The organism is Kribbella sp. NPDC049227, assembly GCF_043197265.1.
Taxonomy (GTDB): Bacteria; Actinomycetota; Actinomycetes; order Propionibacteriales; family Kribbellaceae; genus Kribbella.
In genome coordinates this window covers 238,838-294,156 of sequence record NZ_JBICST010000011.1, presented here as the reverse complement: position 1 = coordinate 294,156, position 55,319 = coordinate 238,838, and the positions used below count along the sequence as shown (strand labels likewise).

Annotated in this window: 59 protein-coding genes and 1 riboswitch (1 of these 60 cut by a window edge); of the genes, 21 read left to right on the top strand and 38 right to left on the bottom strand. The window is 69.1% G+C overall.

The genetic code is table 11. The features are described from left to right. The first annotated feature begins 82 nt into the window (after positions 1-82). Genes ACGFH6_RS42360 through ACGFH6_RS42350 form a run of 3 tightly spaced genes read left to right on the top strand, consistent with a single transcriptional unit; the run spans position 83 to position 3,732 of the window. Entirely contained in the window at positions 83-508 is a 426-nt protein-coding gene (locus tag ACGFH6_RS42360; protein WP_393396576.1) for a DUF1707 domain-containing protein, read from the top strand. After that, positions 505-1,254: an ABC transporter ATP-binding protein gene (locus ACGFH6_RS42355; protein ID WP_393396574.1), complete on the top strand. Its 750-nt coding sequence runs from the start codon at positions 505-507 to the stop codon at positions 1,252-1,254. Before ACGFH6_RS42360 ends, ACGFH6_RS42355 begins: the two co-directional genes overlap by 4 nt. A 3-nt stretch (positions 1,255-1,257) precedes the next feature. After that, the gene (locus ACGFH6_RS42350) at positions 1,258-3,732 is read left to right on the top strand and encodes an FtsX-like permease family protein (protein WP_393396572.1); all 2,475 of its coding nucleotides are present in this window, start codon (positions 1,258-1,260) and stop codon (positions 3,730-3,732) included. Here the strand turns inward: ACGFH6_RS42350 and ACGFH6_RS42345 are convergent. Beyond that, entirely contained in the window at positions 3,718-4,215 is a 498-nt protein-coding gene (locus tag ACGFH6_RS42345) for an SseB family protein (RefSeq protein WP_393396570.1), read from the bottom strand. The genes ACGFH6_RS42350 and ACGFH6_RS42345 overlap by 15 nt on opposite strands. A gap of 88 nt (positions 4,216-4,303) precedes the next feature. Here ACGFH6_RS42345 and ACGFH6_RS42340 point away from each other — a divergent pair, with 88 nt between their 5' ends. Beyond that, a complete protein-coding gene (locus ACGFH6_RS42340; protein WP_393396568.1) occupies positions 4,304-4,807 on the top strand; it encodes a hypothetical protein in 504 nt (167 codons plus the stop codon). Continuing rightward, a complete protein-coding gene (locus tag ACGFH6_RS42335; RefSeq protein ID WP_393396566.1) occupies positions 4,794-5,471 on the top strand; it encodes a uridine kinase in 678 nt (225 codons plus the stop codon). The genes ACGFH6_RS42340 and ACGFH6_RS42335 overlap by 14 nt, the downstream gene beginning before the upstream one ends. On the opposite strand, the gene ACGFH6_RS42330 is transcribed toward ACGFH6_RS42335, so the two are convergent. The 4 genes from ACGFH6_RS42330 to ACGFH6_RS42315 are packed head-to-tail and all read right to left on the bottom strand — an operon-like array spanning position 5,422 to position 8,262. After that, positions 5,422-6,231: a class I SAM-dependent methyltransferase gene (locus tag ACGFH6_RS42330; protein ID WP_393396564.1), complete on the bottom strand. Its 810-nt coding sequence runs from the start codon at positions 6,229-6,231 to the stop codon at positions 5,422-5,424. The genes ACGFH6_RS42335 and ACGFH6_RS42330 overlap by 50 nt on opposite strands. Further along, positions 6,228-6,674 carry a group II truncated hemoglobin gene (locus ACGFH6_RS42325; RefSeq protein WP_393396562.1) on the bottom strand — a complete coding sequence of 149 codons (447 nt, stop codon included), beginning with the start codon at positions 6,672-6,674 and terminating at the stop codon, positions 6,228-6,230. The genes ACGFH6_RS42330 and ACGFH6_RS42325 overlap by 4 nt, the downstream gene beginning before the upstream one ends. Then, a complete protein-coding gene (locus ACGFH6_RS42320) occupies positions 6,671-7,915 on the bottom strand; it encodes an RNA polymerase sigma factor (protein WP_393396560.1) in 1,245 nt (414 codons plus the stop codon). Before ACGFH6_RS42320 ends, ACGFH6_RS42325 begins: the two co-directional genes overlap by 4 nt. A 2-nt stretch (positions 7,916-7,917) precedes the next feature. Next, positions 7,918-8,262 (bottom strand): YciI family protein, encoded by a 345-nt coding sequence (locus ACGFH6_RS42315; RefSeq protein ID WP_393396558.1) that lies wholly within the window; start codon positions 8,260-8,262, stop codon positions 7,918-7,920. 93 nt (positions 8,263-8,355) lie between these two features. Here ACGFH6_RS42315 and ACGFH6_RS42310 point away from each other — a divergent pair, with 93 nt between their 5' ends. Beyond that, positions 8,356-9,249 (top strand): aldose 1-epimerase family protein, encoded by an 894-nt coding sequence (locus ACGFH6_RS42310; protein WP_393396556.1) that lies wholly within the window; start codon positions 8,356-8,358, stop codon positions 9,247-9,249. Here ACGFH6_RS42310 and ACGFH6_RS42305 read toward each other — a convergent pair. The 4 genes from ACGFH6_RS42305 to ACGFH6_RS42290 are packed head-to-tail and all read right to left on the bottom strand — an operon-like array spanning position 9,227 to position 11,592. Further along, a complete protein-coding gene (locus tag ACGFH6_RS42305) occupies positions 9,227-9,691 on the bottom strand; it encodes a PH domain-containing protein (RefSeq protein ID WP_393396554.1) in 465 nt (154 codons plus the stop codon). The two genes, ACGFH6_RS42310 and ACGFH6_RS42305, sit on opposite strands and share 23 nt — an antisense overlap. 1 nt (position 9,692) lies before the next feature. Further along, complete coding sequence (gene hisG, locus ACGFH6_RS42300) at positions 9,693-10,541, bottom strand: ATP phosphoribosyltransferase (RefSeq protein WP_393396552.1); 849 nt, start codon at positions 10,539-10,541, stop codon at positions 9,693-9,695. Between the two features lie 45 nt (positions 10,542-10,586). Further along, positions 10,587-10,850 carry a phosphoribosyl-ATP diphosphatase gene (locus ACGFH6_RS42295; protein WP_393396550.1) on the bottom strand — a complete coding sequence of 88 codons (264 nt, stop codon included), beginning with the start codon at positions 10,848-10,850 and terminating at the stop codon, positions 10,587-10,589. Positions 10,851-10,899: 49 nt separating this feature from the next. Next, entirely contained in the window at positions 10,900-11,592 is a 693-nt protein-coding gene (locus ACGFH6_RS42290) for an MBL fold metallo-hydrolase (RefSeq protein ID WP_393396548.1), read from the bottom strand. 18 nt (positions 11,593-11,610) lie between these two features. Here ACGFH6_RS42290 and ACGFH6_RS42285 point away from each other — a divergent pair, with 18 nt between their 5' ends. Further along, a complete protein-coding gene (locus ACGFH6_RS42285; RefSeq protein WP_393396546.1) occupies positions 11,611-12,579 on the top strand; it encodes a P1 family peptidase in 969 nt (322 codons plus the stop codon). Here the strand turns inward: ACGFH6_RS42285 and ACGFH6_RS42280 are convergent. Next, positions 12,567-13,067: an anthrone oxygenase family protein gene (locus ACGFH6_RS42280; RefSeq protein WP_393396543.1), complete on the bottom strand. Its 501-nt coding sequence runs from the start codon at positions 13,065-13,067 to the stop codon at positions 12,567-12,569. The two genes, ACGFH6_RS42285 and ACGFH6_RS42280, sit on opposite strands and share 13 nt — an antisense overlap. 1 nt (position 13,068) lies before the next feature. After that, positions 13,069-13,707 (bottom strand): NAD(P)-dependent oxidoreductase, encoded by a 639-nt coding sequence (locus ACGFH6_RS42275; protein ID WP_393396541.1) that lies wholly within the window; start codon positions 13,705-13,707, stop codon positions 13,069-13,071. 62 nt (positions 13,708-13,769) lie between these two features. Between ACGFH6_RS42275 and ACGFH6_RS42270 the strand changes: the two genes are divergently transcribed. Continuing rightward, positions 13,770-14,270 carry a MarR family transcriptional regulator gene (locus ACGFH6_RS42270; RefSeq protein WP_393396539.1) on the top strand — a complete coding sequence of 167 codons (501 nt, stop codon included), beginning with the start codon at positions 13,770-13,772 and terminating at the stop codon, positions 14,268-14,270. Here the strand turns inward: ACGFH6_RS42270 and ACGFH6_RS42265 are convergent. Further along, a complete protein-coding gene (locus tag ACGFH6_RS42265; RefSeq protein WP_393396537.1) occupies positions 14,258-15,226 on the bottom strand; it encodes a helix-turn-helix transcriptional regulator in 969 nt (322 codons plus the stop codon). The two genes, ACGFH6_RS42270 and ACGFH6_RS42265, sit on opposite strands and share 13 nt — an antisense overlap. A gap of 61 nt (positions 15,227-15,287) precedes the next feature. Here ACGFH6_RS42265 and ACGFH6_RS42260 point away from each other — a divergent pair, with 61 nt between their 5' ends. Next, positions 15,288-16,250, top strand: a complete 963-nt coding sequence (locus ACGFH6_RS42260; RefSeq protein WP_393396535.1) for a hypothetical protein — start codon at positions 15,288-15,290, stop codon at positions 16,248-16,250. Positions 16,251-16,355: 105 nt separating this feature from the next. Here ACGFH6_RS42260 and ribH read toward each other — a convergent pair whose 3' ends face one another. Genes ribH through ribD form a run of 5 tightly spaced genes read right to left on the bottom strand, consistent with a single transcriptional unit; the run spans position 16,356 to position 20,362 of the window. Then, positions 16,356-16,826 (bottom strand): 6,7-dimethyl-8-ribityllumazine synthase, encoded by a 471-nt coding sequence (gene ribH / locus ACGFH6_RS42255; protein ID WP_393396533.1) that lies wholly within the window; start codon positions 16,824-16,826, stop codon positions 16,356-16,358. Then, positions 16,826-18,064, bottom strand: a complete 1,239-nt coding sequence (locus tag ACGFH6_RS42250; protein WP_393396531.1) for a bifunctional 3,4-dihydroxy-2-butanone-4-phosphate synthase/GTP cyclohydrolase II — start codon at positions 18,062-18,064, stop codon at positions 16,826-16,828. Before ACGFH6_RS42250 ends, ribH begins: the two co-directional genes overlap by 1 nt. Before the next feature lies 1 nt (position 18,065). Further along, complete coding sequence (gene pnuC, locus ACGFH6_RS42245; RefSeq protein ID WP_393396529.1) at positions 18,066-18,740, bottom strand: nicotinamide riboside transporter PnuC; 675 nt, start codon at positions 18,738-18,740, stop codon at positions 18,066-18,068. Then, positions 18,737-19,342, bottom strand: coding sequence for a riboflavin synthase (locus ACGFH6_RS42240; protein WP_393396527.1), 606 nt, complete (start codon positions 19,340-19,342; stop codon positions 18,737-18,739). Before ACGFH6_RS42240 ends, pnuC begins: the two co-directional genes overlap by 4 nt. Continuing rightward, positions 19,343-20,362: a bifunctional diaminohydroxyphosphoribosylaminopyrimidine deaminase/5-amino-6-(5-phosphoribosylamino)uracil reductase RibD gene (ribD, locus tag ACGFH6_RS42235; RefSeq protein WP_393396644.1), complete on the bottom strand. Its 1,020-nt coding sequence runs from the start codon at positions 20,360-20,362 to the stop codon at positions 19,343-19,345. A gap of 174 nt (positions 20,363-20,536) precedes the next feature. Then, positions 20,537-20,670, bottom strand: a riboswitch (FMN riboswitch). Between the two features lie 172 nt (positions 20,671-20,842). On the opposite strand from ribD, the gene ACGFH6_RS42230 reads away from it, so the two are divergent. Further along, on the top strand, positions 20,843-22,315 hold the full coding sequence (locus ACGFH6_RS42230) for a protein kinase (RefSeq protein ID WP_393396525.1): 1,473 nt from the start codon (positions 20,843-20,845) through the stop codon (positions 22,313-22,315). Between the two features lie 317 nt (positions 22,316-22,632). On the opposite strand, the gene ACGFH6_RS42225 is transcribed toward ACGFH6_RS42230, so the two are convergent. After that, positions 22,633-24,678 (bottom strand): VWA domain-containing protein, encoded by a 2,046-nt coding sequence (locus tag ACGFH6_RS42225; RefSeq protein WP_393396523.1) that lies wholly within the window; start codon positions 24,676-24,678, stop codon positions 22,633-22,635. A gap of 181 nt (positions 24,679-24,859) precedes the next feature. Between ACGFH6_RS42225 and ACGFH6_RS42220 the strand changes: the two genes are divergently transcribed. The 5 genes from ACGFH6_RS42220 (at position 24,860) to ACGFH6_RS42200 (ending at position 28,925) form a co-directional block, all read left to right on the top strand. Further along, complete coding sequence (locus ACGFH6_RS42220) at positions 24,860-25,519, top strand: helix-turn-helix domain-containing protein (protein WP_393396521.1); 660 nt, start codon at positions 24,860-24,862, stop codon at positions 25,517-25,519. A gap of 176 nt (positions 25,520-25,695) precedes the next feature. After that, entirely contained in the window at positions 25,696-26,562 is an 867-nt protein-coding gene (locus tag ACGFH6_RS42215) for a substrate-binding periplasmic protein (RefSeq protein ID WP_393396519.1), read from the top strand. Continuing rightward, positions 26,562-27,317, top strand: coding sequence for an amino acid ABC transporter permease (locus ACGFH6_RS42210; protein WP_393396517.1), 756 nt, complete (start codon positions 26,562-26,564; stop codon positions 27,315-27,317). Before ACGFH6_RS42215 ends, ACGFH6_RS42210 begins: the two co-directional genes overlap by 1 nt. Continuing rightward, complete coding sequence (locus ACGFH6_RS42205; RefSeq protein WP_393396515.1) at positions 27,304-28,050, top strand: amino acid ABC transporter ATP-binding protein; 747 nt, start codon at positions 27,304-27,306, stop codon at positions 28,048-28,050. The genes ACGFH6_RS42210 and ACGFH6_RS42205 overlap by 14 nt, the downstream gene beginning before the upstream one ends. 140 nt (positions 28,051-28,190) lie before the next feature. Further along, positions 28,191-28,925: a polysaccharide deacetylase family protein gene (locus ACGFH6_RS42200; protein ID WP_393396512.1), complete on the top strand. Its 735-nt coding sequence runs from the start codon at positions 28,191-28,193 to the stop codon at positions 28,923-28,925. 10 nt (positions 28,926-28,935) lie between these two features. Here the strand turns inward: ACGFH6_RS42200 and ACGFH6_RS42195 are convergent, their stop codons facing one another. Both ACGFH6_RS42195 and ACGFH6_RS42190 read right to left on the bottom strand, forming a co-directional pair. Next, positions 28,936-29,301, bottom strand: a complete 366-nt coding sequence (locus ACGFH6_RS42195; RefSeq protein ID WP_393396510.1) for a hypothetical protein — start codon at positions 29,299-29,301, stop codon at positions 28,936-28,938. A 106-nt stretch (positions 29,302-29,407) separates the two neighbouring features. Further along, positions 29,408-30,199: an HAD-IIA family hydrolase gene (locus ACGFH6_RS42190; protein ID WP_393396508.1), complete on the bottom strand. Its 792-nt coding sequence runs from the start codon at positions 30,197-30,199 to the stop codon at positions 29,408-29,410. A 61-nt stretch (positions 30,200-30,260) separates the two neighbouring features. Here ACGFH6_RS42190 and ACGFH6_RS42185 point away from each other — a divergent pair, with 61 nt between their 5' ends. Then, positions 30,261-31,487: an MFS transporter gene (locus ACGFH6_RS42185; protein ID WP_393396506.1), complete on the top strand. Its 1,227-nt coding sequence runs from the start codon at positions 30,261-30,263 to the stop codon at positions 31,485-31,487. Here the strand turns inward: ACGFH6_RS42185 and rpe are convergent. From rpe to ACGFH6_RS42150, 7 genes are all read right to left on the bottom strand, one after another. Continuing rightward, positions 31,452-32,117 (bottom strand): ribulose-phosphate 3-epimerase, encoded by a 666-nt coding sequence (gene rpe, locus ACGFH6_RS42180; RefSeq protein ID WP_393396504.1) that lies wholly within the window; start codon positions 32,115-32,117, stop codon positions 31,452-31,454. The genes ACGFH6_RS42185 and rpe overlap by 36 nt on opposite strands. Before the next feature lie 9 nt (positions 32,118-32,126). Continuing rightward, positions 32,127-32,849, bottom strand: a complete 723-nt coding sequence (locus tag ACGFH6_RS42175; protein ID WP_393396502.1) for a cobalt-precorrin-6A reductase — start codon at positions 32,847-32,849, stop codon at positions 32,127-32,129. Then, entirely contained in the window at positions 32,846-33,586 is a 741-nt protein-coding gene (gene cobM / locus ACGFH6_RS42170) for a precorrin-4 C(11)-methyltransferase (protein WP_393396500.1), read from the bottom strand. The genes ACGFH6_RS42175 and cobM overlap by 4 nt, the downstream gene beginning before the upstream one ends. Before the next feature lie 19 nt (positions 33,587-33,605). Next, entirely contained in the window at positions 33,606-34,805 is a 1,200-nt protein-coding gene (gene cbiE / locus ACGFH6_RS42165; RefSeq protein WP_393396498.1) for a precorrin-6y C5,15-methyltransferase (decarboxylating) subunit CbiE, read from the bottom strand. Beyond that, positions 34,795-35,184, bottom strand: coding sequence for a pyridoxamine 5'-phosphate oxidase family protein (locus ACGFH6_RS42160; RefSeq protein WP_393396496.1), 390 nt, complete (start codon positions 35,182-35,184; stop codon positions 34,795-34,797). The genes cbiE and ACGFH6_RS42160 overlap by 11 nt, the downstream gene beginning before the upstream one ends. Positions 35,185-35,480: 296 nt before the next feature. Next, positions 35,481-37,079, bottom strand: a complete 1,599-nt coding sequence (locus ACGFH6_RS42155; RefSeq protein WP_393396494.1) for an ABC transporter permease — start codon at positions 37,077-37,079, stop codon at positions 35,481-35,483. Then, complete coding sequence (locus ACGFH6_RS42150; protein ID WP_393396492.1) at positions 37,076-37,990, bottom strand: ATP-binding cassette domain-containing protein; 915 nt, start codon at positions 37,988-37,990, stop codon at positions 37,076-37,078. Before ACGFH6_RS42150 ends, ACGFH6_RS42155 begins: the two co-directional genes overlap by 4 nt. 97 nt (positions 37,991-38,087) lie before the next feature. On the opposite strand from ACGFH6_RS42150, the gene ACGFH6_RS42145 reads away from it, so the two are divergent. Continuing rightward, positions 38,088-38,600, top strand: a complete 513-nt coding sequence (locus ACGFH6_RS42145) for a GbsR/MarR family transcriptional regulator (protein WP_393396490.1) — start codon at positions 38,088-38,090, stop codon at positions 38,598-38,600. A 53-nt stretch (positions 38,601-38,653) separates the two neighbouring features. Here ACGFH6_RS42145 and ACGFH6_RS42140 read toward each other — a convergent pair whose 3' ends face one another. Both ACGFH6_RS42140 and ACGFH6_RS42135 read right to left on the bottom strand, forming a co-directional pair. Next, positions 38,654-40,513 carry an alpha/beta fold hydrolase gene (locus ACGFH6_RS42140; RefSeq protein ID WP_393396488.1) on the bottom strand — a complete coding sequence of 620 codons (1,860 nt, stop codon included), beginning with the start codon at positions 40,511-40,513 and terminating at the stop codon, positions 38,654-38,656. A gap of 110 nt (positions 40,514-40,623) precedes the next feature. Beyond that, complete coding sequence (locus tag ACGFH6_RS42135) at positions 40,624-41,307, bottom strand: NBR1-Ig-like domain-containing protein (RefSeq protein WP_393396486.1); 684 nt, start codon at positions 41,305-41,307, stop codon at positions 40,624-40,626. Positions 41,308-41,415: 108 nt separating this feature from the next. Here ACGFH6_RS42135 and ACGFH6_RS42130 point away from each other — a divergent pair, with 108 nt between their 5' ends. Continuing rightward, positions 41,416-42,123: a CHAP domain-containing protein gene (locus ACGFH6_RS42130; RefSeq protein WP_393396484.1), complete on the top strand. Its 708-nt coding sequence runs from the start codon at positions 41,416-41,418 to the stop codon at positions 42,121-42,123. A gap of 37 nt (positions 42,124-42,160) precedes the next feature. Here the strand turns inward: ACGFH6_RS42130 and ACGFH6_RS42125 are convergent, their stop codons facing one another. Together ACGFH6_RS42125 and ACGFH6_RS42120 are read right to left on the bottom strand one after the other, a co-directional pair. After that, on the bottom strand, positions 42,161-42,901 hold the full coding sequence (locus ACGFH6_RS42125; RefSeq protein WP_393396482.1) for an alpha/beta fold hydrolase: 741 nt from the start codon (positions 42,899-42,901) through the stop codon (positions 42,161-42,163). Between the two features lie 28 nt (positions 42,902-42,929). Further along, positions 42,930-43,976, bottom strand: coding sequence for a LacI family DNA-binding transcriptional regulator (locus ACGFH6_RS42120; RefSeq protein WP_393396480.1), 1,047 nt, complete (start codon positions 43,974-43,976; stop codon positions 42,930-42,932). A 110-nt stretch (positions 43,977-44,086) separates the two neighbouring features. Between ACGFH6_RS42120 and ACGFH6_RS42115 the strand changes: the two genes are divergently transcribed. The 3 genes from ACGFH6_RS42115 to ACGFH6_RS42105 are packed head-to-tail and all read left to right on the top strand — an operon-like array spanning position 44,087 to position 47,223. After that, on the top strand, positions 44,087-45,013 hold the full coding sequence (locus ACGFH6_RS42115) for a carbohydrate ABC transporter permease (RefSeq protein ID WP_393396478.1): 927 nt from the start codon (positions 44,087-44,089) through the stop codon (positions 45,011-45,013). Beyond that, on the top strand, positions 44,994-45,908 hold the full coding sequence (locus tag ACGFH6_RS42110) for a carbohydrate ABC transporter permease (RefSeq protein WP_393396476.1): 915 nt from the start codon (positions 44,994-44,996) through the stop codon (positions 45,906-45,908). The genes ACGFH6_RS42115 and ACGFH6_RS42110 overlap by 20 nt, the downstream gene beginning before the upstream one ends. 13 nt (positions 45,909-45,921) lie before the next feature. Further along, the gene (locus tag ACGFH6_RS42105; protein ID WP_393396474.1) at positions 45,922-47,223 is read left to right on the top strand and encodes an ABC transporter substrate-binding protein; all 1,302 of its coding nucleotides are present in this window, start codon (positions 45,922-45,924) and stop codon (positions 47,221-47,223) included. A 2-nt stretch (positions 47,224-47,225) separates the two neighbouring features. Here the strand turns inward: ACGFH6_RS42105 and egtD are convergent, their stop codons facing one another. From egtD to ACGFH6_RS42070, 7 genes are all read right to left on the bottom strand, one after another. Continuing rightward, the gene (gene egtD, locus ACGFH6_RS42100) at positions 47,226-48,191 is read right to left on the bottom strand and encodes an L-histidine N(alpha)-methyltransferase (protein ID WP_393396472.1); all 966 of its coding nucleotides are present in this window, start codon (positions 48,189-48,191) and stop codon (positions 47,226-47,228) included. Further along, positions 48,188-48,928: an ergothioneine biosynthesis protein EgtC gene (gene egtC / locus ACGFH6_RS42095; RefSeq protein ID WP_393396470.1), complete on the bottom strand. Its 741-nt coding sequence runs from the start codon at positions 48,926-48,928 to the stop codon at positions 48,188-48,190. The genes egtD and egtC overlap by 4 nt, the downstream gene beginning before the upstream one ends. Beyond that, entirely contained in the window at positions 48,928-50,265 is a 1,338-nt protein-coding gene (gene egtB / locus ACGFH6_RS42090) for an ergothioneine biosynthesis protein EgtB (RefSeq protein ID WP_393396468.1), read from the bottom strand. The genes egtC and egtB overlap by 1 nt, the downstream gene beginning before the upstream one ends. Continuing rightward, complete coding sequence (locus ACGFH6_RS42085; RefSeq protein WP_393396466.1) at positions 50,262-51,488, bottom strand: glutamate-cysteine ligase family protein; 1,227 nt, start codon at positions 51,486-51,488, stop codon at positions 50,262-50,264. Before ACGFH6_RS42085 ends, egtB begins: the two co-directional genes overlap by 4 nt. A gap of 175 nt (positions 51,489-51,663) precedes the next feature. Continuing rightward, complete coding sequence (locus ACGFH6_RS42080) at positions 51,664-54,276, bottom strand: glycoside hydrolase domain-containing protein (RefSeq protein WP_393396464.1); 2,613 nt, start codon at positions 54,274-54,276, stop codon at positions 51,664-51,666. Positions 54,277-54,340: 64 nt separating this feature from the next. Then, positions 54,341-55,000: a (2Fe-2S)-binding protein gene (locus ACGFH6_RS42075; protein ID WP_393396462.1), complete on the bottom strand. Its 660-nt coding sequence runs from the start codon at positions 54,998-55,000 to the stop codon at positions 54,341-54,343. After that, a protein-coding gene (locus tag ACGFH6_RS42070) for an ABC transporter ATP-binding protein (RefSeq protein ID WP_393396460.1) crosses the window boundary here: on the bottom strand, positions 54,997-55,319 show its end. 454 nt of this gene lie beyond the right edge of the window; the window shows 323 of its 777 coding nt (coding positions 455-777); the start codon falls outside the window, past its right edge — the gene reads right to left on this strand; it ends in the stop codon at positions 54,997-54,999. Before ACGFH6_RS42070 ends, ACGFH6_RS42075 begins: the two co-directional genes overlap by 4 nt.

Genomic DNA, 55,319 nt, shown 5'->3' with positions numbered 1-55,319 from the left:
GTTCAACCCATACGCTGTTTCTCGTCCGGACAAGCCGTCGGGACAAACCCCGTCAGGGCAAACCCTCGAGAGGAATCCTCCGATGAACACCATGCTCGAACCGCTGCTGCTGCCGAACCAGGTCGACCTGAGCGAGAACGACCGCCGTACCGCCGTCGCCAAGCTCGACCGGGCCGTCCGGAAGGGCACCTTGACCCCGCCGCAGGCCGGCGACCGGCAGGACCTGTTGCTCGAGGCCCGCACCCGCGGTGACCTCCACCAGGTCTTCGACGGCATGGCCGACGCGCTCCCGCCCCGCGGTCTCAGCGTCGCGCTGCGAGCGGTCAGCGCCGTCTGGCTGCTTACCTGCGTCGTACAGTTCGTGATCTGGGTCGTCCTGGCCGCCTTCGGTCACTTCGACTGGCCGTGGTGGCTGTGGTCGGACATCGGCCTCGGCCTGGTCGTCGCCATCGTGTGGTGGACCAACGAGTCCTACTACCGCAAGACCGATGTGCTGGTCACCCGATGAGCGCCCCGGTCCAGCTCACCGACGTCCGCAAGGTGTACGGCACCGGTCCCGGCGCGGTCACCGCGCTGGGCGGTGTCACCTACGGCTTCGAGGCCGGCACCTTCACCGCGGTGATGGGCCCGTCCGGCTCCGGCAAGAGCACGCTGCTGCACTGCGCCGCCGGCCTCGACGCTCCGACGTCCGGCGACGTCCAGCTGACCGGACGATCCTTGCGCGGGCTGGACGAGACCGCTCTGACCGAGCTGCGGCGCGAGCACGTGGCCTTCGTCTTCCAGTCCTTCAACCTGATGCCGGCCCTCACCGTCCGGCAGAACGTCGTACTGCCGCTCATGCTGGCCGGGAAATCGCCGGACGAGGCATGGGTGTCCGAGGTGATCCGGCGGGTCGGGCTCGGTGACCGCACCCGGCACCGGCCGAGCGAGCTGTCCGGTGGTCAGCAGCAACGGGTCGCGATCGCCCGGGCACTGGCGGGACGCGCCGCGATCACGTTCGCGGACGAGCCGACCGGCGCGCTGGACACGGTCACCGCACTCGACGTTCTCGCACTCCTTCGCGACCAGGCCGGCGCACTCGGGCAGACCGTCGTGATGGTCACCCACGACCCGGTCGCAGCGTCGTACGCCGACCGCGTCGTCTTCCTGGTCGACGGTCGGATCGTCTCGGAGACCGTCCACCCCACCGCAGAGGCCGTCGCCGCGGAGCTCGCCCAGCTCAGCGCCGGCCGCTACTCACCGTCGGAGACCTGAATCATGATCCGCCTCGCCATCACCACCCTGCGGTACCGGACTGCTGCCTTCCTCGCCATCCTCGTCGCAGTCCTGCTCGGCGGCGCCCTGCTGAGCGCGGCCGGCGGCCTGCTCGAGACCGGCCTCCGGCTCAACGCACCACCCCAGCGCCTCGCCGCCGCGCCCGTCGTCGTCACCGGCGACCCGGCGTACCACCCGCCCAACGGTTCCGGCTCGGCCGCGTTCCCCGAGCGCCACCGCGTCGACGCCGACCTGGCGGACAAGCTCGCCGGTACGCCGGGAGTCGCGCAGGCGATCGCGGATCGCTCGTTCCCGGCCGTCATCACTGCCGGCACGGATGCACTCGCCGGACATGGTTGGTCGTCCGCGCCTCTGACGCCGTACCAACTGACCGTGGGTCAGGCGCCGCAGACGGGCCAGGTTGTGCTCGATCAGCGCCTGGCCGGCGCGTCCAAGCCCGGCGACCGGATCAGCGTGACCGTCAACGGCCGGCCCCAGACCTTCACCCTGGCCGGAATCGCGGCCGCTCAACGTCAGGTCGACGTACCGTCGGTGTTCTTCGCCGATGCGGATGCGGCCCAACTGGCTCCTGGAGTCGACGCGATCGGTGTGTTCCCGGCTGCCGGGACCTCGGCGCGTGACCTGGCCAAGCGACTCGGCCTACCCGACGGCGTCCGGGCGTACGCAGGGGACGACCGCGGTGTCGCGGAGTACAGCGGGATCGCGACCAGTCTTCCGCTCATCATCATGTCCGGCGTCTTCGGTGGGATGGTGGCCGTGGTGATGGCACTCGTGATCTCGGCCACGATCGGGCTGTCGGTCCGGCAACGCCGGCGCGAACTCGCGCTGCTGCGGGCCAGCGGCGCGACGCCGCGGCAGGTCGGCAAGATGGTGATCGCCGAGACGATGGTGGTCGGCGTGATCGGCCTGGTCCTCGGACTGCTGTGCGGCCGGTTCGCCTGTGACTGGATCTTCGGGATGCTGGCCGATGGCGGGATCGTGCCGTCGCAACTGCAGTTCGACCAGGGTCCGCTGCCGTTCGCGGGTGCGGCTCTGCTGACCTTCGCCGTCCTGCGGATCACGGTCGGCTTCGCCGCCGGACGCGCGGCTCGGATCCGGCCGATCCAGGCGCTGGCGGAGGCCGCCGTACCGGAGGTCGCACTGGGACGCGTCCGGTTGATCATCGGCGCGGTGTTCGCGGGGGCGACGGTGTCGATCGCGATGTCCACGCTCTTCATGAGTCCCACCAACGCTGCGGCGATCGGCGGGCCGGCGGGTCTGACCGGGTCCATCGCGGTCGCGATCCTTGCACCGCTGGTGATCCAGCGGGCACTCGTGCCACGGCTGACCGCGCTGATCGAGAAGCGCGGGACCAGCGGAGTTCTCGCGGTGATCAACCTGCGGGTCCGGGCCGTCCAGTTCGCCGCGATCCTGATCCCGATCACGATCGCCACGACCATTGCTCTCGGCAACATCTACGCGCAGACCACGCAGCAGAAGGCGGCCGTCGAGGCGTACAGCGACAACCTCGCCGCGGATGTCGTCGTGACCAGCACGTCCGGCGGGATCCCCGCCTCGCTGACCGACAGTGCGGGGTCTCTGCCCGGTGTCACCGCGGTGTCCGAACTGGTCCGCAGCAAGGGCTGGATCGAGGAGCCGTACGACACCTCGCACACCAGTGATGCGTGGCCGCTGCTCGGCCTGAGCGGACCGGTCTACAAGGGAGAGGTCACGAAGGGTTCGCTCGATGACCTGACCGGCGACACCGTGGCGCTTCCGCCCGGTACGGCGAAGAAGCTGAAGGTCGACGTGGGATCGGAGATCGGGGTACGCCTGGGCGACGACGCTCTGGTCAAGCTCAAGGTCGTCGCCCTCGCGAAGGGCCCGTCCGGCTACGAGTCGATCCTGCTGCCCGCCGCACTGCTGGCGTCGCACACCACGACCGGACTCCCCAGCCAACTGCTCCTCAAGACTCACGACAAGGAGGCCACGATGAAGTCGATGGTCCTGTCGGAGTGGCCGGGATCGAGCGTCGGCGGCCGGGAACTGCTGGCCTCCGGGTACGACGCCGGCCTCGGGGTCGACGCCTGGATCGCGTACCTGCTGGCTGGCATCGCCGTCTGCTACACGGCGATCGCGTCGATCAACACGATCGCGGTCGCGGTCCTGGACCGGCGGCGGGAGTTCGGGCTGCAACGGCTGACCGGCTCGACGCGACGGCAGGTGAGCCGGATGCTGACCCTCGAGGGTCTCGTGATCGCAGCACTCGGTCTCGTCCTCGGGCTCATCGCAGCGGCGTTCACCGTGCTCCCGATCGCGGTCGCGACGCGCGGCTGGCCGATCCCGTCCGGCCCGGCCTGGATCCTGCTCGCCTGGGTGGCCGTGGTCCTGTTGCTGGTGCTGCCGACCACCGCGATCACCGGCCGGATCGCGCTCCGGTCGAAGCCGATGGACGCGCTCAGTTCACCCGTCGGCTGACTCGATCCATGCGAAGCCGCCGTCTTCCAGGCGTACCACCTGGAGGCCGGCGGCCAAGCGCCGTACGTCGTCGGTCTCGATCACTCCGGTCGCGGGACCGGCGATGTCGAGGACGATCGCGGCGGCCCCTTCCTGGATCGCCGCGGTCGCGACCAGTTGGGCCTGCGCGGGCATCGGCCGGGCGTCCGGGCTCCAGCGGGTCAGGCTCTCGGTGCCGGTGAAGGCGAGCAGTGCGTTGCGACCGTCCTGTCCCTGCAGCAGCGCGACCGCCATGTCCGAGGTCTTGTCGTGTGCCAGCCCGTTCTCGTCGTACTCGACCTCGCCGAGCATCGCCACCACGGGCACCAGCAGCCGTGCCCTGGTCAGCGCCGCCAGGGTCGCCCCGTGGTCACGCTCCGCGAGCGCGCGCGCCAGTGCGGGGTCGGCCGAGCCGTCGTCGTTGTCGAACCCGGTGAAGGCAAGTCGGCGTTGTGGAGGCTGCACCCCGTCATTGTCCCCGGAGCGGTGTTTCAGGGTGGTGTCAGGGCTCTTCCCCTCTTGGTTCCGCGCCGGACTGTGCGAGCCTGGGTATGTGCCTGACTTCAACGATCTGACGCTGCTGCCGTTCTGTGTGGGCCTGACCCTGCTCGGCCTGATCGGCTCGTGGACCGCCTGGCGGCGCCGCGGGGCGGCGGCCGGGACGCGTGGAGTGGCCTGGTCCCTGTTGCCGGTGTCGCTCTACCTGACCGGCCTGCTGGAGCTCGTCTGGGACGTGGTCCGGTCGGCAGTCAGCTGGGTCACGCACCTGATCTTCTCCCCCACGGTGTGGTCCGGGGTCGCGCTGTTCGGCGTCTCGGTCGTGCTGTACGTCGTCTCCGGGGTGGCCAAGGGCCGGCGTGGCGACACAGTCAAGGCACCCAAAGCCGAGAAGAAGCCCGCCTCGCCCGCGGGTGAGCTGACCGCCACGGGTCCCGCACCCGCGTCGGCCGCTCCCGCCAAAGCTGCCAAGCCGGCCAAGGGGTCGAAGGCGAAGCAGCAGGAATCGTCGGAGTTCGACGAGATCGAGGACATCTTGAAACGCCATGGAATCAACTGACATCGCCGCTGACCACGGCACTCTCGCCCCCCTGACCATCGACGCTCTGCTGGACAACGTCCAGGCCGCACCACCCCGGCTCGGCCGGACCCGGCTGATCGGCGTCGACGGACCGGCCGGCTCCGGCAAGACCAGCCTCGCCGCGAAGATCCAGGCCCGGGCCGAGGCCCGTGGACTGCGCACCGGCATCATCCACATGGACGACCTGTACGACGGCTGGACCGGAGCCGTCCGCGGATTCGGTCTGCTCCGCGACCACGTACTGCAGCGGATCGCCGACGGCCGCGAGGGCCGGTACCGCCGCTACGACTGGCACCTCGGTGCGTACGCCGAACTCCACGTCGTCCCGGTCACGGTCGAACTGCTCGTGGTCGAGGGCGTCACCTCGTGCGACCGCGACGCCGACCGCTGGCAGTCGCTGCGGTTGTGGGTCGAGACCTCGAACGAGGTCCGGCTGGACCGTGGCATCGCCCGCGACGGCGAGGCCCTGCGCGATCACTGGCTGGAATGGATGCGCTGGGAGCGCGACCACTTCGCCGAGCAGGAGACCCGTTCCCGCGCGCACGTCATCGTCGACGGCGACCCGGCGCTCCCGCACGACCCGGCGCTGGAGATCATCCCGAAGTCGGTGGCACTCCCGCCGCACGACTCGGCGGCCTCCTGACCACGATCAGCCGGGCTCGGGGATGGTGGGTCCACTCCCCCACGGGTGCGTGATCGAGGTACTGCACCCGTAGCTCCGCCATGTAGTCGTCGCCACGCGCCAGCGCGAGCGCCCGCATCGGCCCGGCCCGGTGAACCGCATCGAAGTACGTCGCCGCGTCCGGGTGGGTCATCGGGTGGGAGACCATCTCGTCCCGCTCGATCTCCGCGCCGGCGAGGGCCGGGACGAGTTCGTCCTCCCAGGGACGTCCGGCGTCGTCTCCGACGACCGAGTCGAGGAGGGCGAACGGACCGGTTTCCTCCGCGACATCAGGCCAGTAGACGACGCACAGGCGGCCGCCCGGACGAAGGGCGTCGTACCACGAGGCGATAGCGGATCGCGGATCCGGCAGTTGCTGCAGGCCGAAGACCGAAACGACGGCTGCACAGAAGCCCAACCAGCGTGGATCGAGAGCCGCGGCGTCGCTCTGGACGAGCTCGACGTCGGCGTCCGGCAGCCGGGCCGCGCGTTCGCGGGCCAGCCGCACCATCCCGGCCGACAGGTCGATGCCGACGATCCTCCGCCCGGGAAAGCGTGGGGCGAGCAGGTCGAGCTCGGGGAACGTGCCGCAGCACGGCACCAGGATCGGGCCGTCGGGTACGTCGCCGACGGCGTCGACCGCCGTCCGCACCCACGGCGCGAAGCGCGGGACGAAGTACACCTCGTAGCCGGCGGCTGCCTCGTCCCAGCCCCGGGCGATCCTCGCGAGTCGGTCGGTCACGGCCCCTCCAGACCGTCCCAGGACCAGCGCGGAATGCTCATGCCTTCGGCCACCTCGTCGGTGGAGTGGTGATACATCGTGTTCCACGTCGCCCACGCGAAGTAGTCGTGCAGCACCCCGCGCAGGCGGTCGTCCCCGGCGAGACCTGCATCGCGCAGCGCCTCGTCGAAGCAGTCGACCGCCCGGCGGTTCATCTCGTCGTGCTCGCCGTTCCCGCTGTGGATCCGGACCACCGACGTCTCGTCCCCGTAGATCCCGGAGTACGCCGCCGGCCCGCCGAGTGCCTCGCTCCAGTACGCCGCCAGCCGCTCGGTGTGATCCGGGCGGAACCCGTGGCTGAACGCGTGGCTCACGACCTCGTCCGCCATCACTCGCTCATGCCACGCGTGCGCCAGCCGGAGAATTCCCTCTGTCCCACCCGCAGCCTCGAAGACCGTCGTCATGCCGACGAGTCTTGCACTGCCCGCCGACAGTCGTCGAGACGATCACGGATGTGAGCCCGTTCGGGTTCCGACCCGGCCAGCTCGAGCGCTTGCTTGTACGCAATCATTGCCTCCGGCAACCGGTTGAGCCGGTGCAGCAGGTCGGCGCGGGCCAGCGCGTAGGGGTGGTAGTGCTGCAGGCGTGGCGCGTCGGACAGATCGTCGAGGAGCTCCAGACCTGCCTCGGCACCGTCGCGCATCGCGACCGCGGCGGCGCGGTTGAGCGCGACCACCGGAGACGGGTCGATCGCGATCAGGACGTCGTACAGGGCGACGATCTGGGGCCAGTCGGTGCCGGCGAAGTCACGCGCCTCGTCGTGCAGGGCGGCGATCGCGGCCTGGACGGCGTACGGTCCAGCCGGGCCGCCGGTGAGCGCGGCGACCACCAACTCGCGGCCCTCGGCGATCATCTCGCGATCCCACCGGCTGCGGTCCTGGTCTTCGAGCAGGACGAGTTCGCCGGCGGGGTCGCTGCGCGCGTCACGGCGGGCGTGGACCAGCAGCATGAGGGCGAGCAGGCCGGTGACCTCGCGCTCGGCCGGAAGCAGACGGTGCAGGATCCGGGCCAGCCGGATGGCCTCCTCGGCCAGGTCGAGCCGTTGCAGGAACGGGCCGGAGCTGGCGGCGTACCCCTCGGTGAAGACCGAGTAGATCACCTGCAGCACCCCGGGCAGCCGCTCCGGCAGTTCGTCCGGGCCGGGCACCCGGAACGGGATGCGGGCCTCGCGGATCTTCGTCTTCGCCCGGACGATCCGCTTCGCCATCGTCGCGGTCGGCACGAGGAACGCCCGCGCGACCTCCGGCGTACTCAGTCCGGCGAGGCAGCGCAGCGTCAACGCACCGCGGTCCTCGGCGGCCAGGGCCGGATGCGCACAGGTGAAGAACAGCTCGAGCCGCTCATCCGGTAGCCCGCCATCGGCCGAAGGGACCGGGTCGGCGCGGTCCGCGTCGACCTGCAGTACGGCGAGCTTGGCGGCGTACACCTGGTCGCGCCGCAACCGGTCGACCGCCTTGCGCCGCGCGGTGGTCATCAGCCAGCCGCCCGGATTCGGCGGGACCCCGTCGACCGGCCACCGCACCAGCGCCGCTTCGATCGCCTCGGAGGTGACCTCCTCGGCCAGGTCGAGGTCGCCGAAGCGCCGGGCGAGCGCGGCCAGCAACCGGCCGCGCTCCTCGCGGAACACCTCCTCGACCTGGTCCATCCTCAGAACTCCGCGACCGGCCGCACCACGACAGATCCGCCACCCCTCGACCCCGGACACTTGGCGGCCCAGTCCAGCGCCACGTCCAGATCCGGTACGTCGATCACGTAGAACCCGCCGAGCACCTCCCGGGTCTCGGCGTACGGCCCGTCGGTCACGGTGCGCTGGCCGTCGTTGGCGACCTGGACCCGGGTCGCGGTGACCAGATCGGCCAGCGACTCGGCGGCGACCACGACTCCGGCGTCCTGGATCTCCTTGTCGAACCGCATCCAGTCCTCAGGCTCGCAGCCGACCACTCCGCCGCTCACGTCGAGCTCACCGGCGTTGATCAAGAGCAGATACTTCACAGTGGAACCTCCTGTCAGCGTGTGTACAGCATCTCTACGAACGGGCGCGCGACCTATGGACAGGACGCCCCGAGAATTTGTCAGGATGGGTCCATGAGCACACAGGTACGTCCGTCCGGTGAGCAGTGGACGCTTCGATCCGGCGGGTACGCCGCCACCGTGGTGAGCGTGGGCGGCGGTCTCCGCGGGCTCACGTACGACGGCCGCCAGGTGGTGCTCGGGTACGGCGAGGACGAGCCGGCGCACGCCGGGATCGGCCAGCACCTGTTCCCGTGGCCGAACCGGATCACGGACGGGAAGTACACCTTCCAGGGCGCCGACGAGCAGCTCTCCCTGACCGAGCCGGCCCGGCGGAACGCGATCCACGGGCTCACCCGCTGGGCCAACTGGGAACGCGTCGACGACGGCACCGACGCCGCGGTCGTCGAGGCCGGTCACCGGCTGCACGGCCAGCCTGGGTACCCGCACCAGCTCGATCTCCGCCTCGCCTACCGCCTGGCCGATGGACTCACCGTGACCGCCACCGCGACCAACATCGGCGCGAGCGATGCGCCGTACGGGTATGGGACGCATCCGTATCTGAGCGTCGGCCGGGCGATCGACGAGTGCGTGCTCGAGTTCAGTGCCAGCGAATGGCTCGAGGTGTCGCCGGAGCAGATGACACCGATCGGGCTGTCGCCGGTGCAGGGATCGCCCTACGACTTCCACACCGGGCGGGCGATCGGCGCGCTCGACATCGACAACGCCTTCACCGGGCTCGGCGGCGGCTCGTGGTCGGTGACGCTGACCGATCCGGACACCGGCAACAAGTCCGTCCTGACCAGCGACACCCCGTGGCTGCAGCTCTACACCGGCGACGCGATCGGGCGTACGGCGCTCGCCGTCGAACCGATGACCTGCCCGCCGAACGCCTTCATCACCGGGCACGACCTGGTGGTGCTCAAGCCCGGCGAGTCGCACACGACTACGTTCCGGGTATCGGTCTAGGCCCGGCGCCGTGCTCGCGGGCCACGGCCGCCAACTCTTTAGCGGCCCGGCTCGCTCGGGGCCCCTCGGCCGCCTGCACCGCGAGGATGCCGATCCGGTTGCTGTCGGCATCGAACAGTTGGAGCCACGCGTCGCCCGGCCGGAACCGCAGCGCCGTCACCTCGGACCAGCGCAGCGTGTAGGACTTGAACACGTTGCGGATGTGCAGCCGGTCCGGGTACGCCGTCACCCGCAGCGTCGTCATCCGGTACAGGATCCACAGCACCGCACCGAAGAACGCCAGCAACGTCAGCCGCTGGAACCAGCTGAACGACTCCCGGGCGTCACCCGGCAGCCGGAACCAGATCACGCCGAACACCGCGATCAGCGACAACCCCATCACGCCGGACATCAGCGCCACGATCCGCGGATGGAACGTGAACAGCCGATCGGCGGCGGTCATGTCAGATCCGGCAGGCGTGAATGTCCGTGGTGAGGATGGCACGCGCGCCCACCTCCCACAGCTGGTCCATCAGCCGCTGGGCGTCGGCCCGCTGGACCATCACGCGGACGGCGACCCAGCCCTGCCGGTGCAGCGGCGAGACCGTCGGCGACTCCAGCCCCGGTGCGACCGCGGTGGCCGCGTCGACCGCCTCGGCCGGGATGTCGTAGTCCATCATCACGTAGTTGCGGGCGATCAGGACGCCCTGCAGGCGGCGTACCAGCTGCTGTATGCCGTTCGGCGGAGTCTCCACGCCGTGCCGCTTGATCAGCACCGCCTCGGACTTGAGGATCGGCTCGCCGAAGACCTCGAGTCCGGCCTGGCGGAGCGTCGTACCCGTCTCGACGACGTCCGCGATCACGTCCGCGACGCCCAGCTGGACGGCCGACTCGACCGCCCCGTCGAGGCGGACCACGGACGCGTCGACGCCGTTCTCGGCCAGGTGGTCCTGCAGCACCCCGGCGTACGACGTGGCGATCCGCTTGCCGGCCAGGTCCTTCACCGAGTCGGCCGCACCGGGCGGACCGGCGAACCGGAAGGTGGAGCTGCCGAAGCCGAGCTCCATGATCACCTCGGCGTCGGCGTGCGAGTCGAGCACCAGGTCACGGCCGGAGATGCCGACGTCCAGCGTGCCCTCGCCGACGTACACGGCGATGTCGCGGGGACGCAGGTAGTAGAACTCGACCTCGTTGGCCGCGTCGGTGAGGGAGAGGTCCTTGGTGGTCCGGCGCTGTTTGTAGCCGGCCTCGGTGAGGATCTCGGTGGCGGCTTCGCTCAGCGAGCCCTTGTTGGGTACTGCGACGCGCAGCATGGGACTGCCCTTTCTGAAGTGAACCGGTGACTGTCGGAGGGGTTCCTACAGATGTCGGTACACGTCGTCGAGGTCCAGGCCGAGCGCGTGCATCATCACCTGGGCGTGGTAGATCAGCTGGGACAGCTCCTCCGCGGCCCGCTCCTTGCCCTCGTGCTCGGCGGCCATCCAGGACTCGGCGGCCTCCTCGACCAGCTTCTTGCCGATCGAGTGCACGCCGGCATCGAGCGCCGCCACGGTCCCGGATCCCTCCGGCCGCGTCGCCGCCTTCTCACCCAGCTCGGCAAACAGCTCCTCGAAACTCTTCATCGCCCGCCCAGCCTAGAGGGCCGGTCCGAGCGCCTGCCGCGCAGGTCCGCTAGCCGGACTCCGCGAGCGCGGCGGACCGGCGGCGCGGCGGCGAGTGCGCGTCGACGTACCAGTCGTGCCCTTCGGACAACAGGCGCCTGACCAGCGCGTGGTCGAGGGTGTCCTCCGGGCCGCGCAGATGGAAGGGCGGCGGATAGAACGAGTCGCCCAGCAGGATGACGCCGGAGTCGACGGCCACCAGGGAGTCCGGGGCGTGGTTGCCGCCGACATGACGCAGTACGACGCCAGTCGGCAGGGTGAGGGTGTCGTCGAAGGTCCGGCCGGGGACGACGATGCGGAAGTCGGTCCAGTCGGGTACGGCGAGGGCGCGGGCCCGGAAGCTGGGGCCGAGCTTCGGGTTGGCCCTGACCTGGTCGTGGAGGTAGCGATGGCTCCACGGGCGTTCGGCTTCGGCGGTCAGGATCGGCACCGCGGACGAGTGGGCGACCACGGTGACGTCCGGCCAGACGCATGCGCCCCACGTGTGGTCCCAGTGGTGGTGCGTGTAGACCAACCACCGTGGCGCGGGCAGACCGGCGGCTGCGATCGCCGCCTGGATCTCGCGGGCATGCTCCGGGCTGTTGCCGGCGTCGATCAGGACGCTGCCCCGGTCGTCGGCGATCACCGCGACCGACGGGCGGATCGCGTCCGGGTCGGGATCGTGCGAGTACAGCCAGACCCGGCCGATCAGGTGTTCGAGCACCTGGCCGACGATAGCGGCATGCAAACTCCCCGGAGACTCCGCGACCTCGGCGTGGTCGTCGGCACACTGCCGACCGGCCCGCTCAATGCGATCACCGACGTACCCGGCGTCCGCGTCGGCCAGACCACGATCGCCACCGACGACCTGAACACCGGCGTCACCGCGATCGTGCCGGACGGGTACGTCGACGGGCTGCCCGCGGCTGTGGCGGTGGGCAACGGGTACGGCAAGCTCGTCGGGAGCACCCAGGTGGATGAGCTCGGCCGGATCGAGACGCCGATCCTGCTCACCGGAACGCTGAGTGTGTTCCGGGTCGCCGACGCGCTCGTCACCTGGCTGATCGAGCGCGACCCGAAGGCGACCAGCCTCAACCCGGTCGTCGGCGAGACCAACGACGCCTTCCTCTCCGACATCCGCCGCCGCCCGATCACCCCCGAACACGTCCACGCCGCCCTGGACTCGGCCTCCACCGACCTCCCCGCCGAAGGTTGCGTGGGAGCCGGCACCGGCACCACGGCCCTCGGGTTCAAAGCCGGCATCGGTACGTCGTCCCGCACCGTGGAGCAGGGTTCGGTAGGGGCGATCGTCCAGTCGAACTTCTCCGGACTGCTGACGGTGCTGGGCCGACCGGTTCCGGCTGTGCCGGTGGATGCCGACGGCAACTCGTGCATGATCGTCGTCGCCACCGACCTCCCGCTGGACGCCCGCCAACTGGGCCGGCTGGCCCGCCGCGCGGTCTTCGCCCTCGCCCGCGTCGGTTCCGACTACGCCCCCGGCAGCGGCGACTACGCCATCGCCTTCACCACCAACCCCACCGCCGGCTACCAGGACAAGGAACTCCGCGCCCCGTTCCAAGCCGTCACCGAGTCAGTCGAGGAAGCCCTCCTCAACTCCCTCACCATGGCCCGCACCACCAAAGGCCACCGAGGAAACACCGCCCAAGCCGTCCCCCATCACCTGATCCAGGCTTCCTCTCACGACCGGTAGAGAACCGGCTCGTCGTGCTTGGCAGCTGAACGCAGAGGTGCGATCCGGGTCAGGGCGGCGGTGAGCAGTGAGCCGAACGCCAGGAGTGCGGCAACGGTGCGGACCAGGTGGGCCAGCTGCCAGCGGTCACGCACGCTCGCCCAGTCCGGCGGCGGGCTCTGGACCGACCAGTTGGCCTGGTCGCCATTGATCGGCAGGTTGATCGCCAGCGTCGTCGCGAACACCACTATCAGCAACGCGACCGCCGCCAGCACGACCCGCCGATCGTTGCCCCGGGCCCGGATCACCAGCACCACCGTGGTCACGATCGCCGGAATCAGCGTGACCGACGCGAGCGTGTCCAGCGAGTCCAGCTCCACCAGCCGCACCTGTGTGTAGACCGCGGCGCTGTAGGCGCGCAACGAGTTCTCCAGCACGAGTACGGCGACCAGGAAGCCAGCGAAGAGGCCGCTGAACAGCAGACTCGCGCCACGCAGAAGCTTGTCCATCTCAGTAAGCCACGCCGACGGGCTGGTTGATCGTTGCCGGGTCGTCGAGGACGGCCAGCATCAGGTGGGCAACGTCGGCCCGGGAGATGAAGTAGCCACGGGAGACGCTGGCTCCGACCGCGGTGCGGTAGGTGCCGGTCAGAGGTTTGTTGTTCAGCTTCGGTGGGCGGACGATCGTCCAGTCCGTCCCGCTGCTCATGATGTCGGCCTCCATCACCCGGAGATCGGCGTACACGTCGGCCGCGAAGGCGTTGATCATCGGGTGGACGACGCGCCGGTTCAGGAAGCTCTCGTCCGGCGGCATCGGCCCGAGTGGCGCGGCGCTCACCGCGACGAAACGGCGTACCCGGGCGGCTGCCATCGCGGCGAGCATCGACCGCGTGCTGCTCGACGCGACCGCTCCGGACTTGCGACCACGAGGGCCGACTCCGGAGACGACCGCCTCGCTCCCGTCCACCGCGTCCCGCAACGGACCGGCCTCGTCCAGGCCCGGCATGCGGACCACCTCCAACGACGAGTGTTCCAACTCGAACGGCGACGACTGCCGAACCACCGCCGTCACCTTGTGCCCCGCGTCGAGCGCCTGACGTACGACGTGACCGCCGATTCCGCCCGTCGCCCCGAACACTGTGATCCTCATCCGACTCCTCCTGCGCTACCGTGATGTTCTCTGCAACTCATATAGTACGGAAATCATAATATATGGAACAGACATCATCGGGTGACGCGCGCCACGATCCGCGCCGCCGTCGCCGCGCCGGGAACGAGATCAAGGCCGCGCTGCGCGACCTCCGGATCCAGCTCGCCCTGCTCAACCACCAGGTCGGCGGCAAGCTGGCGCTGAAGGACGTCGACCTCGACTGCCTCGACGTACTGGCTCGCAGCGGCCCGCTGACGCCGAGCGCACTGGCACGCCAGGCGGGTCTGCACCCGGCGACGCTGACCGGGATCCTGGACCGGCTCGAACGCGGCGGCTGGATCAGTCGCGACCGGGCCCGCGGCGACCGCCGCAGCATCAGCATCCGGGTCCTGCCCGATCGGGGCGTCGAGGTCTTCCGGCTCTACCAGCCGATGATCAGCGCGATGGACGACCTGCTCGACGGCTACACCGAGGAGGAGCTCGACGTGATCGCCGGTTTCCTGCGCCGCAGTACGGAGGCCGGCCGGACCTCCACCGAGAAGCTGGCCGGTCAGGACTCGTAGACGTCGAGCAAGGTACGGGCGAGGGCCGCCAGCTCGGCCCGCAGCTCCGGCGGTTCCAGCACCTCAACCGCGTTCCCGAACCGGCAGAACGCGGCGGCGGCGTTGGGGATCGACTCGATCGGCACAGTGGCGGTCACGCTGCCGTCCTCGGCCGGCTCGGCGGCCGCAACCGCCTTCACCAGCAGGGGAAACGACACGTCGTGCATCTTCGCGGCGAGCCGGGCCGAGACCCGTACGACCGCCTGCCCGGTGAACCGGACCTGGTCGAACTGGTCCAGGTGCTCCTGCCAGAATCCCGCCAGGTCGAACCCCTCCGACCGTTCGAACTCCTCCTCGGTCGGCGTCAGCTCGAGGATGCTCGACACCCGGTACGTCCGCATCCCGCTGGCCGTCGCGGACACGACGTACCAGCTGCCGTTCTTCAGCACGAGGCCGTACGGCTCGAGCACGCGCTCGACCTCGCGCGGCGCCTCCCACCGCCGGTAGAGCACCCTGATCCGCTGGTCGTGCAACACGGCATCGGCCACCTGCGCGAGGTACGGCGAGGTCTCGGCGTCCTGGTACCACGCGGGCAGATCCAAGTGGAAGCGGTTCTTCAGCCGCCCGGCCCGGTCCCGCTGGTCGGGCGCCAGCGCGGCCAGCAGCTTCAGTTCGGCGGCGCTCGTCTGCTCGGTCAGCCCGAGGGCCGCGGCCGCGCCGGGCATGCCGACCAGGAAGAGCGCGGCGGCCTCCTGCTCGTTCAGTCCGGTCAGCCGGGTCCGGTACCCCTCGACCAGGCGATAACCACCCGCCCGCCCCTGATCGGCGTACACGGGCACGCCGGCCGCCGCGAGCGCGTCGACATCGCGGTAGATGGTCCGGAGCGAGACCTCCAGCTCGGCGGCGAGCTCACGCGCGGTCAGCTGCCTGCGGGTCTGCAGCAACAACAGGATCGACAGCAGCCGGCTCGAACGCATGCTCTGAGGTTAGCCTTTTAGACTGCCATGGTTTGTCAGGTTTCACGGCCACGCTGGCTGCATGACGACTTGGACCAAGGCGACCGGCGACTTCGACTTCCTGAACGGGTACTTCGACGTCCGGCACCGCACCCTGAAACAGGCCTTCGCCGGTTGCGACGAGTGGCAGGAGTACGACGGGACGACCACGGCGCACACGTACTTCGACGGCGCCATCAGCATCGACGAGATGCGCTTCCCGACCAAGGGGTCGTACGGGCTCTCGGTCCGGCTGTTCGACCCGGTCGCGAAGGAGTGGAGCATCTGGTGGGTCGACAGCCGGACGATGCGGCTGTATCCGCCCGTGCGCGGCGGCTGGTCGGAGGACGGGTCGAGCTGCCGGCTGGTCGGTGACGACGAGCTGGATGGCAAGCCGATCCTGTGCAGCTACGAGTGGTCGGACATCACCGAGACCACCGCGCACTGGGAGCAGGCCTACTCCAACGACGGCGGCGAGACCTGGGAAACCAACTGGACCATGGACTTCACCCGCCGCGACACTCCCCCGCCGCCGCTCGACGTACCCAAGCTGACCGACGACTTCGACTTCCTGGTCGGCCGGTGGGACATGCACAACCGGCGCCGCAAGCCGGCGCTCGGGGAGCCGGCCGAGTGGTACGAGCTGCAGTCGGAGATGGAAGTCACGACGTACTTCGACGGTGCCGTGAGCTTCGACGAGGGGTGGTTCCCGACCGAGGGCTTCCGCGGCGCGACACTGCGGATCTACAACCCGACGGCGAAGACCTGGGCGATCCACTGGATCAACAGCCTCCGGGGCCAACTGGAGACACCGGTCATCGGAGCGTTCGGCCCCGACGGCACCGGCATCTTCGAAGGCCCGGACGTGTGGGAGGGCCGGCCCATCGACGTCCGCTTCACCTGGACCCCCGGGGTCGACAAGGCCGCCTGGGAACAGGCCTTCTCAACCGACGGCGGCCAAACCTGGACCCCCAACTGGAAGATGAAGCACACCAGAACCCAGTAGGCAGCGTGCACGTCGACAGGTAGTGCACCTGCGTGACGGCGTACACAGCACGCGTCTTACGCTCAGGTGTACTACCAGCCGCCGGAAACCTCCTGTCCTCCTGCTCTACAGTTCGCGGATTGCCAGGAGGGTGGAGAGGGCTGCTTGGGTGGCTTCGTAGCCCTTGTCTTCCCGGCTGTCGGGGAGGCCGGCCCGGTCCAGGGCCTGTGGGTCGTTGTCGCAGGTCAGTACGCCGAAGCCGACCGGGATGCCCGTGGTCACGCCGACCTGCATCAAGCCCTCGGTCGCGGCCTGGCAGACGTACTCGAAGTGCGGGGTGTCACCGCGGATCACCACCCCCAGAGCGATCACGGCGTCGTACCCGTTCTTCGCCGCATGCAGAGACGCGACCGGCAGCTCGAACGACCCCGGTACCCGGATCACGGTGTAGTCGGTCACGCCGGCATCGTCGAGCGCGCGGATCGCGCCGGCGACCAGGGCGTCGGTGACCTTCGGGTGCCATTGGGCTGCGACGATCGCCACCCGGGCGCCCTCCACCCGGGGGATCTCGATCGAGGGTGCTCCACTGCCCGACATCAGCCGGCTCCGTTCTCTTCGGTCAGCAGTCCGCCGGGCAGGTGGTGGCCCATCCGGTCGCGTTTGGTGCGCAGGTACCGCAGGTTGTGCTCGGTCGGGTCGATGGAGATGCCGCGGCGCTCGACCACGTCGAGGCCGTAGCCCTGCACACCCGCCAGCTTGTCCGGGTTGTTGGTCAGCAACCGGACCTCCTTGACGCCGAGATCCGCCAGGATCTGCGCACCGGTGCCGTAGTCGCGGGCATCCGCGGGCAGCCCGAGATCCAGGTTCGCGTCGACCGTGTCGCGGCCCGCGTCCTGCAACTCGTACGCCTGCAGCTTGTGCAGCAGCCCGATCCCACGCCCCTCATGCCCGCGCAGGTACACCACAACGCCACCCTCAGCCGCGACCTGCCGCATCGCCTCGTCCAGCTGCGGACCGCAGTCACACCGCAGCGAGCCGAACACATCGCCCGTCAGGCACTCCGAATGAAGCCGCACCAGAGTCGGCCCGTCGCCGATCTCACCGCGCACCAACGCCAGCTGCTCAGACCCGTCCACCGTGTTGCGGTAGCCACGGGCAACAAAATCGCCGTACCTGGTCGGCAGCGTGGTGGTCGCCACCCGCTGGATCTGGGTCTCGTTCAGCCGCCGGTACCGGATCAGGTCGTCGATCGACACCAGCACGAGCCCGTGCTCGTCGGCGAACGTGCGCAGCTGTGGGCCGCGCTTCATCGTGCCGTCGTCGTTCACCAGCTCCGAGATCACCGCCGCCGGGGTCAGCCCGGCCAGCCGGGCCAGGTCGATCGACGCCTCGGTGTGCCCCGGCCGGACCAGTACGCCGCCTTCGCGGCCACGCAGCGGGAACACGTGTCCCGGCTGGACCAGGTCGTACGGCTCGGACGCGGAGTCGGTCAGCACCCGGATCGTCCGGGCCCGGTCCGCGGCCGAGATCCCGGTGCTGATGCCGTCGCGGGCATCGACCGAGATTGTGTACGCCGTCCGCATCCGCTCACGGTTGTGCGGGGTCATCAGTGGGATGCCGAGCCGGTCGAGCTCCTCGCCCTCCATCGGCACGCAGACCACGCCGGAGCTGTACCGGATCAGGAACGCCAGCAGCTCCGGCGTCGCCTTCGACGCGGCGAAGATCAGATCGCCTTCGTTCTCACGATCCTCGTCGTCGACGACGATCACCGGACGACCGGCGCGGATCTCCTCGATCGCGTGCTCGATCGTGTCGAGCTTCAGTACGGTGCCCATGTCAACCCACCACCACTGGTTCTGGAGTCACAGCGCGCTCCTTGCTCTGGATCTTCCACCAGGACGCGAATCCGACGATGCAGAACAGCCCGTAGACGACGTACATCGTGGCCGACGGGTAGAACTTCGACTGCACCAGCAGCGGTACGCCGACCACGTCGACGGCGATCCAGATCAGCCAGAACTCGACGAACCCACGCGCCATCCCGTACGTCGCCAGGATCGAACCGGTCAGGATCCACGCGTCCCACTGCGGTCCCCACGAGCCCAGCTCGCGCAGTACGACGTACGCGATCGCGTAGAGGACGACGCCGATGCCGAGCAGTTCGATCCGCTCCCGGGCGGTGGCCCAGCGCGGCTGGACTCCCGTCGCGGCGCCCTGGTGGCGGGTCTGGTACCAGCGGTACCAGCCGTAGAGGCTGACCAGGGCGAAGAACACCTGGCGGCCGGCCTGGCCCCACAGGTCCTTGTCCTGCGGCGTGTCGAACACGCCGCCGACGAAGACCGTGAACAGCAGAACGTTGCCGACGATGCCGACCGGCCAGGCAGAGACCATCCGGCGCATACCGAACAGGGCGCTGGCCAGGCCGAAGCCGTTGCCGACGATCTCCCGGATCAGAACCGGGGAGCCGGCGATCGTCACCTGCTCGTGCAGCAGCCAGTCGAGCGGGTTCACTTGGTGCCTCCAGCAAGTAGTCGTTCCACGTACTTCGCGATCACGTCGACTTCGAGGTTGACCGTGTCGCCGACCTTGTTCCGGCCCAGCACGGTCAGCTCGAGCGTGGTCGGGATCAGGCTGATGCCGAACGTGCCGGTCGCGTCGTCCACATCGGTGACGGTCAGCGAGACGCCGTCGACCGCGATCGAGCCCTTCTCGGCGACGTACCTGAGGATCTCCGGCGCGGCCGCGACCCGGACTTCCTCCCAGTGCTCGGCCGGCGTACGGCTCGCGATCGTGCCGACCCCGTCGACGTGGCCCTGGACGATGTGGCCGCCGAGCCGGTCGTGCGCGGACACGGCCCGCTCCAGATTGACCTGTGAACCCTTGGCGGCCTGGCCGAGGCTCGTGCGCTGCAGGGTCTCGCGCATCACGTCGGCGGTGAAGGTGCCGTCGGCGGTCGCGACCACGGTCAGGCAACAGCCGTTGACCGCGATCGAGTCGCCGTGGCCGGCGTCCTCGGTCACCTTGGGGCCGCGGATGGTGAGCCGGGCGGCGTCACCTTCGAGCAGGTCGAGCGCCTCGACGGTGCCGAGTTCCTCGACGATTCCGGTGAACATTCAGTGCGTCCTTTGCGGTTCGAGCGGCGTCAGGATCAGCCGGACGTCGTCGCCGAGGCGAGTGACGTCCGCTAGGTTGAACCGCCGCAGGTGGTGGATCGATTCCGCGCCGAGGTCGCCGATCGCGGCGTACCCCGAGCCGAGCACGGCCGGGGCGACGTACGCGACGAGCTGGTCGACGAGTTGCGCGCGCAGGAAGGCGGCGGCCAGAGTCGGCCCGCCCTCGAGCCAGAGGTGCCGGATCTGCCGGTCGTCGAGCTGCCGGAGTACCTCGGCCGGATCATGGGTCGGCAGCAGCAGGGTCTCGGCGCGGTCGTTGCGAACCCGCGCGGTCGTGGGGATCTCGCGGTCGCCGACGACGACGCGCAGCGGCTGCCGCCCGGCCGGTACGTCGTTCTCGTCGCGAACGGTCAGCTCCGGGTCGTCGTCCAGCACGGTCTGGGTGCCGACGGCGATCGCGTCGCACTCGGCCCGCTTGCGGTGTACGTCGGCCCGGGCCAGCGGACCGGTGATCCACCGGCTGGTCCCGTCCGGCGCGGCCGACCGCCCGTCCAGGGTGGTGGCGAACTTCCAGGTGACGAACGGCCGCCCGGTCCGGACGCTGTGCAGCCAGACCTGGTTGACCGCCTCAGCCTCGGCCTGCAGTACGCCTTGCTGGACGGTGATGTTCTTGCTCCGGAGCTTGTCGGCGCCTCCGGACGCCTGCCGGTTCGGGTCCGCGACGGCGTACACGACGCGCGTGATCCCGGCCGCGATCAGGGCGTCCGCGCAGGGCCCGGTCCGGCCGGTGTGATTGCAGGGCTCCAGCGTCACGTACGCCGTACCGCCGCGGGCCGCCGGTCCGGCCATCCGGAGGGCCTCGACCTCGGCGTGCGGGCCACCGGCAACGGCATGGAAGCCCTCACCGACCGGATGACCGTCGGGGCCGGTGATGACACAGCCGACCACCGGGTTGGGATGCGTGGTGCCGATGCCGCGCTCGGCCAGCTCGATCGCACGCCGCATCCAGGCGACATCGATCGGCGAAGCGTTGTTCACTCACGGTCCCTCGTCGTCACGGACGCACTCCGGGGCCATGACAACCGGCGCGGCAACCCCCGCCGTCCAGCCGGTCCTCAAGGATCGAGGCCACGCGTTCACGCAGGCTCGTCACCCACATGCCACGCCGTCCGAACGCCGGAGCTCTCCCGCCGATCGCGTGCGCCTCCCATCCGGACTTTCACCGTCGGTCCCGGAATTCCACCAGGTCAACCGACCGCCAAACCGCAGCGGCCGGGTCGCGGACTGTCACCGCCGGCTCGGAATTACACCGACCCCGGAGCACGCGAGTGGGTTCACTCGTACTTCAAGTATGCCCTCCCCACCAACCCACACCACGACCCAGGTCACATCCCGGTCAGTCCCACCCACCGACCGGTCCTTCCCATCCACCGATCCTGGGTGGATTCGGGGCGTTCGGGTCCGGCGGGGCGGTCCCGCGGACCCTGTACCTTCTTGCCGGTGGAGGCGTTTGCTGGGCGGTATCGGCTGATCGACCTGATCGGGACCGGCGGGATGGGGTCGGTCTGGCGGGCCTGGGATCTCCGGCGGTCGGCGTACGTCGCGGCCAAAGTCCTCGGGCAGCACGACGCGGCCACCCTCCTGCGCTTCGTCCGGGAACAGTCCGTGCGGATCCAGCATCCCCACGTGGTCGCGCCGCACGGGTGGGCGGCTGACGACGACAAGGTCGTGTTCGCAATGGATCTGGTCCGCGGCGGCTCTGTCGCCACCCTCCTCGGCGACCACGGTCCGCTTCCAGCGTCGTACGTCGCCGTACTGCTCGACCAGCTCCTGCACGGCCTGTCCGCAGTCCACGCAGCAGGCGTCGTCCATCGCGACCTGAAGCCGGCGAACCTCCTGCTCGACGTGACCGGAACCGGCCGCCCCCACCTGCGCCTGTCCGACTTCGGCGTCGCCGGCCTGATCGGCGAACCACGCATGACCCGCACCAGCACAATCCTCGGCACCCCCGGCTACCTGGCCCCCGAACAACTAGCCGGCGCCGACCCCGACCCCCGCCAGGACCTCTACACCATCGGAGCCGTAGCCCTGGAACTCCTCACCGGCCAGCGCCCCACCCCCAGCCCCCTCTCACCCACCACCACACCCCCCGCCAACGCCGCACCACGCGCACCCGCCGAGCCACCAGGGGCCGCCGCACCACTCGCCGAGCCACTAGGGCCGGCCGCACCACCCGCACCCGCCGAGCCACTGGGGCCCGCCGCGCCACTCGACGTGTTCATCCGGCGCTGCATGGCAACCGATCCGTCCGAACGCCCCGAGTCCGCCGACGCCGCCGCCCGCCTCCTCGCCGAGTCCGGCCTCCTCCCACCCGCCGGAGAGACTCCCTGGGCCAACCACCCCGAATCCCCCGAGGTCTTCGACCAACTCCCACCCCTCCCATCCACTTGGACCCCCATCGGCCCGGCCCCGCAGTCCCCACCACCGCGCTCCGTCCCCCACCCGACCCAGACACCGCGGCCAGTTCGTCGAGCCCAGCCAACTCCTTCACCTGAGCCGCATCCTCGACCCCAGCCAGCTCCTTCACCTGAGCCGGCTCCTCCACCCCAGCCAACCCGCGCGTCCCAGCCCCCACAGGCAACTCAACCGGCACGCGTGGCGATCGCCGCCACAGCACCCACCGCCCAACCACCCGCCGCCTCAGCCGCCGCATCAGCCACCGCATCAGCCGCCGCGGCTCAGCCATCCGCTGCACCACACCCCGACACCCAGCCGCCCCACGCAACTCAACCGACCAGGGCAGTTCAACCGACCAGGACAACTCAACCGACCAGGGCAACCGCCGACCCGCTGCCTACCACGGAGAAGTCGAAGGCATCACGCAAGAGGAGAGCACTGGCGTGGGTAGCAGCAGGCTGCTTCGCAAGCGCCGCAGCCCTCCTAGGCAGCGCCGCCTGGCTCCTCCTGCACTAGCCGAAAGACCCCGGGCCCCAGTGCAGGAGCAGGCTTCTGGCTGACCGCCCGTTCCGCGTCCGCGTCTCACCCATGTGCCGGTCGCACGGCGCCCACCTCGCCGGCCACTGCCCACCATGGTTCGACCGCTGACCCGGACAGAAGCCGAGGGTGCTTCGGAGGCGCAGAGCACCGGTGACCAGCAGTGCCGCGGCCCAGCGGACTCGTCAGGCGGCGAATTCGTTGGGCCGCTGGACCACTTGAGGCCTTTCGATTCTGTTGGGCTGGTTGCTGTAGCCCGGGCCATCAGTCGTGGCCCGGGCTCTGCGGGTTGGTGGTTAGTGGGGTGGGTGTTGGCCGCCTTGGCTGGGGTGCTGCGGCGGGGCTTGGTTCGGGTACTGCGGGGGCTGGTTGGGGTGTTGGGGCCAGGGTTGGGGGGCTGGGTGGGCGGTGGCGGGCTTCTTGCGGAGGCGTAGGACGGTGAAGGTGCCGATGATCAGGAGGAGGAGACCGCCGCCGCCGAGGCCTGCGATCAGGGCGGTCTGGGTGCCGTCGTCGGAGTCGTCGCGGGCCTGGATCGGACCGCCTGCCTCGTTCTTGTCGCCGGAGTCTGCCGGTTGGGAGGGCGTGTTGGTCGGGGACGGCGTTACGGACTCGCCTGAGACCGGGGTCGCGCCGTCTACATACTCCGGTTTGCCACTGCCCGCCGTACCGACTACTCCAACGGTCAGGGTGAGGGGGATGGTGAAGGCCTTGTCGTTGTCTTTGCGGCTCAGCGATACGGCGATGTAGTACTCACCGGGCGTCGAAGTGCCGGTGTCCTGGTTGTTGGCTCCGTTGCGGTTGAGGTAGCGGATCTCTTTGGTTGTGACGGCCTTGACCAGGCCTCGCTTGGTGAGGACACCGCGGGTGTAGGAGCCGCCCGGCACGTTCTTGGCGAAGACTGCGTAGACGTCCTCGCCGATCGGCGAGATGAGCGCGGAGTCGAGGTAGCGGATCCCGTCGAGCGCCTCGGCCTGGGCTCCGGCCATCTCGGGCACCGTGATCTGCGCCTGAATCCGCTGACCCCAGTCGGCCTTCACCTTGTAGAGCTGCAGCTCCCCCGGCATCAGCGTCGTCTTGTAGCTACCCGGCTCGAGCAGCGATGCATCCGGGAAGCTCGAACCGGGAACGATCTCGCGCGGGGTCGACCCAGGCATCGGAGCCCAGACCGGGTCGGTAGCCGGCGCCGGCAGGCTGGTGGTCGAGTCCACCGGCGGCTCCTCGTCGATCCGCAGCTCGTACGGCACGCCCTTGAGCTCCCGGAAGTCCTTGCCCGGATTCACGGTGAGAACCATCTGATCGGACCCGGAGCACTCCTCGTTCTGCTTCTCGTACTTCGACCAGCTGGCGGCCGTCCCCGTCGCGAGCCCCTGATCGCCGTCGAACCCTCTGGGGTAGCTCCATCCGCACTGCTCACCGCTCGGCGTGTTGAGCCGCACCTCGGTCTGGATGACGAAGCTGCCGCCGGACGGTCTCCGGAAGCTGACTCCCGCACGCAGGGTCGAGCCAGTGATGGTCCGCTTGATCAGATAGTGCTTCGCCGTGTCGTCCACCCCGAAGGTGTCCGAGTAGTGGCCCGGGGCAAGGACCGGGGCGCCCTCCTGCTGGGGCGCGCCATGGACCGGCGTGCCTGAGATGCGGAACGGGCGGAAGGCGCGGTTGGACAGGCGATCCAGGCCGGTCTCGAGATCGATGGTCGAGTCGGCGTCGTAGTAGTCGCCGCGGCCCTCACGAGCGACGCACTGCAGCTGGGTGCGGGCTTTGCCTCCGACACGGAACCCGACCACGTCGATCTTCAGATCGATACCCTGCTTGGCGATCGAGCGCGCCACCTCGCATGGCTCCGGAGCACAGGTCGCCTCACCGTCGGACACCAGCACGATCGTGCGCTGGCCGGCCGGACCGAGATCCTTCGCGGCTTGCTGCAGGGCGTAGGCGATCGGCGTCTCGCCGTACGGCTTGTACTTGGCGATCGCGGCCTGCAGCTGCGGCCGGTTGCCGGTCCCGATCGGGACGGTCAGCTGGGTGTCGGTGCAGGCGCCTGGCTGGGTGCGCTTGAACACCGTCGCGCCGTAGACCCGCAGGCCGACCTGCGCGTCGTCGGGGAGCTTGCTCACCACCTGGGTCAGCGCGGTGCGAGCCGCGACGATCTTCGTCTTGCCGTCGCCGGCCGGCTCCTTCATCGACCCGGACGAGTCGAGCACCATCACGAGCTTGCCGGTATCACCCGGCTCGGGATCGGCCGAGGCCGTCCCGGTGGTCAGTCCGGCCAGGACCGCGGTCAAGGTGATGGCGAGGAGCGCCCACACCGCGGGGCGGCGGTGTCCCTGCAGAGCCGTCATCGTTTCCTCCAGTGAGATTCGCTGCCGCAAACCTTCGCAGTTTGCAATCGCAAATGTCAAGACGACCCGATCTGCGCCTGGATATCCACAACTGCAAACAGATCCGCTGGCAATTTGCCTTCGCAACTGCGAAGATGTTTGCAGCGGTCACGGACGACGGCCGGGCAAGGGGATCACACTGATGGACCAGACAGCGCACAACCTCCAGCAGCAGATCGAGCTGTACGGCGAGACGCTCGGTGAAACCGTCCGCCGAGTCGCCCCGCCACTCGGCCTGACCCAGAGCGCGCTCGCGCAGGTGATCGGCCTGTCGGCGCCGATGTTGTCACAGCTGATGAGCGCGCAGCGGGTGAAGATCGGCAATCCTGCGGTGATGTCGCGCCTTCGCGCCGTGTCCGAGCTCGCCGATCTGGCGATCGCCAGTGAGCTCGGTCCCGACGATATTCCCCACGCACTGGACCAGATCCGCGCCTCGACGGGCGCCTACACCGACGCCACCACCACACAACTGCGGCGATCACCCGGCGCCCCAGCGGGGCAGGCCACGAGCTCGACGCCACCCTTCGCGACACCCCCTGGGCTGGCCGCGGACGCGCCGACGGGACAGTCCTGGCCATCAGGAGTCGCACCCATCACCGCGCCCACGAATGCGCCACCGACCGCGCGGGCCGTTGTGCGGGAGATCCAGGATCTGTTCCGTGCGGTCGCGTCCGCCGAGGAGATCCAACGAGCCGCCGATGCGGCCGCGGCTGAGTCACCGGCGATCGCCGAGTTGCTGCGCGCCTACGGGACCGGCCGGACCGCCGATGCGGTCGCGCACTATGAGAAACACCACGGTTGACCAGTCGGCATCGACGCCCGCGCAAGCGAATCAGGCGTTGATATAGCACAAGCCGAGTAGACATCTCGGCCTGTCTCACTGGGTGTCGGTGTGGAATGCCGGGCACCCGGGCGATGTTCTGTTGCCGCGGCAGGGTGGTTTGCCCTGCATTCGTTGACGTTTGTGAGGAGACAGTCGTGCGCGCCACCAGCGCCCTTCACCGGATCGCCGCAGTAGTAGCCACCGCCGTCACGCTGGCGGCCACGATGGTTGCCTGCGGCAGCAATAACGACCCGGCCGCGAGCGGACCGGACCTCGGGCTGATCAAGTCCGGGACGTTGCGGATCGGGACGCTGACCGACGCGCCGCCGAACGTGTACGTGAAGGACGGCAAGTTCACTGGGTTCGACAACGACCTGATCACCGCGGTCGCGGCGAAGCTCAACCTGAAGCCGGAGTTCGTCGGCACCGACTTCTCCGCCCTGCTGTCGCAGGTGAACGGCGGCCAGTTCGACCTCGGCAGCTCGTCCATCACGGTGACCGAGGCGCGCAAGAAGACAGTTGCCTTCAGCAATGGGTACGACTTTGGGTATCTCGGCCTGAACACCACCAAGACCTCCGGCATCACGACGTTCGACCAGCTCGAGGGCAAGCGGGTCGTCGTGGTCCAAGGCACCGTCCAGGACGACTACGCCACCGGGAAGGGCCTGGACCCGGTCCGCGTGCCGAACTACAACGCCGCGCTCGGCCAGCTCAAGGCCGGCACGGCGGACGCGTGGGTGTCGCCCGCCGAGATCGGCGAGAAGATGGCCAAGGAGCAGGGCGGCGGCACGGTCATCCTGGCGGCCAAGGAACTCAGTGACGCTCCGATGGCGTTCGCCGTGGCCAAGAGCAACGACAAGCTACGGGACGCGGTGAACAGGGGGCTCGACGAGGTGATCGCCGACGGTACCTGGACCAAGCTCGTCGAGCAGTACTACCCGGGTCGCGCCGTACCTGCGACCTTCAAGCCAGGTAGCGGCAGCGCCACGCCCGCGGCGAGCACGACCGCCGCAGCCGGCTGATGGACGTCTGGTCCACGCTCGGCGACACCTTCCTCGACTGGGAGTCGATGAAGGCAGTCCTGCCCGAGATGCTCACCGTAGGCCTGGTCAACACGCTCATCCTGGCGGCCGCCTCGGTCGTGCTGGGGACCGTGCTCGGCATGGTCGTTGCGGTCCTGGCCCTGTCCCGGAAGCGTTGGCTGCGCTGGCCGGCGAAGATCTACACCGACATCTTCCGCGGCCTGCCGGCGATCCTGACCATCTTGTTGATCGGCCAGGGCCTGTCCCCGATCACCCGGCACTGGTGGGGCCCGAACCCGTACCCGCTCGGCATCCTCGCGCTGTCCCTCATCGCCGCCGCGTACATCGGCGAGATCTTCCGCTCCGGCATCCAGAGCGTGGAGAAGGGTCAGCTCGAAGCAGCGCGGGCACTCGGTTTCAGCTACCCGGACGGGATGCGGCTGGTCGTCATCCCGCAAGGAGTACGCCGCGTCCTGCCCGCACTGGTCAATCAGTTCATCGCACTGGTGAAAGAGTCGAGCCTGGTCTACTTCCTCGGTCTGCTCGCCAGCCAGCGGGAGCTGTTCCGAATCGGGCAGGACGCGGCCGCGACCAACGGCAACCTGTCGCCGTTGCTGCTGGCCGGCATCTTCTACCTGATCATCACGGTCCCGCTGACCCACCTGGTGAACTACTTCGACAAGCGCCTGCGAGAGGGGCGTCCAGCCGAGCCGGAGGACGTCGTACTGGAGGAGCTGGCCCATGCAAACCGTTGAGATCACCACAGCCGCCAGCCTCGAGGTGTCCGGCGTCGAGCTCGCCTTCGGCACCAACAAGGTCCTGCGCGGCGTAGATCTGCGGGTGCCGGCCGGGCGTACGGCGTGCGTGATCGGGCCCTCGGGCTCCGGGAAGTCGACGTTGCTCCGAGCGATTAACCGGCTACTCGAACCCGACGCGGGCGACATCCGGCTGGCCGGCGAGTCGGTGCTCAGCGGCAATCCGGACCAGTTGCGGCGCCGGATCGGGATGGTGTTCCAGCACTTCAACCTGTTCCCGCACAAGTCGGTGCTGGACAACATCACCCTCCCGCTGCGCAAGATCAAGAAGTTCGACCCCGACCAGGCACGGGCCGCGGCGCTCGGACAACTCGAGCTCGTCGGACTGAGCCACAAGGCCGCGGCGCGACCGGGCAACCTGTCCGGCGGTCAGCAGCAGCGGGTCGCCATTGCCCGCGCGCTGGCGATGGAGCCCGAGGTGATGCTGTTCGACGAGGCCACCTCGGCCCTCGATCCGGAGCTTGTCAAGGGCGTGCTCGCCTTGATGGCCGACCTTGCCCGGACCGGGATGACGATGGTCGTCGTCACCCACGAGATGGGCTTCGCCCGGGAGGTGGCCGACCAGGTCGCGTTCATGGACCACGGGGTCGTGGTGGAGTCCGGCGTACCCGAGCAGGTCTTCACCGCGGCGGAGTCACCGCGGCTGCGGCAGTTCCTCTCGCAGGTGCTCTAGCGACAGGAAGCAACGCCGGCGCGTCCGCTATGCGTAGTTTGTTGACGCGGCAGCGGCGTGGATCCCTGCGCCGAGCGTGATCCCACCGATCGTGGACGGGTGAGGTAGTGAGGCCCGCCCGCCCACGTCCGGGAGGACGCATGGATGTTCGCTTGACGCGCACCGGCCATCGGCTCATCGGTCTGGCGATGATGATGGTGGTCAGTGCGGTGATCGGCACCGTCGTCGTCGCAGCCGCCCGCAACCCGAGCCAGCAACCACAGAGCGCACCGCCTCCGGCACCGTCCGCAGCGCCGGCGAAGGCGGCACTCCCCACCAAGTACGTCGTACTGACGTTCGACGACGGACCAGATGCGGCGTACACCCCGAAGATCCTCGACATCCTGGCGAAGTACGAGGCGAAGGCGACCTTCTTCGAGGTCGGCAAGAACGTCACGAAGCATCCGGAACTGTCCAAACGCATCCACGACGCCGGGCACAGCGTGCAGAACCACACCTGGACCCACGCCGACCTGCGCCACCTGTCCGCCACCGCCTTCCGGCAGCAGGTCACGTCGACCGACCAGGCCATCCGGGCCGCGATCGGCAGTACGCCGGCCTGCCTGCGACCGCCGTACGGCGGGATGGACCCCACCGTGCGGCAGCGGGCCAAGGCGCTCGGCAAGGACCTCGTGGTCTGGACCGTCGACTCGCGGGACTGGACCAGGCCCGGTACGACGGCGATCGTCCAGCGCGTGCTGAAGAACGTCCACAGCGGATCGGTGATCCTGATGCACGACGGCGGCGGAAACCGCACTCAGACCGTGGCCGCGCTCCCCACCATCCTGAAATCGCTCAAAGCCAAGGGCTACGGCTTCCGCACACTGACCTGCTAGTCGAGCCGAATCAGACCAGTCGTAGCGGCGGCGGGCTCTGCTGCGCCGTCCCGTTGAGCGCGTGCAGCATCGTGCGGTCGGTCACAGCTTGCTGCAAGTCGTTGTTGTCCTTCACATGCATGTAGAACGCGGCCTTGCCCGAGTGCGTCTGCACCGACTGGCCAAGGAGCTTTCCAACCTTTCGAGCCGCCGAGCGCAGCGCCTTGACGCTTTCCGGATCCGAAACCGGCGGCAGTTCGGTCGCTGCGGTCGTAGCCAGCCGGATCGCCAGCAGCAGAACCGCCCGCTCGTCGGTCGGATCCGCCAGGATCTGCTCAATGACCTCATCGCTCCAGCGCAGACGGTAGCTGCCGATCGCCTGGTCAAGCACATCCACTACAGGTCCCCCACTCATCGTTAGTCCGTGTACAAAGACAGCCCCCGGCTATCGAACATCCTGGAGCCCTTGGTGCCGGAAGCAAAGACTTCAGCCCGTTGGTTTTTCAGTCGAGCGCGGCGACCAGGGGGACTACGTCGGCGATGGAGTCGGCGATGCGGGTCGGGCGGTAGGGGAAGCGCTCGACTTCGTGTTCGCCGGTGGAGCCGGACAGGACCAGGACGGTGCGGAGGCCGGCTTCGAGGCCGCTGATGATGTCGGTGTCCATCCGGTCACCGATCATCACGGTGGTCTCGGAGTGCGCCTCGATCCGGTTCAGCGCACTACGCATCATCAGCGGATTGGGCTTGCCGACGAAGTACGGCGCGATGCCGGTGGCGCGGGTGATCAGCGCGGCCACCGACCCGGTCGCGGGCAGCGGTCCCTCGGTGGACGGGCCGGTCGGATCCGGGTTGGTCGCGATGAACCGGGCACCGTCGGAGATCAGCCGGATCGCCTTGGTGATCGCTTCGAAGGAGTACGTGCGCGTCTCACCCAGTACGACGTAGTCCGGCGCGCGCTCGGTCAGCACGTACCCGACCTCGTGCAGCGCCGTGGTCAGCCCCGCCTCGCCGATCACGTACGCCGTACCGCCCGGGCGCTGGTCGTCGAGGAACTGGGCGGTGGCCAGCGCGCTGGTCCAGATCGCGGTCTCGGGGACGTCGATGCCTCCGGCAAGCAGGCGGGCGCGCAGGTCGCGGGGGGTGAAGATCGAGTTGTTGGTCAGCACCAGGAACTTCTTCCCGGACGCCTGCAACGACGCGATGAACTCGCCGGCTCCAGGGATGGCGCGCTCCTCGTGCACCAGCACGCCGTCCATGTCCGTCAGCCAGCTCTCCACCGGCTTGTGCTCGGTCATGGGGCAATCGTAGGTGTGACGATCCGTTCACCGCCGGAAGTTGTCGGTGGGGGGAGCAAGAATGCCATTCATGGAGTTGTCCGGGTACCGCGAGCTGTGGCGCACGCGCGGCGTGATCACGCTGCTGGCATCGTCGCTGCTGGCACGGTTGCCCATGCTCGCCACGTTGGTTCCGGTCGCGTTCCTCGCGAAGGACGCGGGCGGCTCGTTCCGCTGGGCCGGAATCGTGGCAGGTGCGTACTCGGTCGGCATGGCGATCGCCGGTCCACTCTGGTCCCGGACGGCCGATCGCCGCGGGGCACGTGGGGTGTTGCTCGCGACCGGCATGGCCTGGAGCGTGGTGCTCGCCCTGCTCGCCGCCCTGCCGTCCGGGCTGTATCGGCTGATGCCGCTGCTGACCCTGCTCGCCGGTGCGCTCGTGCCACCGGTCATGCAGACGCTGCGTGCCAGTTGGCCGCGCGTCGTCGAGGGGCCGGCGCTGCGGACGGCCTACTCGGTGGACGCGACCGCGCAGGAGCTGCTGTTCATGGTGGGTCCGATGCTCGGGGCAACGGCTGTGAGCATCGCCAGCCCGCGGCTCGGGGTGCTGCTCGCGGCCTTGATGTCGGCGATCTTCATCTGGTGGTACGCGCTGCGACAACCCGCGCCGCTCGCCCGCGACGATCAGAGCGCGCCGCCGTTGACCGCACGCCAACTGCTGTGGCACCGATACCGGTTGCCGCTGATCCTCGCGTTCGGTCTGTGGGTGATGGCTTTCAACGGCATCTCCCTCGGTATCGTCGCGTTCGCGGACGAGCACGGCGAGCGGTTGATCGCGGGCGTCATGGAGGCCGTCTGGGCTTTCGGCAGCCTCGTGGGTGGCGCTGTCGCGGGTGCCTTGCCAGGCCAGCGTACGTCGTACTTGTGGCGCCGGGCTGCCCTGGTCGTGGCGGGGATGCTGCTGTGCGTGTTCGCGACCTGGTCACCGCTGTCGCTCGGGGTGGCACTGACGTTGTCCGGGCTGACGCTCGCGCCGGCGATCGGAGCCCTGTACGAGCGTCTGGGCGCACTGACACCGGACACCGTGCGGACCGAGGTGTTCGGCTGGATGGGCAGCGCGGCCATGGGCGGCGCTGCGATCGGGGCGGCGCTGTCGGGCGCGGTCGTCGAGAGCTTCGGGGTTCGCTACGTCTGGCTGCTCGCCGCCGTCTTCGCCGCGGTCTCCTTCTTGCTGTTGCTACGCATTCCGCCGCAGCACCAGTCCGAGCCGGCTCTACCGGCCGGTGGCCTGCTCGGCGAGACCGCGTAGCTGCTCGACCATCGCGTTCGGGTCGTCGGCGGCGTAGACAGCGGATCCGGCGACGAAGACGTCGGCTCCGGCCTCGGCGCAACGCTCGATCGTGTCGGCCGAGACGCCGCCGTCGATCTCGATCCACAGGTCGAGACCGTGCTTGTCGAGCAACTGGCGGGTCCGGCGGATCTTCGGGACGCACACGTCGAGGAACTTCTGCCCGCCGAAGCCCGGCTCGACCGTCATGATCAGGATCATGTCGAGCTCGGACAGCAGGTCCTCGTACGGCTCGATCGGTGTGGCCGGCCGGAGCGCCATCGCGGCCCGCGCACCCTTGGCGCGGATCTCACGGGCGGTCCGGATCGGTGCGCGACACGCCTCGACGTGGAAGGTGACGCTGGCAGCCCCCGCCTCGACGTACCCGGGGGCCCAGCGGTCCGGGTCCTCGATCATGAGGTGGCAGTCGAGCGGCGTACTGGTCGCTTTGGCCAGGGACTCGACCACCGGCATACCGAGTGTCAGGTTCGGCACGAAGTGGTTGTCCATCACGTCGACGTGCAGCCAGTCGGCGTTCGACACGGCCGTCGCCTCGTCGGCCAGCCGGGCGAAGTCGGCGGACAGGATGCTCGGCGCGATCTGAATCCCCATGGCGTCAATCTACCGACGTGCCTCGACCCATTCGACGACCCGGTCCACCGACTCGACCGCGTCGACGCCGGCGGGGAGCGGTGGCCGACGGATGACGATGACCGGAATGCCGAGCAGTTGGGCCGCGGTCAGCTTCGCCGCGGTCTGCGGCCCGCCGCTGTCCTTGGTGACCAGGACGTCGATGCGGTGGTCGCGCAGCAACGTCAGCTCTCCGTCCACGTCGTACGGGCCGCGGGCGAGGATCAGAGTGCACCAGGTCGGCCGCGGCTCGGGCGGGTCGACGCAGCGGGCGAGCATCCAGACACCGCTGTGCTCGAAGGTGTCCAGTCCCTGACGCCCGATGGTGAGGAACGCCCGAGCACCCAGCGTCGGCAGGAGCTCGGCCGCGGCGGACGTGGTGTCGGCCCAGTGCCAACGATCGCCAGGCGTCCACCCGGGACGGCGAAGGACGAGGAGCGGTACGCCGACCTCCCGGGCAGCGCTGACGGCGTGCTCGGTCATCGTGGCGGCGAAAGGGTGGGTCGCGTCGACCACGGCATCGACCGGATTGTCGTGGAGCCACCTCGCCAGACCCGTCGCCCCGCCGAAGCCGCCCTGGCGGACAACACCAACAGGCAACCGGGCATCCGCGGTCCGGCCGGCCAACGAAGAGACCACGTCGACCCCAGCGGACACCAGGGTCTGCGCGAGTTCACGCGCCTCGCCGGTTCCGCCGAGCAGCAGGACCTTCATCGGGCTCGCGTTACCGAATACAGATGGCTGTCGCGGAACGCCGTCGCCGCCAGCACCTTCCCGACGATGATCACCGCTGTACGACGGATGTCCGCGGCGCGCACCTGGTCCGCGATGTCGGCGAGCGTCCCGCGCAGGACGACCTCGTCGTCGCGGGACGCTCGGGCCACGACGGCGACCGGGCAGTCGGCGCCGTAGCTGGGTTCGAGTTCGTCGACCACGCGATCGATCTGCTGGACGGCGAGGTGCAGCACGAGTGTGGATCGGCTCGCACCGAGGGTGGCCAGATCCTCTCCGGCCGGCATCGCGGAAGCCCGGCCGCTGATGCGCGTCAGGATGACGGTCTGCCCGACCTCCGGCACGGTCAACTCGCGACTGAGGGTGGCCGCGGCTGCCGCGTAGGCAGGAACTCCGGGCGTCACGTCGTACGGGATGTCGAGGGCGTCGAGGCGGCGCATCTGCTCGGCCATCGCGCTGAAGACGGACGGGTCGCCGGAGTGCAGCCGGGCCACGTCGAGTCCGTCGGTGTGGGCGGTGCTGAGCTCGGCGATGATCTCGTCGAGGTTGAGCGAGGCGGTGTCGACCTTGCGAGCGCCGGGCGGGCAGTGGTCCAGGAGCTCGACCGGGACGAGCGCGCCGGCGTACAGGCAGACCGGCGACGAGGCGATCAGGTCACGGCCGCGGACCGTGATCAGGTCGGCGGCGCCCGGACCGGCACCGATGAAATGCACGGTCACTTGGTCACGCTCCGGACGGTCACTTGGTCACGCTCCAGATCGTCACGGGCATGGCGGGGCGCCAGCCGGTCATGGTTCCGATCGCGGAGGCGCGTTGTACGTCGAGCCGGACCAGGTCGCCACCGAGCTCGCCGTACCACTGCGCGATCAGGCCCTCGGTCTCCAGCGTCACGCCGTTCAGCACGAGACGGCCGCCAGGCCGGAGCGCATTCCAGCAGGCGTCGATCAGGCCCGGTGCCGTCGCTCCCCCGCCGATGAAGATCGCGTCCGGCGTCTCCAACCCGTCCAGGGCCGCGGGCGCGGCGCCGACCACTGTGGTGACAAGCGCGCCGAGGTTCGCAACGTTGCGATCCAGGCGCTTGGCCCGCTCGGGATCGCGTTCGATCGCGATCGCCCGGCAGGCCGGATGGTGGCGCGACCACTCGATCGCGATGCTTCCCGCACCGCCGCCCACGTCCCACAGCAACTGACCTGGCACCGGTGCGAGCCGCGACAACGTCACCGCCCGCACCTCGCGCTTCGTCAACTGTCCGTCACTCTCGTACGCCTCATCCGGTAGCCCGGGCACAGTCGGCAGCAGCGCCGCCTCAGGCGCGGCCTGGCACAGCACACCGATCACGTTGAGCGCGTCAACGTCGTACAACCACTCCGAGGCGGTCGCAGTCCGCACCCGCTCAGCCGGTCCGCCGAGCTGCTCGAGCACAGTCAGCTCGCTCGCGCCGTAGCCACGTTCGACAAGCAGTGCGGCGACCTCAGCCGGCGTGTGAGCACCCCAGCTCAGCACCAGCAGCCGACGCCCCGGCTGGACGTGCGGGTGCACGCGTTCAGTCGGGTGCCCGACCAGACTGACCACCTGTACCTGGTCCTGCGGCCACCCGAGCCGTGCACACGCCAGCGACACACTCGACGGATGCGGAATCACTCGTACGGCGTCCGCCCCGAGCAGCCGCGTCAGCGTCGTACCAATGCCGTGGAACGTCGGGTCACCGCTGGCCAGCACACAGACCGGCCGGCCCGAGTACTGCGACAGCAGCCCAGGCAACACCTCGGACAACGGCGACGGCCACTTGACCCGTTCTGCCTCGACCGACGGCACGAGAGCCAGTTGCCGCGCGCTCCCCATCAGTACCTCGGCCGCCAGCACGGCCGACTGAGCCGCGGGGGACAGCCCGTCCCACCCGTCGGCGCCGACACCTACGACGGTGACCTCAGCCGGCATTGCCCAGCACCTTCGTCACGGTGATCTCGATGACCACGCGGCGTGGATTCACCCGCGGCTCGCGGTACCGCTTCGCATAGCGGCGTACGGCGTCCTCGACCCGGTCCGGGTCGTCACGGACAACCGCCCGGCCCTCGAGCGTCGACCAGTGGCGTCCATCCACCTGGGTCACCGCGACGGCGGCTCCGTCAGGGCCTGCCTTCCGGATGGTCCGGGCCTTGTGCGACGTACCGGAGCAGATCACCCTGGCGATCCCCGTCTCCGGGTCCAGCGTCGCGCCCACCGGTGTCGCATGCACCGTGCCGTCCGCACGGACGGTACTCAGCACGCACAGGTGCCGCTCCGTCCAGAACCCGATCAGTCTCTCAGTCCAACGCACCCCGCGATCGTAGACAGCAGGCGCCGCGAGGTCAGTGATCAGGGGCTCACCGTCAACGCCTTCGGGATGCACAGAGCCTCCCCGGACGTCGACGCGACCATCAGATCCCACGACCCGGGCGCGCCTTCGTCAGATCGACGGCCACCGTCGCCGCGGTGTGGATGTCCGGAGCGGGGAGAACGGTTGCAGCTGGCTGCAGATCCGACGCCGCCGGTTGACAGACCGGCCCGCCCGGTGAGGCACCGGGCGGGCCGGCGGCGCTGGACCCCTCAGACCAGCGCAGCCCTTGGGGACGGTCAGCCCACGTCCCGGCGGCGGAAGGTCGCGAACCCGGCCCCCGTGAGCGCTGCTGCGATCGCGGTCAGCCAGATGACCGGAGCGACGGAGAAGTCGCCGCCCGGCAGCCGCGGCGTGTGCCCGTAGGGGCTGAGGTTCATCACCGACTGGGGCAGGTCGAAGATGCTGCCGAACTGCCCGATCAGCAGGAAGATACCGAACAGGACCCACGCACCGGTGACGAGCTTCGGAGCGAACCCGAACAGTACGACGACCAGTCCGGTGACCAGCCAGATCGCAGGCAACTGCACGGCGGCCGCAGCGAGCATGCGCGGCACCTGACGGCCCATGTTGCCCAGGGAAGCACCACTGGAGATGCCGGACCCGAGTCCTGCGACCAGGATCAGCACAGCGGTGCCGAACAGCGCCATCAGCACATGGCTCCCGACCCACTGGGCGCGGCTGACACCAGTCGCGAGCAACGGCTCGGCCCGGAGCGCGGTCTCCTCCGACCGGAGCCGGAGCGCCGCCTGGATGCCGAAGGCCGAGGCGAGTAGACCGACCATCCCCATCTCGGTCGCCAGGAACGCGTCGGTGATGCCGTTGACGCCGCCGAGCTTCTCGACCATCTCCCGGGCACTGTCGCTGGTCACGAACCCGTCCACGTTGCTGGCGATGTTGCCCACCAGCAGCCCGAGCAGCAGGAACGCGAAACCCCAGCCGTACAAGGAGCCCCGGTGCAGTCGCCAGGCCAGGGCCAGCGGTGACCGCAGCGACGGCGCAGCGGTGGCCGGCCCCGGACGCGGCCGCACCAGGCCCGCGCCGACGTCGCGGCGCCGGATCAGCGCCATCGCACCGGCAACCAGCGCAGCCATGAAAGCCAACGGCAGCAGAACGACGAGGAAGCGGTCGCCCGCGTACGCACGGATCTGCTGCGACCAGCCGATCGGAGACAGCCACGACACCCACTCGGACTTGCCGTCCGTGGACGAGTCGCCGATCGCCCGCAGCACGTACGAGACACCCAGGACGATCCCGGTGAACCCGTTGGCGGTCCGGGCCCCCTCGGTCAGCTGCGCCGTCAGCGCACCCACACCGGCGAAGGACAGACCGGCCGACGCCCACAGCAGACCGAAGGCCAACGAACCAGAGGCCGGCAGGCCGACGCCGATCAATGCCAGCGCGGACAGCAGCCCGATCAGTACGACGGTCGCCGACGACACGATCAGTGCGGCGGCCAGAGCGGCGTACCGGCCGACGACTCCGGCACTGAGCAGCTCGAGCCGGCCGGCCTCCTCCTCGGTGCGCGTGTGCCGGACCACCAGCATCGCAGCGAGCAGCGCCACCAGGACGGCGCCGAACGCGGTCAGCTTGAACAGCGAGAGCTCCCCGAGCGAGGTCTCGTCGAAGATCCGGCCGTACAGCGAGACCAGGGCGGGCGAGGCGTTCGACGTCCGCGCCGCCTCGATCCGGGACTGGACGTCCGGGTAGAGGTCGATGGACGCCTGCGCGGACCCGGCCGCCGTGATCACGAACACCACGATCCACACCGGGATCAGGATCCGGTCCCGGCGCAGCGCGAGCCGCACCAGGGTGCCGGTACCGACGAAGTCGTTCATCGCAAGGCCGCCTCGGGCTCGGCCGCGACGTCGTCCTCGTAGTGGCGCAGGAACAGCTCCTCCAGCGTCGGCGGCTGCGCGACCAGGCTCTTGATCCCGCTCGCGGACAGCTGCCGCATCACCGCGTCGAGCTGTGCGGTGTCCACCTCGCAGCGGACCCGGTTGCCCTCGACATCGAGGTCGTGAACGCCGGGCAGCTGGGCCAGACCGTTCACCGCCCCGGCCAGTTCGGCCTGGATCGACGTACGGGTCAGGTGCCGCAGCTCGGACAGCGTGCCGGTCTCGACCACCTTGCCGCGGCGGATGATGCTGATCCGGTCACACAGGGCCTCGACCTCGGAGAGGATGTGGCTCGACAGCAGCACGGTGCGGTCGTGCTGGCGCTCCTCCTCGATGCACTGCCGGAACACCTCCTCCATCAGCGGGTCCAGGCCGGACGTCGGCTCGTCCAGGATCAGCAGCTCGACGTCGGACGCGAGCGCCGCGACCAGGGCGACCTTCTGCCGGTTGCCCTTGGAGTAGGTGCGGCCCTTCTTGGTCGGGTCGAGGTCGAACCGGCGCAGCAGGTCGTCCCGCTTCTTGGAGTCCAGCCCGCCGCGGAGCCGGCCGAGCAGGTCGATCACCTCGCCGCCGGTCAGGTTCGGCCACAGGTTGACGTCGCCGGGGACGTAGGCCAGCCGCCGGTGCAGCTTCGCCGCGTCGTGCCACGGGTCGCCCCCGAGCAGCGAGACGTCACCCTCGTCCCCGCGCAGCAGACCGAGCAGCACCCGGATGGTCGTGGACTTCCCCGCGCCGTTCGGTCCGAGGAATCCGTGCACCTCACCGGTCGCGACGTCCAGGTCGAGACCGTCGAGGGCGTGCGTACTGCCGTACGACTTGTGCAGTCCTGAGACCACGATGGCTGATGTCATGATTCATAACGTACACTTCATTCAGAAGATTGTGAATCTTACTAACGCGTCTCTCACGCGTCAGGTTTTTGGGTCACGTAGAGGGGATGATGGGGCGGTGAGTGCACAACGAGACGACGAAGCCGTCAGGCGGTACGCCGAACAGTTCGGCAACCTGCTGGCCGACACTGGCTGGCCGCGGATGGCAGCCCGGGTCTTCGCCGCCATCCTGTCCAGCGAGGAGGGCCGCATGACGGCGGCCGAGCTGTCCGACCAGCTGCAGGCCAGTCCGGCCGCGGTGTCCGGCGCGGTCAACTACCTGCTCCAGCTCCGCCTGGCCAACCGCGAGCGCGAGCCCGGCAGCAGACGCGACGTGTACGTGGTCCAGGACGACTTCTGGTACCAGAGCATGATGAGCCAGGACCAGGCGCTGGCCCGCTGGTCCGACTCGCTCCACCACGTCCTCGACGCCGCCGGCGAAGGCACCGCGGCCCACCGCCGCGTGCGCGCCTCGCTGGCCTTCATCGATTTCATCGAGGAAGAAGTCAAAGGCCTCAGCGAACGCTGGTTCAAACGCAAAGCCGAGATCGACGCCGACCTGGACGCCCAGTACGGCCCCCGCGACATCTGAACGCACCGAAGGGCCTGGCGGACGGTTGTCCGCCAGGCCCTTCGAAGGCCGAGCTACCGGAGGGTGGTGGTGGCTACCGTGTCGAGGGCTCGTTGGAGGAGGGGGTTGGCGGTGTGGCGGGACTTCGAGTTGGGCAGGTGGACGGCGTTGCCGTCGACCGGGCCGTTGACCGGGTAGACCGAGAGTTCGGCCGGTAGCGGGCTGGTGCCGCAGACCTGGTCCTTGCCGGGCAGTTCGCCGCTGAAGACGAATCTGTCACCGATCGCCTCCGCGCAGGCTGACGCGGAACCGACGTACTGGCCGTGCTGACCCTCGTCGTCGATGGCGACGAAGCGCGTCACCTTCGAGGTGTCCTTGTGTGTACGCAGCGCACCTTCGTACGCCGTCGCCGGGTCGACCTCACCCTGGATCATCAGGATCCGTGGCGAACCGGTCAGGTCGAGCTTGCGGTCCTGCGGCTTGTACGGCCAGAAGGCACAGAACGGCACGCCGTTCATGTAGCCGAAGAAGGTGTACTTCTTCGCCATCCGGTCGGCCTCGCGCAGGTAGAAGTTCGGGTCCTTGTTCCACGCGGTGTCGTTGCAGCGGACCGTCGTACCGATCGGGCCGAGGTTGACGGTGGCGTCGACGGAGGACTTGGCCGCGGCCGCTCGGGCGTCGACCAGGATCGACCGGGTCGAGTCGACCGGCACGACCGAGTCGGTGCCCGCCGCGGCCGGCGTCACGCCGTACCGGGCCCGGATCGCGGCGAGGCTGTCGAACGCCTGCAGCTCCGGGGAGAGCCGTGCCCACGCCTTGTCCACGTGCCGCAACTCGATCTCACCCGACGCCGACGGGTCCTTGACGTACTCGTCGTGCACCAGGATGTCGACCGTCGCCCGGATGAACCGGACGTTGCCGTAGATGGTGCTGTAGATCGTCCCGTCGAGGTTGTCGCCGCGGACGTTGCTGGTGCCGGCCTTGACCAGCCTCACCAGATCGGCGCGGACCTGGTTGTACTTCGCCGTGACCTGCTTCGGCGTGGACCCGAGTCCCTGGATCTGGTCGGCGTGCCGGGCGATCCACGGGAAGAACTGGGTGTCGCGCCGGCGCTGGCCGGAGAACGGGTCGAAGTTCACGTTGTCCCACTGCGTGTGGGTCCAGTCCATGTTCGAGTCGATCACGAACCGGCCGACCCGTGACGGGTAGGTGTCGGCGTACCAGCCGCCGAGCCAGGTGCCGTAGCTGTAGCCGATGAGGTTCAGCTGGCGTGCGTTGAACAGCGCCCGCAGGAACTCCATGTCGTACACGGTCTGCTGGCTGCTGACGAACTGACCGAACTCCGTCGACGAGCACGCCTCGGCGTACAGCTTCGCCTCGGCCACCTCGGTCTTGTGGGTCTGCCGCGTGCGCTCCTTGTAGTCGGGCGTCGTCGGCAGCGCGTTCAGCTTGTCGGTCGTGGTCAGGCACTGCAGCGGCGTGCTCTGGCCGAAGCCGCGCGGGTCGAAGCCGAGCAGGTCGAAGTCGGTGAACAGCTGGGTCTTGTCGATGGCCAGCGAGGCCGACAGCGTCAGCCCGGCGCCACCCGGTCCCCCGGGGTTGGTGGTCATCAGGCCCTTCGACGTACCGGTGGCCTGGCTGTAGGCGATGGCGACCTGGATGTCGGGGTGCGCGTCCGGGTGGGCCCAGTCCATCGGGACGGTCACCTTGGCGCAGTTGGTGGTGGGTGCCTGCGGGTACAACGCCTTCACCGCGGCATCGAACGAGCACACCGACCACTGGATCTGCTGGTCGAGGTACTTCTGCGGAATGGATGGGACCGGCGGATCCACCGGACCCCTGGCCGGGCGGGCTGCCGAGGCCGAGCTGATGGCCAGCTGGGGCACGACCAGTGCCACAGCGAGGGCCAGAGCGATCTTGTGGAATCTGATCACGCTGCAACTCCTGTTGTCCGGGCGGGTTCAGGAGACAGCAACGTATGCCGGACCGGGCGGTTCTGAATACCCGTCAACGCAAGGTCAAGGGCATTCCCTAGCACTGAACACTAGAGCTCGTACACAGTGAAGATCGTGCAGTACATCGGTGGCGACTCCAGTCCGGGGTAGTACAGGCGCCCTGCGTCGTCGGTGATCTTGAAGTACGCCGTTGACGCGCCGACCTGGGACGGGGCCTGCAACCGCATCGTCACCGTCACAGTCTCGCCCGGTACGGCGTCCGGCAGCCGCTCGCGCTGCGGCGATCGCAGCCAGCCCGGCGCCCCGGCGGCACCCTGTCTGGTCAGCCAGCGATCGCGCCACGACCGCTCGCCGCTGTTGCGGATCTCCCAAGCCTTCTCGAACTCCTGGTCCCGGCACACTCGCGTCCCGTCCGGCACCGTCTCACCCACCAGCTCGGCCCGGTCCTCCGGATGGTGGTCGACCGGCACCGATCCGCCCAGCAGCACCGGCTGGACGTGCCTCCGGATGTCCCGCTGGGACATGTCGCGGCCGGCCCGAACCGCGGCGTCCAGCTCCACCAGCTGGTTCACCAGGGCCTGGCCGGCACCGAACGAGGCGTCGTACCACTCGATCAGCTCGCGGCTGGGTTTGGTGTGGCCGCGCTCGACCCGGGACAGGTGGCCCTTGTCCCAGCCGGACAGTACGGCGGCCCGCGACAGCGGAACGCCGGCGGCCTCCCGGAGCTCGCGCATCCGGCAGCCGATCACAAAGCGAGCCTGGGCTGGCCTCACACCGCACTCCCCGGTCGATCGTTGCCCACTGCGACAACACCGTAACCCTCTGATTCTCTGTAAATCAGTGTCAGTTCGCCACTCTCCGAGCGAAAAGGACCACCGCCCATGCGTACCGCCCTTCCGCGCATCACCGCTCGCATCACCGCCCGCCTCGCCGCCACTGCCCTGCTCGGCGGCGCGGCCGTCTTCAGCGTCGGCGTCCTGCCGGCCAGCGCCGCCACCGGCACCGTCGTCACCGACAGCGGCCTCGGCGTGACCATCCGGTCCGGCAACGCCGTCAGCTTCGGCGCGGTCGGCACCCAGCCGAACGGCCCGGTCGAGATCGACTGCCAGCTCTACGGCGAGCCGGTGACCGGCAAGTTCGGCCGCAGCCTGGTCTGGGACCACGTACCCGGCAAGGGCTACATCTCCGACGCGTACGTGAACACCGGCAGCTCCGGCCTGGTCGCACCGCTGTGCACCAGCAACCCCCGCGCGGACAAGGCGATCGCCTGGTACGCCGCCCGCAACGGCTCGACCGCCTACCAGGGGTACTGCGAGAAGGCCGCCGAGAACTCCTTCGGCAAGGACCTGATCTGGGGCTCGGCCAAGATCGACTGGAACGACGCCGTGGCCCGCGGCGTCGCGCATCGCGGTGACCTGAACCCGCCGAAGGGCGCACTGGTCTTCTGGGACCTCGCGGCGCCGTACGGCCACGTCGGCGTGGCACGTGGTGACGGCTACTTCTGGGCCACCAGCGTCAACGGCAAGATCGGCCTGGCGAAACTGCCGTACTTCTCCAGCTACCTCGGCTGGGCCTGGCCGAACTTCTGACCCTTCTCACCCGAGCACCCGGACGCGCGCCCGCCCCTCACGCGTCCGGGTGCTCCTCCATGCGCCGGACCCAGTCCGAGACCAGCGCTTGGTACAGCCCGTTCCGCCGGACCGGCAGGTCGTGATCCTCCTGGTCGAGTACGGCGTACGTCGCGCGCGGGTAGTCCTCGATGACGGACCACGCATCGGCGTACCCGGTCATCGTGTCCTGCCGGCCGGTGACGATCAGAGTGGGCCGCTCGAACCGGGCCGCCGGGTCCTCGCGCAGCGCGTACCTGCTGACGTCGCTCTGGATGTGACCCAGGAACTCCAGGTCGGCCTGCTGCTCGGCGGGGTCGTAGTACCGGTCCTGCTTGTCCTGCCACGCGGCGACGAAGGCCTCCGAGCGGAGCAGGAACTGATCGGTCGGCAGCGTGCGCTTCGTCCGGTCGACCACGATGCCGGGGACGCGCAGCAGCAACCCGAGGATGCGGGCCGGATCCCGCTTGACGAGGCCGCGGGCGTGCAGACCGCCGGCCGACGTACCGGCCAGGGCGAACCTCTCGCCGCCGACCAGGTCCTCGATCGTGGCCGCGATGGCGTCGAGCATGCCGTCCTGGTCGGTGATCGACGGGACCGACGGCGTCTTGCCGGTGCCGGGCGGGTCGACGTAGATCCGTCGCCATCCCGGGTGCTCCTCGAACACCGGCTCGTGTACGTCGCGGCCCTCGCCGTTGGCGCCACCCCAGCCGGGCAGGAACACGATCGGGCGGCCCTCGCCGAAAGACTCGTAGTACATGCAGCGACCCTAGTCGGGCAGCCGAAGGTCAGCGAGGCTTTCTGTTGCCGGCAGAATCCGGCGGGCGTTCGCCTGAGCCGCGCTGGATCAGCGCACAGGGCAGCACGATCCGCTGGGGTGGCCGCCGGTCCGCGCCCGAGGCGCGGTCGAGCAGCAGGCGGGCCGCGCTCCGGCCGAGTTCGGCGATGTCGGAGGCAACGACTGTCACCGGGGTCGGCAGCATGTCCGCCAGCCGGAAGTCGTCGAAGCCGACCACCGCCGGCTCCCGGCCGAGTTCGCGCAGGGCCCGCAGTACGCCCTCGGTGAGGAAGTTGGTCGAGGCAAAGATCGCGGTCGGCGGATCGGCGCGGAGCATCACCTCGCGGGTCGCCTTCTCGGCGGCCTCGGCGTTGCCCTCGGGCAACTGGATGACGAGTGACTCGTCGACGTCGGCATCGACCTCGCGGTGCGCCCGCCGGTACCCCCGCAGCCGCCGCCCGGTGGTGTAGTACGACGGCGCGAGCAGGATCGCGATCCGCCGATGCCCCTGCGCCAGCAGGTGTGCGGCGGCGAGCCGGCCGCCGCCCTCGTTGTCGACCATCACGATGTCGGCGTCGAGGCCGGTGGCCGGCCGGTCGACGAACACCACCGGTACGCCGGCGCCGGCCAGGAACGAGTGGTCGCCCTGGTCCGGCACGATCATCAGCCCGGCGACCTGACGGCTGACCAGCTCCTGGATCGCCCGCTTCTCCCCCTCCGGATCCTCGTCGACGCTGCCCAGTACGACGGCGAAGCCGGACTGCCCGGCGACCTCCAGCGAAGCCTTCGCGATACTCGCGAAGAACGGGTTGGTCAGGTCGCCCAGCACCAGCGCGAGACTCGACGACTTCTTCCCCGGCCGGAGCGCCCGGGCGACCTCGTTGCGCTGGAAGCCGAGCTCGTCGATCGCCTTCCGGACCCGCTGCGCGGTCTCGTCCCGCACCCCGTGCCCGCCGTTGACCACCCGCGACACAGTGCCCAGGCCGACCCCCGCCCGGCGGGCGACGTCGATCATCGTCGGCCGGCTGGCCTCGGGCGGTGGAAACGTTTCGGGCACGGTGTTGACTTCCTGTTCACGACACGGCATCGTCACCCAACAGTAAGTCCTTGGAAACGTTACCGTCCAGGAGGCCGAATGAGTCCTTCCGCGAGCTCAGTGAGGCGAGAGTGAGCAGGGCTTCTCGCGGCGGCATGAGTCGCAACGCCGGGTCCGACGTCAAGGCGGCGTACCTGTTCATCGCGCCGGCGATCATCGGGTTCACCGTCTTCGTGGTGTACCCACTGGTCCGCTCGTTCTACCTGGCCCTGACCAGGTACAACGGCCTGACCGACCCGATCTTCGTTGGCCTGGGCAACTTCCGACGGCTGTTCACGGTCGACCCGGCGTTCTGGCCGTCGCTGCGTGCGACCGGGTACCTGGTCGTTCTCTATGTGCCGTTGTCGTTGGTCCTCGGGCTGGCGCTGGCGATCTTCTGCAACCAGCGGTTCGCCGGTGTGCGCGTCGTCCGGACGCTCGCCTATCTGCCAGTCGTACTCCCGGCGATCGCGACCATCACGTTGTGGAAGTTCATCCTCGATCCGCAGGTCGGACTGCTGAACACGGTCCTGGAGCGGCTGGGCCTGCCGACCAGTCTGTGGTTGCAGAGCCCGAGCATGTCGATGCCCGCGGTCGTGCTGGTGATGCTGTGGGGTGTCGGCGGCACGATGATCATCTTCCTGGCCGCGTTGCAGGCCGTGCCGAACGAGTTGTACGAGGCGGCCCGGGTGGACGGCGCCGGATCGTGGTCGGTGTTCTTCCGGATCACCATGCCGATGATCAGCCCGATCATGTTGCTGCAGGTGATCCTGCAGACCACGGCCGCGCTGCAGACGTTCAACCAGCCGAAGATCCTCACCAACGGCGGACCCGGCTTCAGCACCAACGTGCTGATGCTGTCGATCTACAAGAACGGCTTCCCCAACCTCGGCCAGATCCCGCAGCTCGGCTACGCGTCGGCGCAGGTGTGGGTGCTGTTCGTGCTCATCATCGCCGTGATCGCCCTGACCGCGAAGTTCTCCTCGCTCTGGACCTACAGTGACAACACTCCCGACTGAAGCCGCCGAGGGCACGGTCCTGACCGCCCGGACCACGCACTCCTCCCCCAAGAGGCCCCGCCTGATCGGTACGACGTCCTGGTACGTCGTCGCGCTGTTCATCAGCGCGGTCATGGTCGTCCCGCTGCTGTGGATGATCACCATCGGCCTGAAGAGCCGGACCGCGGTGTTCGACCTCCCGCCGAAGCTGCTGCCGCACGAGTTCACCTGGAGCAACTTCGTCAACGGGCCGGAGGCGATCCACTTCCCGCGACTCCTGCTGAACTCGACCGTCATCACCGCACTCAGCGTCCTCGGTGGCGTGATGACCGCGATGATGGCCGGCTACGCGCTGGCCCGGCTGCGCTTCCCCGGCCGCAAGGTGTGGTTCTACCTGTTCGTCGGGAGCATGCTGCTGCCCGGTGTGGTCGGGCTGATCCCGCTGTTCCAGCTGTACAAGAGCATCGGCTGGTACGACACCTGGCTGCCGCTGATCGTGCCGGCCTTCCTCGGCGGGAACCCGTTGTTCATCTTCCTGGCCCGGCAGTACTTCCTGGCCATCCCGTACTCCATCGACGAGGCGGCCAAGATCGACGGCGCCGGGCACTTCCGGATCTTCACGAGTGTGATGCTCCCGCTGACCCGGCCGGCCTGGATCACGATGGCGATCCTGGCCTTCCAGGCGTCCTGGAACGACTTCCTCAACCCGTTGGTCTACCTGTACTCGTCGAACAAGTGGCCGCTGTCGGTCGGGATGGCCTCGTTCATCTCGCCGTTCGCCGGGAAGACGCCGGACTGGAGCTACTACATGGCCACCAACCTGCTCTACATGCTGCCGCCACTGATCGTCTTCTTCGCCGCGCAGCGCTACTTCATCCAGGGCCTCGGCTCGCTCGGCAGCACGACCCAGAAATAGAGGGGATCCTCCTGTGAAACGCACCTTCCTGGTAACCACCCTGGCCTGTGCCGGGTTGCTGACGGCAACGGCCTGCAGCGGATCGGACTCCGGCGGCGGGTCGAGCGACGGACCGGTCACCGTGACCGTGATGACGTGGGAATCGGCCCAGACCAACGCCGCGATCAAGAAGGCACTGGCCGACTTCAAGGACGACAACATCACCGTCCAGCTGCTCGACACCCCGGCCGGCAACTTCGGCGACAAGCTCGCCTCGCTGACCCAGGCGAAGAAGCTGCCGGACCTGTTCTGGTGCGGCAACGACACCGAGCAGCAGTACACCTCGCAAGGACTGCTGGTCGACTGGACGGACAAGATCAAGAACGGCGACGGCGACTTCACGGCGGACAAGTTCGTGCCGTCCGCGATGGAGAACTGGAAGACCGCCGACGGCCAGATGGGCGGCCTGCCGTCACTGATGAACACCTACGGCGTCTGGTACAACGCCGACGCCTTCACCGCCGCCGGCGTACCGGTGCCGAAGGCCGGCTGGACCTGGGACGAGATGTACGCCGCGGCCGCGAAGCTGGCCGGAAAGAACGGGGCGAAGTACGGGCTCGTGGCCGACCAGCTCACCTCCCTGGACGGTCCGTTCACGATGAGCATGTACTCCGTCTCGGCCGGTGGCGCACCGTTCACCGACAACGTGAACCACCCGACCAAGGCCGAAGCGGACGCCAAGTTCACCGAGGGTGTGCAGAAGCTCGTCGACGCGATCAAGAGTGGCTCGGTCTCCCCACCGGGGTACGACGCCGCGAACGTGCAGTCGCTGTTCTCCGCGGGCAAGGTGCCGATGATGTTCGGCGGGCAGTGGCTGGCGGCCGGGTTCCAGACCGACAAGCCGAAGGTGAAGTACGGGTTCGCACCGTTCCCGCAGGTCGACACCCCGGCGACCCTGTACGACTCGGTCGGCATCTGCACGCCGCAGTACACGAAGAACCAGGACGCGACGTTCAAGGTGCTGCAGTACATCAACACCAAGGTGTGGGACGCCGTACTCCCGGCTTCTCCGGTCGCGCCCCCGGCGTACACCCCGGCGCAGACCAGCTACTTCGACGCGTTGACCAAGGCACAGCAGTCGACCGTGGTCGACACGGTCAAGGCCGACCTGGCCGCTGAGAAGACGGTCGGCGTCCGGTTCACCACGCAGTGGGCGCAGCAGGTCGGCGACCTGACCACGGCGAACTACCAGCCGATCCTCAGCGGCAAGAAGCCGGTGTCCGAGCTGCCGGCCTACATCGACAAGATCAACGGGCTGATCAAGTCGGCCGGCTGACGTCAGACGGCCTGCCAGAGCGACAGGGCGAAGCGGGCTTCGGAGTCGGTCCACCACGCGGCCGACGCGAAGCCCGCTGTGTCCAGCTCGGCCTCGACACCGTGGCGATGGAACTTCGCGGAGATCTCGGTGTGGAGCACCTCACCCTCGGCGAAGTCGACCTCGAGGTGGACCTCCGGGATCAGTACACGCGTCGCGCGGTCGGCCCGCAGACGCATCTCGATCCACTCGTTCTCGGCGTCCCAGATCGCCACATGACTGAACGCCTCCACATCGAAGTCCGCGCCCAGCTGCCGGTTGATCACTCGCAGAACGTTCCGGTTGAACTCCGCGGTGACGCCCGCGCTGTCGTCGTACGCCGCGACCAGCGTGGCCGGATCCTTCACCAGGTCGGTGCCGAGCAGCAGCCACTCCCCTGGCTCGAGCACCTCGCGGATCGACGCGTAGAACGTCGCACGCTCGCTCGGCAGCAGGTTGCCGATGGTGCCGCCGAGGAACGCGACCATCCGTGGCGGGTCGCCCGGCAGCTTGTCGAGATGCGCGGTGAAGTCACCGACAACGCCATGCACCTCGAGCGCCGGGTAATCCACGTTGATCGCGTCCGCCGCGTCCCGCAGCGCGGACTCCGACACGTCCAGCGGTACGAACGTCGTCAGCGTGCCGCGGTCGCGCAGTCCGTCCAGCAGCAGCCGGGTCTTCTCCGACGATCCGGAGCCGAGCTCGACCAGGGTGTGCGCCTTGGTGATGGCCGCGATCTCGCCGGACCGGGCCTGCAGGATCTCGCGCTCGGCGCGGGTCGGGTAGTACTCCGGCAACCGGGTGATCTGCTCGAACAGGTCGCTGCCGCGGGCGTCGTAGAACCACTTCGGGGGCAGCCACTTCGGGTCGGCGGTCAGCCCGGCCCGGACGTCCTCGCGCAGCGCGCGGGAGGCGTAGTCGGGAGTCAGGTGTACGTCGATCTGAGTCACTCTGGTCCTTCCATCGGCGTGATACTCAGCGTCGTGGCGGTGGCCACGAGCAACGAGCGGTCCGGTACTTCGTCCCAGTCGCCGGTCCCGAACCGCTCGGAGGCGACCGTGGTGGAGTCTGCGGTGTGCTGCACCCAGAGCGAATGCGTCCAGGAGGTGGCGACGATCTGCTCACCATCGGTCAGCAGCACGTTCAGCCGCGACCCGGGCGCCGCCGCCTCCACGTCCTGTACGACGGAAGAGACGGCATCGGCCGCCGGGACATCCTTCATGCGGTTGGCGATGAGTGCCCACAGCAGCTGGGAGTCGACCGGCGCCTCCAGCCGGAGCAGATCGGCGACCGGCAGCGTCTCGGCCAGTTTGAGGGTCGACTCCGGCCACCCCGGGATCCGGCCGTTGTGGCTGAACAGCCAGTCCCCGGTCTGGAACGGCGCGACCACGGCTTCGCCGTACGGCATGCCCACTGTCCCGTCGCGGACGGCGGCCAGCACGGCGCCGGACCGGACCGAGCCTGCCAGGCCAGGCAGGTTCTCGTCGGTCCAGATCGGCACATTCCGCCGGTAGCGCACCGGGCGGCCGTCGACGTACCACCCGAGGCCGAAGCCGTCGGCGTTCACCGTGCCGCCTCCGCGCATGTCGTGCGGGGACCAGCTCTGCTCGTACAGGGAGTGGGTGGGGTCGAGGACCAGGGAGGCCGGCGTGACCGGCGGGCCGACGTAGGCCAGGTGGCGGCACATCAGCCGTGCAGCTCCTCGGGCCGGGGGTCGCGGGCACACCGGAAGCCGGCGAAGATCTGCCGCCGGATCGGGTAGTCCCAGTTCCGGAAGGTGCCTCGGGCAACGACCTCGTCGGTGCCGAACGAGCCGCCGCGGAGCACCTTGTAGTCCGGCCCGAAGAAGACCAGCGAGTACTCGTCGTACGGCCAGGCTCGGAAGCCCGGGTACGGCCGGAAGTCGCTGGACGTCCACTCCCAGACGTCGCCGATCAGCTGCTCGACACCCAGCGGCGACGCGCCCGCCGGATACGCACCGACCGGCGCCGGCGCGAGGTGGCGCTGACCGAGGTTGGCGTGCTGCGGACCGGGGCTCTCGTCGCCCCACGGGAAGCGCCTGGTCCGCCCGGTCGCCGGGTCGAACCGCGCCGCGAACTCCCACTCCTCCTCGGTCGGCAGCCGCTTCCCGGCCCACTTCGCGTACGCCTCGGCCTCGTAGAAGCAGACATGCATCACCGGCTCGTCCAGCGGCAGCAACTCGCGGTTGCCGAACCGAGTCCGCCACCACACGCCGTCGACCTGCTCCCAGAACCGCGGTGCGACCAGCGACGCCTTCCGCACGTGGGCCCAGCCGGCTTCGGACCACCACTGCGGATCCTGGTAGCCGCCGCCGATCACGAACCGCAGGTAGTCCTCGTTCGTCACCGGCGCGGTGTCGATCACGTACGGCGCGACCTGGACGGCGTGCGCCGGTCGCTCGTTGTCGAGCGCCCACGGCTCGACCGACGTACCCATCTCGAAGACTCCGCCGGGCATCAGCACCTCAGGTGCGGCGAGCCGGCGTCCGGTCGGTGGCGCCGGTGCATCGAGCACCGGGACCCCGATGCGGAGCTGGTGTGTCGCCAGCATCGTCTCGTCGTGCTGCTGCTCGTGCTGCGCGATCATCCCGAAGGCGAACGCGTTGTCGACCAGCTCACGCCCGCCGTCGAACTTCACGTGGTCGAGTACGTCCATCACCTTGTCCCGCACCTCGGTCACGTAGGAGCGGGTCTCGGCCGGGCCGAGCAGCGGCAGTGCCGGCCGGTCCGCGCGCGGGTGCATGAACGCGTCGTACAGCTCGTCGATGTCCTGCCGCAGCGGCTCGCGGCCGCCGACGTCACGGACCAGCCAGAGCTCCTCCTGATTGCCGACGTGGGCGTAGTCCCAGACCAGCGGCGACATCAGTCTGGAGTGCTGCTTGACCAGATCGTCGGTGTCGACGGCGTCGGTGAGGTGGACCGTCCGCGCCCGGGACCGCTCGAGCTGCTCGGCGACGAACGCGCGCAAGCCCTCGGGAGACAGTTCGGACAGTTGGTGATTCATGAAGCTCGCCTTCCGTGGGTTTCGTCGACGATGCGATGGAGCCGGGTCGCGACTTCATCGATGAGTTCGGTGTCCGCACCGGTCCGGTCCAGCACCCTGGCTCCCAGCTCGACCACGTCCTCCGCGGCCTGCCGGACCAGCTTGTCCTCCAGCCCTTCCCGGGCCGCCTCGAACCAGCGCCCCGCCGCGGGCTCGGCAGCAGCCAGCACGTCGCCGAGCACGGCCGGGTCGGACATCAGAGCGGTGAGCAGCAGGGTCGGGGCGATCCACCCGTCCCCCGGCTGCGCGTCGAGATAGCGCACCTCCAGATACCCACGCGCCCGGACCGGCGGGAACAGCGTGGACAAGTGATACGCCAAGTCGTCGTACGTCGGTTGGTCGCCGGGCAACTCGCCATCCGCCCAGGCGCCGAAGGTCAGTCCGCGGGGCGCGTCCCAGCGGTCGCCGCGTCGGAAGCACAGCACCGGCGCCTCCATCGCCATCCGCGCCCACGCGGCGGCCGGGTCGCCGTCGAGCGCTGGCGGCTCGGTGAACGGGGCATAGGTGCCGAAGGTGGCCTCGGTCCGCGCCGACGCCCAGCCGGTGTCACTGCCGGCACGGTGGCGGGAGTTGGCGAACAGCGCGACCAGCGCCGGACCGAGATCGTGCAGGGCGCGCCAGCGCAGAGCGGTCTGATCCGCTTCGCCGGCGTCGAGGCAGATCTGCAGGCCCGCGGTACTGCACATCATCCGGGGGCCGTGCGGCCCGAGTCGTTGGAAGGCGCGTTCCATCGCCGCGTAGCGCGGGACGGTGAGGATGCGGCGAGGGGTGCGGTGGGCGTCCAGGCCGTAGTCGCCCGGAACGAGGTCCGCGGTGCGAAGGAGCGCTGTCAGTTCGGCCGCGTCGGCGGCGGTGTCGTCGATCAGCCCGGCGACCGAGGCCGCGGCGGGACAGGAGATCTCGACCTGGCCACCGGGCTCCACAGTGACCAGAGCGCCCCGGCCGAGCGGCAGTTGCGGGCTGCCGGGGACCAGGGTCGCGGGCGCGTGCGCGCCCAGGGCGGTGCGTAATCGGTCGGCGTCGAGGGGCCGGCGCGGATCTTCGGCATGATGCACGGTCCATTCGAGTTCGACGCCGTGCAACCGCGGCGGACCGTGCTTGAAACAGACCATCGCGACGAACCCCTCCGCTTCGGCCCGGGAGCCGATCGGAGTCGTCGCCGGAGTACCGCCGGGCGAGGTCACGTCAGCGAACCTAACGCCGGACCTGCGGCCGGACAACCGACGGAGGGTTACCCGTCGGTGACGCCTGCAGCGCATCTGGAGTCATGCTCGCGATGCTGCCCGGCGCCACCGACAGTTTCCGGGCCCGATCAGTCCGGAGCGTGCGGGTTCGCTCTCAGCGAAATCGGCACGAGGGTCAGCTCGGGCCTGGGTAACCGGCGCCGTACGCCTCGATCTCGTCGACGAACATGCCGGTGTTGCGGTCGTTGGTCCGCTTCTTGTCGAACGTGACCCGTACCCAGCGGGCGGCGGCCGGCGTGAACGACAGGTCGTACCAGACGTTCGAGGCACCGTTCACGGCCGTCGCCTCACCCCGGTCGGTGAAGTGCACCCCGTCGAGGCTGGTGGCCACGGTGATCTTGTCCGGGCGGTAGTCCGGGTACTCCTCGTAGGCGTGCACCCGCACGGTCCCGGCCGCCTGCGGACGGCCGAGGTCGATGGTCACGACCGGCTGCACACTGTCGCCGACGTTCAGCAGCTCGTAGCCGAAGCTCTTGCCGTCGCCCCAGTCGTCGCCGATCACACCGTCGGTCGCCTCGGTCTTGGCCGCATCCGGGAAGCGACTGGACGGATCGGTCCGCTCGTACGGCTTCCCCGCCGCGAGGTTCTGCTGCTGCAGCTGGTTGCCCGCGACCTGGAGGTCCAGCAGCTGGTACGGCGCCGTACCGCCGCTGGAGCCGGTCGCCTCGATCCGGATGTACTTCGCCTTGGCGTTCAGCCCGATGAAGTCGTCGCCACCGTCACCGGCCCCCAGGCCGGCCTCGGCCCACGTGGTCCCGTTCGCCGAGACCAGCACGCGGTACTTGTTCGCGTAGGTGCTCCCCCAGCGCAGCCGCACGCCGTCCACCTGCGCCTGGCGGCCGAGGTCCACCTGCACCCAGTTGGTGCCGCTGCCACTGGCCGGCTGCCACGCGGTGGAGCCGTTGCCGTCCACCGCCTTCGCAGCGTTGCCGCTGGACGCGGTAGCCGGCTTTCGACGCGCCAGGTCGTCGGCTACGACCGGCTTCCCGGCCGCAGCGTCCAGAGCGATCGCCCGGATCCGTTGCATGTAGGACACGTCCGGCGAGTACTTGTCACTCCGCTGCACCACACTGGTCGCCAGGTCGTGCGCCAGCCCCGGGTTGGTCTTGCCGAGCTTGTTGAGGACCTCCCAGTCCTCCATGCCGTCCCGCAGCGACTCGTACCGTGGGGACGCCTCGATCGTGTTGTGCGCCGTGTCCGGGCGAACGATGTACCCGTCACCCTTCACATCTTGGTCGTCCATCGCGTACTGCCAGTTGCCGTAGGCCCAGTGCAGGTAGCCGGTCGCTCCACGGCCGTAGGCGAGCCACATGGTCTGCCGCTGGCTCCACTCAGGCTGGTCGATGAACCTGTTCAGGTGGTTACCGACCGGGATGTTGCAGTTGTAGAACCACAACGGCTTGCCCTTGACCTTCTCCGCGTCGTACGGCGCCGGGTTCGCGGTGTAGGTGTGCAGGTTGGGGATCACGATGTCCTCAGCCTTGGCCACGCTCGGCGCCAACTGGTTGACGATCGCGTCGCCGATCTGGACGTCCGGCCAGTACTGACGCAGCTTCTGCTCCACACCGAACCAGCCGGGGTCACCACCAGCGCCCGGCTCGTCGCCGACATGCATCCAGAACATGTCCTTCCAGCCCTTGTCGACCAGGTGCTGGCGCAGCGCCGGGTAGAACTGCTTGTACCAGTTCTCTGCCTCCGGCGTGTCCCACCAGACGTAGTCCGGGACCTGCCTGCCGGTCTCCTTCGGCGTCACCTCGACCAGGTACCGCGGCCACTGGCTGTTGTGCTCGCCGTTCTGCGGCCCGGCACCGGTGAAGCCCTCGAGCCGGTTCACCACACCCTTGTCCAGGAACCGCTGCACGACCTCGTCGAAGCGGCTGAAGTTGAAGCTGTAGTTGCCAGCGGCATCGACCTTGCTGCCGCCGTCGGTGAGCAGGTTGAGCAGCGGCAACTGCAGGTTGTTCTGCCGGTACCGCTTCATCGTGTCGGCCCAGTTGTCGATCAACTGCCACCACTGCGGCGAGTAGCGATCGTGCCCGTAGAAGAGCTTGACCGTGTCGCCCTTGCCGGGGTCGTACGACGTCAGCCCGAGGAAGTTGGTCCACATCACGTTGGTGAACTCGCTCTGGTTCGCCGGCGGGATCACCACGTTGCGCGCGTTCACCGTGATCGGCACCTGCAGATCGCCGTTCGTGGTCCGCACCGTGGCCCGGCCCCGGTAGACGCCGCCGTCCGCCGTCGCGGGCACGTGTACACGGATCCACAGCGACTGCGTCTGGCCCGCCGGTACGGCGATGCTCGTCTCGTTCAGCAGCCGGTCCGGGAAGTCGCCCGGGGCCTGCCGTGTCGTCGGCACGACGAACTGGTTGCCGCCGAACACCGAGTTGTGGTTGAGGTACTCGTACCCGACCGGGTTGTAGCTGAGCTCGCTCGCCGCGATCGCGTCCGACGGCCCGGTCAGCGCCGTGAAGTCGATCTTGTTCACCGTGAACGCCGCCGGCCCGCGCATCACGATCTGCGCTGCCTCGTAGTCGTTCTTGGCCGTGTCGAGCCGGATGTCGTCGCGGGCCTCCGGCGATCGCCCACTGTCCTTGAAGACGGAGTTGTACGCCGTCTCGGTCCAGACGCCGGGCTTCACGCCGGCCGCCTCTCGTGCCTGTGCGACCGGCACGAACGCTGCCGAAGTCACCAGGAGTCCGCCTGCCACCACCGCATGTGTCCACCGCATGCCGAACAGCCAACGCGCGGAACCGTGCGGCGGCAATCCTTCGGATGAAGGCGGCCTAGACCAATCAGCGGAAACGCGGGCAGGTGGTGCAGGCGTTCACGTTCGGCAGTACGTAGACGTAGCAGCACGACGTCCGCAGCTTCTGCTCCAGCGAGACGGCGAACGCCGCGGCGGCCTGAGCGGCGTAGGGCGCCTCGTCCGGCAAACGGATCGCGGCCCGCACCTCGTCGTCGACCGCACCGAAGCGCTGCAGCGACCCGAGCTTCACAGCGGGCACATAGGAGTCCAGAAACGCTGTCGTGTGGGCCTTCAGCTGTGCGGCGGCCGTGGCCATCGGCACGACCTCCTGCGACAGCAGCGCGACCTCGACCGGGTAGTGCGCGGTCGGGTGCCGCCGGAACGCCAGTGCGGACGGCGACACCTCAGGTGAGACACCGGTTGCGGCTGCCGTCACTCCGGCCACCAGTGAGGGGACCTGGACGTACCACATCAGCGTGAACATCGCGGCGACCTGCACCGGCGGATCGATGGCGTACTCCCGCCCGTAGTCCGCCTGCACAGCGGTCCGCCACGCGTACGTCGGATCGCCACCACTCTGCTGCTCCGAGACCACGTCAGCGCACGACACCCACTCCGGTCCGGGCACGGAGTCCGCCGTACGCACGGACATCCATGGCACCGAGTCGGCGAGGACGTCCGCGAGATCGCTGACGGAGTGGCTCACCCGACCAGCCTACGGTCCGGGACGACGACCGGTGCTCCGCCGACGTCGACCACGGTGGCCCGCAGACCGAAGACGTCGTCCAGCAGTTCCTCGGTCAGTACGTCGACCGGCCGCCCCTCGGCCGCGATCCGGCCCTCGCCCATCACCACGAGGTGATCGGCGTACTGCGCGGCCAGGGTGAGGTCATGGAGGACTACCACCACGGTCCGGCCGGAGGTATGCGCGGCGGCGTGGACGACGTTCATCACGTCGACCGCGTGGGCCAGGTCCAGGTACGTCGTGGGTTCGTCGAGCAGCAGGTGTGGCGTGCCCTGGGCCA

Bases quoted from the DNA above. Each gene is read 5' to 3' on its own strand.
- ACGFH6_RS42265 (WP_393396537.1), bottom strand. From the start codon at position 15,226: ATGCGTTCGAGCCGGCTGCTGTCGATCCTGTTGTTGCTGCAGACCCGC.
- ACGFH6_RS42200 (WP_393396512.1), top strand. From the start codon at position 28,191: ATGGATGTTCGCTTGACGCGCACCGGCCATCGGCTCATCGGTCTGGCG.
- rpe (WP_393396504.1), bottom strand. From the start codon at position 32,117: ATGGGGATTCAGATCGCGCCGAGCATCCTGTCCGCCGACTTCGCCCGG.
- egtC (WP_393396470.1), bottom strand. From the start codon at position 48,928: ATGTGCCGCCACCTGGCCTACGTCGGCCCGCCGGTCACGCCGGCCTCC.
- ACGFH6_RS42260 (WP_393396535.1), top strand. From the start codon at position 15,288: ATGACGACTTGGACCAAGGCGACCGGCGACTTCGACTTCCTGAACGGG.
- ACGFH6_RS42355 (WP_393396574.1), top strand. From the start codon at position 505: ATGAGCGCCCCGGTCCAGCTCACCGACGTCCGCAAGGTGTACGGCACC.
- ACGFH6_RS42225 (WP_393396523.1), bottom strand. From the start codon at position 24,678: ATGACGGCTCTGCAGGGACACCGCCGCCCCGCGGTGTGGGCGCTCCTC.
- ACGFH6_RS42295 (WP_393396550.1), bottom strand. From the start codon at position 10,850: ATGAAGAGTTTCGAGGAGCTGTTTGCCGAGCTGGGTGAGAAGGCGGCG.
- ACGFH6_RS42130 (WP_393396484.1), top strand. From the start codon at position 41,416: ATGCGTACCGCCCTTCCGCGCATCACCGCTCGCATCACCGCCCGCCTC.
- ACGFH6_RS42325 (WP_393396562.1), bottom strand. From the start codon at position 6,674: ATGACGACGGTCTTCGAGGCTGCGGGTGGGACAGAGGGAATTCTCCGG.
- ACGFH6_RS42275 (WP_393396541.1), bottom strand. From the start codon at position 13,707: ATGAGGATCACAGTGTTCGGGGCGACGGGCGGAATCGGCGGTCACGTC.
- ACGFH6_RS42310 (WP_393396556.1), top strand. From the start codon at position 8,356: ATGAGCACACAGGTACGTCCGTCCGGTGAGCAGTGGACGCTTCGATCC.
- ACGFH6_RS42155 (WP_393396494.1), bottom strand. From the start codon at position 37,079: ATGAACGACTTCGTCGGTACCGGCACCCTGGTGCGGCTCGCGCTGCGC.
- ACGFH6_RS42305 (WP_393396554.1), bottom strand. From the start codon at position 9,691: ATGACCGCCGCCGATCGGCTGTTCACGTTCCATCCGCGGATCGTGGCG.
- ACGFH6_RS42185 (WP_393396506.1), top strand. From the start codon at position 30,261: ATGCCATTCATGGAGTTGTCCGGGTACCGCGAGCTGTGGCGCACGCGC.
- ACGFH6_RS42240 (WP_393396527.1), bottom strand. From the start codon at position 19,342: ATGTTCACCGGAATCGTCGAGGAACTCGGCACCGTCGAGGCGCTCGAC.
- ACGFH6_RS42205 (WP_393396515.1), top strand. From the start codon at position 27,304: ATGCAAACCGTTGAGATCACCACAGCCGCCAGCCTCGAGGTGTCCGGC.
- cbiE (WP_393396498.1), bottom strand. From the start codon at position 34,805: ATGCCGGCTGAGGTCACCGTCGTAGGTGTCGGCGCCGACGGGTGGGAC.
- ribH (WP_393396533.1), bottom strand. From the start codon at position 16,826: ATGTCGGGCAGTGGAGCACCCTCGATCGAGATCCCCCGGGTGGAGGGC.
- ACGFH6_RS42080 (WP_393396464.1), bottom strand. From the start codon at position 54,276: ATGCGGTGGACACATGCGGTGGTGGCAGGCGGACTCCTGGTGACTTCG.
- ACGFH6_RS42285 (WP_393396546.1), top strand. From the start codon at position 11,611: ATGCAAACTCCCCGGAGACTCCGCGACCTCGGCGTGGTCGTCGGCACA.
- ACGFH6_RS42350 (WP_393396572.1), top strand. From the start codon at position 1,258: ATGATCCGCCTCGCCATCACCACCCTGCGGTACCGGACTGCTGCCTTC.
- ACGFH6_RS42320 (WP_393396560.1), bottom strand. From the start codon at position 7,915: ATGGACCAGGTCGAGGAGGTGTTCCGCGAGGAGCGCGGCCGGTTGCTG.
- ACGFH6_RS42210 (WP_393396517.1), top strand. From the start codon at position 26,562: ATGGACGTCTGGTCCACGCTCGGCGACACCTTCCTCGACTGGGAGTCG.
- ACGFH6_RS42175 (WP_393396502.1), bottom strand. From the start codon at position 32,849: ATGAAGGTCCTGCTGCTCGGCGGAACCGGCGAGGCGCGTGAACTCGCG.
- ACGFH6_RS42335 (WP_393396566.1), top strand. From the start codon at position 4,794: ATGGAATCAACTGACATCGCCGCTGACCACGGCACTCTCGCCCCCCTG.
- hisG (WP_393396552.1), bottom strand. From the start codon at position 10,541: ATGCTGCGCGTCGCAGTACCCAACAAGGGCTCGCTGAGCGAAGCCGCC.
- ACGFH6_RS42150 (WP_393396492.1), bottom strand. From the start codon at position 37,990: ATGACATCAGCCATCGTGGTCTCAGGACTGCACAAGTCGTACGGCAGT.
- ACGFH6_RS42125 (WP_393396482.1), bottom strand. From the start codon at position 42,901: ATGTACTACGAGTCTTTCGGCGAGGGCCGCCCGATCGTGTTCCTGCCC.
- ACGFH6_RS42250 (WP_393396531.1), bottom strand. From the start codon at position 18,064: ATGGGCACCGTACTGAAGCTCGACACGATCGAGCACGCGATCGAGGAG.
- ACGFH6_RS42220 (WP_393396521.1), top strand. From the start codon at position 24,860: ATGGACCAGACAGCGCACAACCTCCAGCAGCAGATCGAGCTGTACGGC.
- ACGFH6_RS42360 (WP_393396576.1), top strand. From the start codon at position 83: ATGAACACCATGCTCGAACCGCTGCTGCTGCCGAACCAGGTCGACCTG.
- ACGFH6_RS42280 (WP_393396543.1), bottom strand. From the start codon at position 13,067: ATGGACAAGCTTCTGCGTGGCGCGAGTCTGCTGTTCAGCGGCCTCTTC.
- ACGFH6_RS42270 (WP_393396539.1), top strand. From the start codon at position 13,770: ATGGAACAGACATCATCGGGTGACGCGCGCCACGATCCGCGCCGCCGT.
- egtB (WP_393396468.1), bottom strand. From the start codon at position 50,265: ATGAATCACCAACTGTCCGAACTGTCTCCCGAGGGCTTGCGCGCGTTC.
- ACGFH6_RS42190 (WP_393396508.1), bottom strand. From the start codon at position 30,199: ATGACCGAGCACAAGCCGGTGGAGAGCTGGCTGACGGACATGGACGGC.